Below are 54,659 nucleotides of genomic sequence, written 5' to 3' on the forward strand. Positions count from 1 at the left end.
TCAGGTTGAAGACGCGAGCTGTTTTCTCCTTGCGCCGCTTGAAGCCCTCAAGACTGAGCGGGATGGGTTCGTCCAACAGCACCAGACAGATTCTGTAGTCGCGTGTTTCGCTCCAGCCCGAAACCAGGGCGCGCTCGATCGCACTGGGGGTTTCCGGAAACTTGCCTTCCAAAAGCCCCGCCACCAGGGCGTGCCCCAGCCGCGTTTCCTGATCCAGCAGCTCTCGCTGATGCGAAAGGTGCAACGCCGCGATAACGGCGGCGTGTTCAAGCGCCCGGGAATGCACTTCTTCAAACAGGTCCTGCGTGCTCTCGAGCCAGACAATGCCGGCTACCTCCCCCTGCAACCAGATGGCGCAACCCAGCCTGAACCGCGGGTGAGGCCAGGTGAGTGTGATCGCCAGGGTCTGGGACTCATCGAAACGGTGCTCAAGGGGCCGTTCGTCAATGAATTTGGCGATCAACTCCCGTTCGAATTGCTCTGTGGTATCGATGTCGTGACCACTCAGAATCGTCCCGGATGCCGATACCACCAGCGCAGAAACCTCCAATGCACTGGCCAATGCATTACCGAGGCTGTCGAGGTTGTCAGCCTCGATAGCTGCCCGGGTCAACTTGCGATGAATCAGGTCCGAGCGCTGGATGATCTCGGTTTGCAAGTTGATGATTTTGGCCAGCACCTCCTGGGTGATCTCGCTGAAGGGCACCTCCCAAGGCAACTCCAACAGGGGGAAGTCGCAGCACTGCGCCTCGGCGATGGTCGCCGCGGAAAAATGATCACGAAAATGCGGGACCGCCAGCACCACGCCAGCCAGTCCAAGGTCGTTCAGTGTGCGTACCAGGACGCGACTGGCCTCATCCTCCTGCGGCCAGTTGTAGCCGGTGGTGAGCAACACGTCACCCGCCTTCAACCAGTGGGTGATGTCGGGGTGATCAATGATATGAACCCAGCTGATTTGCCTATCCAGCCCCTTGGCGCCCGCGACGACAGTCGCCTGTCGCAGGATGGTCTGCTCAAGTGCAGTTGATAGTTTCATTGTGTGTCCATGGCAGGAGGCTGAACGAGTCCCCCTGGCTTGCCTGGGGCATTGATTAACACGCTGGAGGCTCTCAGCGGTCTTACGAGCGTGTCACTTTAAAGACACAGGCCAGCCAAAATCACCTATTCAGCATAGGTAGGAAATAGCCAATATTCCTACTTTTAATACGACTATCTAACAATCCTCCGTTATTTCAATGACCGAATGCGGTCGCGCACCAATCATCCCCCTTTCCTGCAAAAAGCAGGATAAACCCTGCGCCGCGTCGTACTTTGCACAGATGGATTGGCGGTTTGCCTCTTTCTATGATGATCAAACCTGAACACCGCCACCCAAGCGCAACTTGATGGCTATCTGGAGTGATGTATGACGCCGTACGAAGCGTTTTCGAGCATTGATATACGAATCGGCCAAGTCACCAACGTTGAACTCAACGAAAAGGCCAAGAAGCCGGCCTACAAGGTCTGGATCGACTTTGGCGAACTCGGAATCAAAACCACCAGCGCCCAATTCACGCAGCTCTACACGGCCGAAGCGCTGATTGGCGAATACGTTGTGTGCGTGGTCAACCTGGGTACTCGAAATATCGCCGGGTTTGCTTCCGAGGTCTTGATGTTGGGCGCACAGACGGCACCGGGTGAAGTGGTGTTTCTTAAACCCGAGCGTGCACTCACACCGGGTCAACCCGTGTTTTAAACAGTCCCGGCCTATCAAACGGGTTTCGCACAACTGTACGTCATACCGAAAGGTATCTTGAGAGGAAAAAAATGAAGCTCACTGATTTCACCACCTTGTCGTTCGATTGCTATGGCACCTTGATCGACTGGGAAACCGGCATCGTCAACGGCCTGCAACCCCTGGCCGTACGCAGCGGAAAGGGCCTGGACCGCGAACAGATCCTTGAAGTATTCGGCCGCCACGAGTCCCCCCAGCAGACCCTGACGCCCGGCGCCTTGTACCCCGTCATCCTGGCGGCAGTCTATGACCGCATTGCCAAAGAATGGGGACTTGAGCCAGTTGCGACCGAGCGCGAGCACTTCGCCACGTCCGTGAAGGACTGGCCGGCGTTTCCAGATTCTGCAGACGCCCTGCGTTATCTCAAACAGCATTACAAGCTGGTGATCCTGTCCAACATCGACCGTACCGAGTTCAAGCTCAGTGAAGCGAAATTGGGTGTGGCGTTCGACCATATCGTGACGGCCCAGGATGTCGGTTCGTACAAGCCGAACCCCAACAACTTCACCTACATGATCGATCTGTTGGCCAAGGCCGGCATCGAGAAGCAGAAGATCCTGCACACCGCAGAAAGCCTGTACCACGACCATGTACCCGGCAAGATCGCCGGCTTGGCGGGTGCCTGGATCCATCGCCGCCATGGCAAGGAAGGTTTCGGCGCAACGCACGTGCCCGCTACCGAGGCCAAGTACGACTTCCGCTTCATCAGCATGGCGGACATGGTCGAAGCCCATAAGAAACTCGTGGGCGGCTAAGCCCTCACCCTGGGTTGGCGCCGCCTGCCGGTGGCGTCAACCGTCTGCACCAATCACTCAACACGACGATTGCCGTGACGCCAAAGACGGGTCAGGCGTAGCCGCGTGTCTTTTTCATGAGTAGGAGTGTTTAGAATGACTGACACTGGTTCGAACGCTGTTCTGGCAGCACGCGAGCACCATATCGCCCGTGGTGTGGCATCGGCCCACCCGATCATTATCGATCGCGCGGCAGGCAGCTATGTATGGGACGCCGAGGGCAACAAATACCTGGACTTCGTCGGCGGCATTGGTGTGCTCAATGTGGGGCACAATCACCCCGCCGTCGTGGATGCCATCAAGAAACAGATCGACAGTTTCACCCACATCTGCTTCCAGGTCGGCGCTTATCAGCCGTATGTAGAGCTCGCCCGTCGGTTGAACACTCTGGTCGGGGGTGGCGAGCCCTACAAGTCAGTGTTTTTGACCACTGGTGCCGAAGCCGTGGAAAACGCCATCAAGATTGCACGTAGCCACACCGGGCGCTCGGGCGTGATTGCCTTTCGAGGCGGCTTCCATGGTCGCACCTTGCTCGGGATCTCGCTGACGGGGTTCAGCCAGCCCTACAAGCAGAATTTTGGTCCGTTCGCGCCGGATATCCACCACGCGATCTACCCCAACGAATACCACGGTGTGTCCACCGAGCAAGCCCTGGCCTCGCTCCAGGCCATTTTTGATACCCAGATCCTGCCCGAACGCGTGGCGGCAATCATCCTTGAGCCGGTGCTGGGCGATGGGGGGTTTGTCGCTGCGCCGCCAGCCTTCATGCAAGCGCTGCGGGCGCTGACGACACGTCACGGCATCGTACTGATTTGCGATGAAATCCAGACCGGTTTCGGCCGTACCGGCAAGATGTTCGGTTTTCAACATTCCGACATCCAGCCCGACCTGATCACTGTGGCCAAGAGCTTGGCCGGCGGCATTCCCTTGTCAGGCGTGGTGGGTAAAGCCGCGATCATGGACGCGCCATCACCGGGCGGCCTGGGCGGAACCTATGGCGGTAATCCGCTGGGCTGTGCAGCAGGGCTTGCAGTGTTGTCCATCTTCGAAAACGAGGACCTGCTGGCACGCAGCCAGGCTATCGGCCGGCAACTGTTGAGTGGTTTCGAGACCTTCAAGGCCCGCTATGATGGGATCGGCGATGTACGTACATTGGGCGCCATGGCCGCGGTGGAGTTCGTCACCGATCGCAGCAGCCGGACACCTGACAGCGACACCGCGCAAAAAGTGATTGAACAGGCCCGCGCTCAAGGCCTGCTGCTGATCAAGTGCGGGATTCACCGCAACATTGTGCGTTTCCTCTGCCCACTCAATACCTCGGAGATTGACGTACAAGAAGCGCTGGGCATGTTCGAGCGCGCCCTGGCGGCCAGCCTTTGATCAGTGAAACGGCGCAAGCCACTCAGTGAATCAGCAAAAGTCGCCGCGTTGGCGACTTTTGCGCTCTCCATAGGCTCTGGAAAAGGTGATTGACGGCAATCGGTGCAGCAGTCAAACGAGGTAAATCCAAATGCACACTCAGACCAGGCTCGACCGGATCGATATCGCCATCCTGGCCCACCTCCAGCAGGACAGTTCGCTGACCAATGCGGCATTGGCCGACAAGGTCAACCTCTCGCCAAGCCCTTGCTACATCCGGGTCAAACGACTGGAGAAAAACGGCTACATCCTTCGGTATTCCGCCACCTTGAACATTGCCAAGATCGCGGGATCCTTGACCATTTACTCCGAGGTCGAACTGGATGAACACCGCAAGGAAAGCTTTCAACGCTTCGAGTCGACGGTGCGCACATACCAGGACTTGCAGGAGTGTCACATGGTCACCGGCAAGATTGACTATGTCTTGAAATTCGTCTGCAAAAGCGTGGTGGAATACCAGGCCATCATGGATGAGCTCTTGCAAAAAAACGTCGGGGTCGCGCGCTTTTACACCTTCTTCGTGACACGAACGGTGTTTCAACGCGAAGGCGTGGACTTGCAGGCATTGCTGACGCCCGGCAATGCCTGAATCTGTCACCGGTCGGAATACTGCGCGGCTGCATTCAAGGTGCGCTTCCACAGCTCCAGATACGCCTCCTGCGTCATGTAGGCGGCATGCGGGGTCAGCGTGACATTCCCGACATCGCGCCACGGGTCATTGGGTGCCATAGGTTCCTGCCAGAACACATCCAGGGCCGCGTGCGCCACCTGGCCGCTATACAATGCTTGCGCCAGCGCCGCCTGATCGATCAAGGCGGCTCGCGCAGTGTTGATCACCAACGCACCCGGCTTGAGCAACCGAAGGCGTGCCGAGTCGAGAAACCCGGTGGTATGCGGGTTAAGAGCCAGATGCAGCGACACCACCTCGGCGCCGCGCAAGACCGTGTTCAGGTCGGCCTCAAAATACGGCGAGTCGACAGGCGTACGATTCCAGATTGAGACATCCATGCCGAGCGCTGTAGCCATCTGCGCATAACAACGCCCTACTTCACCAAAACCAATCACTGCCACTTTGCGCCCCTCCAGTTGAAGGCCGCCGCGAGGCTGCCAGCCCCCGCGTGCAATGTCTTTCAGCATCGGCCCCAGATTTCGCGCGGCAGCGAAGGTCAATGCCAGGGCATGTTCCGCCACCGCTCGGCTACCGTAGCCGGGCGTGGTGCTCACCGCGATACCGTGCTCACTCAACCACACCATCGGCAGATAGCTGCTGGCGCCCGTCCCCATGAAAACTATAGCCTTCAACGTCGGGCAGGCCGCCAGCGTTTCGGGGCTCACCAGTGTGTGCTCGACCAGCATGACGTGCGCCGAGCGGCATAACGACACGATCTGTTCAGGGGTCGGATCGCCCACATGAATGTGCATTCCCTCGGGGACCGTCAGCGTGCCTGCGTCAAACAGCGCGTTCAGTTCAGGCGTGCAGTCAATCAATACAATGTTCATGGCAGTTCCAGCGACAGGGTCACCAGAGCCTAAAGGGCCGTGCCAGAAAAAATGCCTTTTCTAGGTCGCTGAAAAGGATAAATGTCAGCGTCACGCGCCCGTTTTCAAAAAATTACCGAGCGCCGGATACGCACAATTGATCGGCAACGAAACGCACATTTCACGGAGCTGATCATGAAAGTATTGGTGTTGGGCGCAGGACTCGCAGGCATACCCGCAGCGTATTACCTGGCAAGGGACGGCCATGAGGTCACGGTCATTGACCGTCAACCCGAGGCCGCGATGGAAACCAGTTTTGCGAACGGCAGCCTGCTGTGCCAGGGCCACTCTTACCCGTGGGCCAGCCCGGCGGCTCCCGGCATCTTGGCCAAATCGTTGTTCCGAAATGACCAGGCGCTGCGCATCGCCCCTCGCCTCGACCCGAGGCTGTGGTCCTGGCTATTCAAGTTTCTCTGTGAATGCCCACGCGCCCGTGCAAACCAGCACGCGGCGACCCGATTGCGTCTGGCCTCCTATTCCCAGGCGGTCATGCGCGAGGTGGTCCAGGACACCCGGATCGAATTTTTCCACACGGACAAGGGCTTGCTGTACGTCTATCGAACCCAGCACTGCATGGATGAAGGGTTACGCCAGATGCGCGTCCTGGAGCAAGCCGGCTTGCCGATCGAGGTCGTTTCCAGCGCGCGTGTAGCGCAATTGGAACCCGCGCTCAAACCAATAGCCAGCCGCTTGGTGGGCGGCGTCTTCGTGCCTTCCGATGGCACCGGCGACGCGCGTTTATTCACTGTCGAATTGGCGCGCGCGTGCGCCGCGCGTGGGGTCAATTTCATGTACAACACCCAGGTGCTTGGGCTGGATATCGAGCGCAACGAGGTGCGTGCCGTCAGCACCTCGAAAGGCGTGATTGCCGCCGATGCAATCATTGTGGCAATGGGGGCCTACTCATCGATTCTGCTGCGCCGATACGGCGTCAACATCGATGTGTTCCCGGTCAAAGGCTACTCCATGACCGTCCCCATCCGCCGCCCCGAAGAGGCGCCCACACTGGGCGGGTTGGATGAAGACAATCTCCTGGCCTTCTCCGTATTGGGAAATCGTCTGCGACTGACCGCTACCGCCGAATTCACCGGCTATGACATGCGCCTTTCGAGAGACGACTTTCGCTACATGACCCAGGCCGCCAAGGACCTGTTTCCGACCCTATGCGATTACGCCCAGGCTGAGCTCTGGTGTGGCCTGCGCCCGGCGACACCCGACGGCAATCCGCTGTTTGGGCCGACGCAGATCCGCAACCTGTTCCTGAATACCGGCCACGGTTCCCAGGGCTGGACGATGGCGTGCGGCAGCGGAAAGATCACCGCCGACCTGGTTGCCGGCCGCACGCCCGACATTGATATGAGCGGGTTGCTGTACCAGTAAGCATCGCTTGAACCTACTGCCTGCCATAGGAAAACGTCGCCTGTTTATCCTACCTGGCCTGTGTAGTTCGCGCAGTGCCCACTGGTTACTCTGAACGTGAGTCAACGTGGAGGTCTGCCATGCCATTAGCCCTGATTGAAAGCTGCCGCACGCGTACGGACGACGAAGTAGCGCACCTGCTGCAAGCCGTCTATGAAGCACAACTGGCGGCCTTCAATGTGCCGCCGTCCGATCGCCAATCAAGGTATGTCGAACACAGTCCCAAATGGGTCCTTACCCCGCCGGACAGTTCGGACAACTTCATCCTGATAACGATCCAGATGTTTCCTGGGCGCTCGGCCATCGCCAAGCAGGTTTTCTACCAGGAAATCCTCAAACGCCTTGGCGCGCTGGGCATTCATGAGGTGGATGTGTTTATCGGCCTGCATGAATCGCCAGTTGAAAACTGGTGTATCCGCAACGGCCGACCGGCGCCCTGAAGGCATCAATCAAACACTCGACGATCATCAATAAACAGCTTTCGCTGCAGGGCTGCGCCTGCGCGCGAACAGCCCTGTGTACGGGGAGATAAAATGTCTTTAGCAATCGAGAACAAAACGCTGCTGCTCCAAATGAACTTCATCAATGGCGACTGGTGCGAGGCGTACAACAGACAGGTTCTGCCGGTGATCAACCCGGCGACCGGCGAGGTCTACGCCACGGTTCCAGACAGCGATGCCATTGACGCCAAGGCGGCAGTCGACGCGGCGGCGGCAGCGTTCATCACCTGGAAAAATGTTCCGGCCAAGCAGCGCGCCACTATCCTCAAACGTTGGAATGACCTGATTCTGGCGAATGCGCAGGACCTGGGGAAAATCATTTCCTCAGAGCAAGGCAAGCCACTGGCGGAAGGTGTAGGTGAAGTCGCCTATGCAGCCAGTTACGTGGAATGGTTCGCTGAGGAAGCGACACGCGCCAATGGGGAAATCATCCCCTCACCGGCCACGGGACGGCGCCTGACGGCTCATAAAGAGCCCGTGGGGATCATCGCCGCGATCACTCCGTGGAATTTCCCGGCAGCGATGATTGCACGCAAGATCGCACCGGCCCTGGCGGCGGGCTGCACCGTTGTGTGCAAGCCGGCCGCAGAAACGCCGTTGACGTCCCTGGCGTTGGTGAAGCTGGCAGAACTGGCCGGTGTTCCGCCTGGGGTGCTGAACATCGTGGTGACTGCCAAATCCAAGGAGGTAGCGGATGTGTGGCTGGACGACCCGAGGGTGCGCAAGATTACCTTCACCGGCTCGACCCCGGTGGGCAAACACCTCGCCCGCGAGTCCGCGGATACGCTGAAAAAACTCTCCCTGGAGCTGGGTGGCAATGCGCCGTTCATTGTGTTTGATGACGCCGCGTTGGACGCCGCCATTGAGGGCCTGATGGTGGCGAAGTTCCGCAACGGGGGTCAGACCTGCGTATGCCCTAACCGCATCTACGTGCAGGAGGGTGTTTACGAGGAGTTCGTCGACAAGCTGACAGCCCGCGTCGCCGCGCTTGTGGTCGGCCCTGCGACCAACCCTGCCGCGCAGATCGGCCCGATGATCAATGCCAAGGCCATCGAAAAAATCGAAAGTCATGTGGCTGACGCAGTGAGTCGTGGCGCTCGCATCACCACAGGCGGCCAACGCATTCAGACCCGTGAATGCTCAAGCGACACCTACTATGCGCCCACCGTATTGGTCGATGTGGACAAGCACTCAAGGTGTTTCCTGGAGGAAACCTTTGGCCCAGTGGCGCCGATCACCCGCTTCGCCACCGAAAGCGAAGTGCTGGAATGGGCCAATGACTCACCGTTCGGCCTGGCTGCGTACTTCTATACAACTGACCTGCGCAGGGTCACCCGGGTCGCCGAAGCCCTTGAGTGCGGCATCGTCGGCATCAACGAAGGCGCGCTGGCCGCCGAGGCCGCGCCCTTTGGCGGGGTGAAAGATTCAGGTTATGGCCGAGAAGGCTCTACCCACGGTCTGGAAGAGTACATGCACATCAAATACACCTGCCAAGGCGGACTGGATTGACTCATCACGCTTGACCGACCGCTGTCTCAGCGGCGACCGCAAGCGCTATCAACGCGGGCATCCATCGGGTGCCCGCTTCATTTTGGAGTATTTATGCACGACCTCGATCGCTTGCTACGCCAGGACCGTCATTGGGTTCACCCTGTTACCGCACTGCTGCAACATGAGGCCCAAGGACCCTGCATCTGGAAATCGGCAGACGGCATTCATCTCACCGACATACATGGCAAGCGTGTTCAAGATGCGTTCTCCGGGCTGTGGTGCGTGAATGCCGGCTACGGGCAACCCTCCATTGTGGAGGCCGCCAGGCGCCAACTGGAAACACTGCCCTACGCCACGGGTTATTTTCATTTCGCCAGCGAGCCCGCGATCGAACTGGCCGCTCGCTTGACGTCATTGGCACCTGAAGGGCTCACTCGCGTGGTGTTCGGCCAAGGCGGCTCGGACGCCGTCGATACGGCGATTCGCTTGGTGCGGTACTTCTTCAACGCCACAGGCCGCCCCGAGAAGAAGCATTTCATTGGACTGCAGCGCGGTTACCACGGCACCTCGTCCAACGGTAGCGGGTTAACCGCGTTGCCGCTGTTCCACCGTTATTTCGACGTACCCACGTCTGATCAGCATCACATCCCCTCCCCTTACCCCTTTCGGCACCCGCAAGGCCCTGACGACGCGAACGTATTGTGCAGCACCGTCAAGGCCCTGGAAGACACAGTCACCGCGATCGGCGCACACAATGTGGCGGCCTTCATCTGTGAGCCGATTCAGGGTTCTGGTGGCGTCATCGTACCGCCCGGCGGTTTTTTGAAAGCCATGCGCGACACCTGCGATCGGCTAGGGATCCTGTTGATCGTCGATGAGGTGATCACCGGGTTTGGCCGGACCGGCCCGATGTTCGCGTGCGAAGCCGAAGGTGTGAGCCCGGACCTGATGACACTCGCCAAAGGCCTGACCTCGGGTTACGCGCCGATGGGCGCAACCCTGATCTCAGAACACATCTACGCCGCACTCGCAGAAGCCGGCAAGGACGGCACGGCCCTGGGCCATGGACAAACCTACGCGGGACACCCCGTGAGTGCGGCGATCGCCAACGCCACCCTCGACCTTTACTTGGAGGGCGGCCTGTTGGCCAACGGCCTGCAGGTCGGCGCGTATTTTCAACAACAGCTAAAACAGCTGGAGTCCCTGGACTGCGTCGGCGAAGTGCGCGGCCGAGGGATGTTGGCGGCGCTGGAGTTCGTGGCGGACAAACACACCAATGCCAAGCCTGCCGCCACGCTGCAGTTCGGCCAGCAGGTGCTCAAGCACGCCTTTGCAGAGGGCTTGGTGTTCAGAGCCTTTGCCGACGACATCCTCGGTTTCGCGCCGTCATTGAATTACACCAAGGCCGATATCGACACCCTGTTGGCTATCTTGAAATACGCTATCGAGAAGGCTGCCGCCAGCGCGCGGTAACAAGCAAAAGCCCAGGCCGCTGGACGGCCTGGGCTTTTTTTGTTCGCATTGCGTTCGTCAGTGACGTGCTTCCTGGACCACCCTGTCAGGCACCCAAGACTGCGAAGGACTTCGGCGTTTGACGATCAACCCGGTGATCACCACCAACGCCGCCAACCCCGCCGTCGCAATGACCTCGCCCTGATGGGCCGGCAAGGTCAACATGACGCCCAGCGCACCGACGATGAACACAATGACCGCCCAGGTCAGACCTGGATAAAGCCACATCCTGAAACCGATGCGGTGCCCATGGGCCACCAGCTTTTTACGCATGCGCAATTGCGAAATGGCAATGACCAGGTAAACCAGCAATGCCACCGCGCCCGACGTCGCCAACAAAAACGAAAACAGGCGCTCAGGAGCAAAATAGTTGATCACTGTGGTGACACAACCAATGGCCGTACTCGCTATCACCGCCTGGCGCGGCACTTTCGCAAGCGTGGTCGCCCTCAGGAACCCAGGTGCCTCACCACGCTTGGCCAAGGCAAACAACATGCGTGACGCAGTATAAATTGCCGAGTTCAGGCAACTGGCGACCGCAACCAGCACCACCACATCGACGATAAACTTCGCGTTGGGAATTTGCAGGTATTCCAGTGCACGTTGATACGAACCCACCACCGCCAAGGCCGGATCGTTCCAGGGAACGATCGACACGATCATGAAAATCGAGACGATGTAAAACAAGCCAATCCGCCAGATCACCGAATTGGTAGCCCGTGCAATCTGTTTGCTGGGGTTGTGCGACTCCGCCGCCGCGATGGTGACGATTTCGGTGCCCATGAAGCTGAACATGGTGGTCAGCAAAGCTCCCAGCACCGGCGCATAGCCGTTGGGGGCGAACCCGCCGTGGTTGCTGATGAGCGTGCCGATACCACTGACCGTGCGGTCCGGCAGACCACCCACCAATGCGATGGCACACACCACGATAAAGGCAATGATTGCCAGCACTTTCGCCAAGGCAAACCAGAACTCGAACTCACCGTAGCGGGCAACACTGTACAGGTTGGTCAAAGTCAGACCACAGGTGATGGACAGCGCAAAAATCCACGTATCAACGGTAGGAAACCAACTGTGCAGAATGGCGGCGGCGGCAATCGCCTCAAGGGGAATCACCAGCACCCAGAACCACCAGTAGAGCCAGCCAATGGTAAATCCGGCCCAGGGGCCAATGGCGCGGTTGGCGTAAGTGGAAAACGAGCCCGTATCCGGAGATGCAACGGCCATCTCGCCCAGCATCCGCATGACCAGTACCACCAGGGTTCCCGCCGCCAGATAGGACAGCAACACGGCTGGCCCGGCCGCTGCAATCGCATGCCCTGACCCGACAAAAAGCCCCGCACCGATGACACCGGCAATCGATAACATTGTGACGTGCCGCTGTTTGAGTCCGGGCGCAAGCGACGATCCCGCCTGCCCCCCTGCTTCGTGGGAAGTGTGTATCTTCGACATAGTTTCACCATTGTTTTTATTAGGCAGGTTGTGAAGTTTTTGGCGCGCGAAAGCGCTCTCTTATTGTTTTAGAGTTCTCCCATTACCCGGTTGAAGTGTCACTCAGGCACTTACGTGGTCCGTCTCCCTGACCTGCTCACCCTCCTGTTTCGGTTCCACTACCGTGGTGCGAAATGCATTGGCAAGGCTCGCTGCCAAATCCCATCCATACGTGTTTGAGCGCCCGGTTATCCAGGTCAATTCGTTGTGCATCAGGATGGGAATCGCACCCAACTCCGTCAGCACGCCGAGGGTCGCCACGGTTTGCGCAAGTTGCACGTCGCCGCCTGACCGCCCCCGCTCAACCACCAGTTGTGCCCCGACCAGATGCGCCGCGCCGAGCATCGCGACCCACTGTGCAATCACCCTGGTCTGCCCTATCAATGCCGAGGGCGAAACCAGCGTGCGATTGGCCTGCACTGCGTTGTTCGCCTGAACAACCAGCACCGGCTTCATGCCTTTGGCCAGTAGTTTCAATAACGCCTCCAGGCCACGCTTAAACCCTTCCAGTTGCAACTCGTTGTTATTAACCAGTGCAGCCAGATCAACTTTGAGGATCGCAATTTCGCGCACGCGTCTGTTTCCTTTCCGTCAAGGGACCAAAGAAGTGTGCAGGGGGGTACGGCTACACGCCCTCAACGCAGTACCTTCGCCAGATACTCCGCCAAATGCAGCGGCTGATGCCCGCTGACGTTGCGTATCTGCCCCCGGCAACTGAAACCGTCAGCCACCACCCAGGCGTCGTCGGGCAACCTGTCCAGGTGCGGCTTGAACTCCTGTTCACCAATGGTCCGGGCAATAGGTGCGCTTTTTCGATGGTAACCGTAGGCCCCCGCCACCCCGCAGCAGCCCGCCGGGATGAGACCGCCCTTGTCACCCAATTGCTTGAGCACCGCTTGCTCAGCCCCCAGCCCACCACACGCTTTCTGATGGCAGTGCCCATGGATACGCACATCGTCGCCGATGCTCGGCAGCTCAATGCCCTGTTGCTGAATCAGCTCGCTGAGGGTTACCAGCGATTGGGTCATCTGCCTGGCCCTTGGGTCCTCCGGGAACAATCCGGGCATTTCATCCCTGAACACGGACAGGCAACTCGGCTCCAGCACCACAATCGGAATCCCCTCGCTCAGCGGCTGTGCCAATTGCGTGAGGATCGCTTCCAGATTCGCCTTGGCTTGATCCAGCATGCCGACGTCGTAGTAAGGGCGGCCACAGCACACATGGCGCTGCATGAGCTGGACGTGGAACCCCAGCTTCTCCAGCACCTCGACCCCGGCCTCGAGGACAGCTGGCGTGAAGCCATTGTTGAAGCTGTCCACCCAGAGCAGGACGCTGCTGGCCGAAGCCCTATCCGGGCGCCTCAACAGGCGCTTGGCGGTCTTGCCGGCCCTGAAGCTTTCACCGGCAATCCTGGGGAACTTGACGCTCGGCGCCAAGCCAAACCACGCGCCGGCCGTCCTGAATAACGGGTTGCCCATGGCGTAGTTGAGGATCGGTGAAACCTTGGTCGCAACGGGTAGCCAATCGCCGATACGGCCGATCATGGCATCCATGAGTGAGCGCGAATTCTGCTGGTAGTGCCGGTACAGAAATTCGGCTTTATAGCGGGCGATATCGACATTGGTCGGGCAATCCGACTTGCACCCCTTGCACCCGAGGCACAGGTCCAGGGAGTCCTTGATGTCCTTGTTGTTCCAGTCGTCCTGGATGACATCCCCCTTGAGCAACTCGAAAAACAAGCGCGCCCGGCCACGCGTGGAGTAACGCTCCTCGCGGGTAGCACGGAAACTGGGGCACATGGTGCCACCCTCCGGCGACCGGCATTTACCCATACCGATACAACGCTCGGTCTCGCGGGCAAATCCCTTGTCACCCAGACGCACGTCGTAGGTGAACAAACTGCTGACCTCCTTGCGCACGTAATCCGGCCCCATGCGCAAGTGGGCATCCACCGGCATGGCGTGGATCAATTTGCCGGGGTTCATCTTGTTCAGGGGGTCCCAGAGGGCCTTGAAGTCCGCCAGCGCCTGCATGATGGTTTCACCGTACATGATCGGCAGGTACTCGCCCTTGGCCTGGCCATCTCCATGCTCGCCGGACAAGGAACCGCCATAACGCACCACCAGGTGGGCCGCCTCATCCAGGAAGGCGCGCCAAGTTTCAATGCCCTGCGTCGATTTAAGGTCGAACGTGATGCGTGAGTGAATGCAACCATCACCAAAGTGACCGTACAGGTTAGTCTTGTAGCCGTAGCTGGCGACGATCCTGGAAAACTCACGCAAGTACTGACCCAGCAAATGCGGCTCAACGGCCGCGTCTTCCCACCCCACGGTTGGATCAGGCTCATTGGGGTCCAGGCCCAGGGAAGTGGCCGATGCGCCGGTCTCGCGAATGGTCCAGATACGATTCATCAAGACCGGGTCGGTAACCAGCCGCACACTGGGCCGACCGGGCAATAACCCGGCAATATCCCGCGCCCGAGTGGCCGCCGCCAGCACATCAGCCTCATCGGTGGCGCCGAACTCGACCATCAGCCAGGCATTGCCGGCCGGCAACTGGGCGATATCGTCGACCTTCATGCCCCGCTCAAGCAGCCCGCCAATGATGCCGTCGTCCAAGCCTTCCATGGCGATGGGTCCCAACGGCAGCAACTGCGGGACCGAATCCGCCGCCAGGAAAATATCCTCGTAGCCGAACACCACCAGTAGTCGATGGGTCGGGTTCTTGACCAGCACGGTTTCGGCCTGGAGCACCGTCACGCAAGTGCCCTCCACCCCAACCAGTGCTCGTGCGATATTGAAGCCGTTTTCCGGCAGCAATTGATCCAGGTTATAGCCGGACACCCGACGTTTGATCGACGGGAAGCCCCCGCGGATATCATCGCCATACTGGTCAGCCAAGGCCTTGAGCCCACGCACGATCTCGGCACGCCGTCCACCGGCCGCCAGGTGTTCCTGATACTGCGCCTCGTCCGTAGGGCCTACCCAGAATCGTTCACCGTCGTAGGTGAGGATTTCCAGGCGCTCCACGTTCTCGACGGTTTTCCCAGCCATCACCGAGTGCGCACCGCATGAGTTGTTGCCAATCATGCCACCCAGGGTGCATCGGCTATGGGTGGCGGGGTCCGGGCCGAAGGTCAGCCCATGTTGCGCGGCGGCCGTCTTGAGCTGGTCGCAAATAACCCCCGGTTCAACCCGCGCGATCCGCCGCTGGGCATCGATGTCGATGATGCGGTTCAGGTACTTGGAGGTGTCGATAATGACTGCCGCATTCACCGACTGACCACACATCGAAGTACCGGCGCCCCGTGGCAGCAAGGGCAGGTTTGCCTCCCGGCACAGACGCATCGCCACAACAATATCCTCGATGGATTTGGGTACCACTACGCCGATTGGCAACTGACGATAATTGGAGGCCTCGGACGCGTAGACGGCACGGGTCGCCGCATCGAAACGAACGTCGGCATTCGTCTGCGACTCCAGTTGCGTGCGCAGCTTGAGCAACACGTTCAGGTCAATGATGGATGCGGCGGTACTGGAGGTCATAAGGCTGCCTATTATTGTGTCAGCGGCTACGCATGGGAGGCGTCATCCTATGCATAGCCGAGGGTCGTCTCCACGACTGAAAAGTAGGAACAAAACACCCCTCTTTCCTGCTTCAAGCGTGAACCGGGTCGGTACGGGAAAGGCCCTTTCAGCGCGGCTGGCGATAACCGAGCATGACCCCGAGAAAGCTGAAACCGGCGGCGAACATCACGTAGAAGGCCGGCGCGGTCGGCGTGCCCGTGGTCTGTATCAGCCACGTCAGGATCAGTGAGGCGAAGCCGCCAAAGGTCATGACCGCCAGGTTGTAGGCCACTGACAGCCCGGTTGAAAGCACCTTGGTCGGGAACGTTTCGGACAACGCCGCCAGAATCGGCCCGGTGTAGGTCGCGATCAATACCCCGAAGACCGCTTGGAAGATGCACAGCGTCAGCAAGGATGGCTGCGAAACGATCATCGTAAACAAGGGCCAGGCCAGCACCAGCATCGCCGCCGACGCGCCACCCAGCAACCACTTGCGCCCGACCTGATCGGACAACCAGCCGATGATGGGCGAACAGAGGGAGATCACGCTGCCGCCAACGATCGCCGCCATGAAGGAGGCCGATTGAGGAAGCTGCAAAACCCTGACCGAATAGGTCGGCATGTAGAACAGAATGACGTAGATGCACACCGTCCATAGCACCACCATGGCAAAACTGGCGAACGCTTGCTTGGGGTATTCGCGAATGACGTCTTTGAAAGGTGTCTCGGACTTTTCACTGTCTTCAAGAAAGGCGGGAGACTCGTCCAGGTTGCGGCGGATGAAATAGCCAATCGGGCCAATCAGCAAGCCGAACAGGAACGGAATTCGCCACCCCCAACTCTCGACCTGTTCAGGGGACAGATTGAGGGTGATCCCGGTGCCAAAACAGGCGCCTACCAGTACGGCAAAGCCGATGCTGGTCTGGATCCAGCTGGAGTAATAGGCCTTTTTGCCTGGAGGCGCATGCTCGGTCAGGTACGCCGTGGCCGTGCCCATCTCGCCGCCTGCCGAGATGCCTTGCAACAGCCGTGCGAACACAATGATGCACGGCGCCGCGATGCCAATCTGCGAGTAGGTGGGCGCCAGTCCGATCAGCGCCGTGCCGATCCCCATCAGAATAATGGTCAGGGACAACGCGCCTTTGCGGCCGTACCGATCCGAATAGATACCGATCAGCACCCCGCCCACCGGTCGCACCAGGAAACCCACGCCGAAGGTCGCCGCCGAGAGCATCAGCGAGGTCACATCGTTGCCCGTAGGGAAAAACAACTTGCCGATGGTAATGGCGAAAAAGCCATACACCATGAAGTCAAACCACTCAAAACCATTGCCCAATACCGTTGCAACAATTGCCTTGCGGCGCATAGAGACATGCGCCGGAGAATGGACTGCTAGCGATGCTGTAGTCATGACGCCTCCGAGCTTTCGGCGAATCGCGTAGGCGACCACGCCGTGCCCATCTTGTTGTTGGATGTGCCGATATTTGGCCCACTCCAGCCACACCGGCGTCACCCAAGCCAAGTAGGAAAAAAAGCGCCGCGAATACCACCTGAAGTAGGAGAACCCAAGCGTCGCGCAACTCTATGCTGACACCACACGTTGCGATGACGTGACTCAATAACAATCCGGGCCCGCGCTCATCCAACTGTCGGATGCAGGAGCGAGGCCCTGGGAGGTCCCGTGAAAGAAACCGTCACCCCCGCCTTCGAAGTGGGCGAAGAAATGGTCGCAGGCTTTGCGAAAAAAGGGCTTGGCCAGGTCATCCCCGCCACCACCAACGATCGGGGCCTGGGCCCATTCCAGCGCCTGGTGCTGCGCGGTGCCACGGTCATTGACGGTACAGGCGCGCCGCCATGGGGCCCTGCCGACATCGTGATCGAAGGCAAACGTATTGTTGAAATCGCCGCCGTCGGCGTGCCCGGCCTGCCCATCAACCCGCTGCGGCGACCGGCCAGTGGGGCCCACGAAATCGACTGCACCGGCAAGTTCATCACACCGGGTTTCATCGACTGTCACGCGCATATCGGCACGCCCTTTCATGCCGAAAATGGCGAAATGCTTGCTGCGGATTACGCTTATAAGCTGTGGCTGGCCCATGGGGTGACGTCCGTTCGTGAGGCAGGTTGTATGAATGGCCTGGCCTGGACCTGCGAGCAGAAGGCGGCATCCGCAGAAAACCGTATTGCGGCACCTCATCTGTACCCTTACGCCTACTTCCCCGCCGTCAATGATTACCTGAAAGCCATCCATACCCCCGAGCAGGGCCGCGCATGGTTGCGCCAGGTGAAGGACAAAGGCGCTGACGGCGTCAAGTTCTTCGGTGCCTCCCCCGCTGTCATGGAAGCCGCGCTCGACGAGGCGCAGAAGCTGGGGTTACGCACCTGTTGCCACCACGCGCAGCTCTCGGTTGGCCGGATGAATGCACTGCGAACCGCCAAGTGGGGCCTCACCAGCACCGAGCACGCCTACGGATTGCCCGAAGCGTTGCTGGAGGGCCGCACGCTTGCTCTGGTCGACGATGACTACAACTACAACGACGAATACCTGCGCTTCGCCACGGCGGGACAGACGTTCCTGCAAGCGGCCAAGCCGGGCAGCCCAAAGTGGAACCAGGTACTGGATGAATTCCTGCAGGTCGGCCATACGTTCGTCCCGACGATGAACGTTTACGACGCCAACCGCGACCTTATGCGCGCACGCCGGGCCGAATGGCACGACCAGTACACCGACCGCACCACCTGGCGTTATTTCCAACCTCAACGGGGTGGGCACGGCGCCTATTTCTATCGCTGGTCGCTCAAGAACGAACTCGAATGGAAAGAGAGCTTCACGATCTGGATGCAGTTCCTCAACGACTTCAAAAACAAGGGCGGCCGTGTGTGCCCCGGCAGTGATTCCGGATTCATGTTTCAGATCTATGGGTTCGGCTTCATCCGGGAGCTGGAGCTGTTGCAGGAAGCCGGTTTCAGCGCATCGGAAGTATTGCGCGCCGCCACCTTGCACGGCGCGCAACTGCTGGGTATCGAGGATGAGACGGGCACACTGGAAGCCGGCAAGCGCGCCGATATCCTGATCCTGAATCAAAACCCCATGACTGATTTCAAGCTGCTGTATGGCACTGGTGCATTGCGGCTGAACGATGACACACGGTCATTGGAACAGCGCTGTGCGCTGGAAACGACGATCAAGGCCGGCGTCTTGTTTGAGGTGGCCGACCTCTTGGCCGATGTCCGCCAGATGGTGGCGCACACCTGGAAAGACGGACTGCGCGATGGCCAGTAACGATCACCGCACGCCTTGGGATCAGACCCACTTCATCATCCTTGCCGGCGCACTGGGCAGCGGCAAGACCACCCTGCTTGAAGCGTTCATCAACGCGCCTGGCATGAGGGCGACGACGGCGGTCATCATCAATGAAGCCGGTGCGATCAACATAGACGGCGCCATCCTTTCGGATTCGGCCAAAGGGTTGGCGATGGCCACATTGAGCAATGGATGCGTCTGTTGCTCGCTGACCAATGACCTGGTGTTCACAGTGGAAGAGCTGATCGCCAGCCGCGCCAACGCAGACTTGCCTCCCCTGACCACCCTTGTCCTGGAATGCAGCGGGCTTTCAAAACCGGGGCCAATCATTCGCTCACTGACCGGACTGGCTGAGTTACGCATGCGCGTCAGTGTGGTCTCGACCCTTGACTGCAGCCGGGAGGTTGGTGCGGGCGGTGATGCAGAAGCTGAGTTCGCGCAACTGGCAGCGGCACAGACGATTGTATTGACCAAAGTGGATGGGGTGTCCGATGACGCCCGTGAGCAATACGCTGACAGCATCCGATACTTCAACCCGTTCGCTACGGTCATCAACGAGACCGAGCCCGCGTGCAGGCTGGCGTGGACCCGCTTCAACGAGAGAAATGAGCGTCCCCTTCCACCCATCAGCCGGATCACCTCGCAGGCAGTACAGCATCCCCGCATCAACGTGTTTCATGCACGGCTGGCTAATCCGGAGTGGGAAGATGTGCAGGATTGGCTGGAGAACGTCGCAGGGGTACTGGGGGAGCGCCTGTTGCGTATAAAAGCCCTGGTGAACGACCCACATGACGGTTGTGTGCTGCTGCAAAGCGTGGGCAGTACCTTCTCGGCGGCGCGGCGTTTGCAGCAGACCTCGACACAGGCGACGTCTGTGGTTTTCATCGTTCGCGACAGTGATGTGTCCGTACTTGCCAACATCGAGACACTCATGACGGTCAGCTGGGGCTCACTGGACGAGAGATCGCTGGGCGATTGTCAGTAGCACACCAAAACTCACCAGCAGGCCACCAAACACCCGGTCAATCCAATGCCGTGCGGCCAGCAGCTTCTCACGCACCCTCCCGGCGGAGAAGCACAGCGCGACCAGGCTGAACCACGCGACGTGTGCCCCCGCGATAAACACGCCATAGGCCATCTGCACGGCTACGCCCGTCTCCGGTCGCACCACCCCCATGAACAGACTGACAATGAAAATCGCGGTTTTAGGATTCAACGCATTGGTCAGAAACCCGGTACGCAGCGCCGCCAGATCGGACAGGGCCGGCGCCGGTGCCTCGGCATGCTCACGTGCTGGCGTGGCACGCAACATGTTGATGCCCAGGTAGACAAGATACGCCGCCCCAGCCAACTTCAATGCCGTGAACAGCCAAAGGCTTTGTTGAAGCACCCACCCTAGCCCTAGCAGCGTATAGCCCACATGTACCAGCACACCCATTCCAATTCCCAGTGCCGTGAAAACGCCCGCGCGCCGGGACAGTAGCAACCCGTTGCGAGACACCATGGCAAAATCCGGCCCCGGGCTGAGGCACGCCAACAGTGTAAGGGTGATTACTGCTATCCATTCGTTCATGGTGTACCTTGACAAATATCGATCATAGCCCATGATTCTTCCAAACTCTAACGACAGGCACTAACGATGTTTTCTAAAGAAAAAGGTGATTCTGAATCGTCTATTTCTGACCAGCGCATGCCCTCTTTGCTTGCCCTGCGCTGCTTCGAATCTGCCGGGCGGTTTGAAAGCTTTGCCCGTGCGGCAGAGGAATTGCACCTGACGCCCGGCGCCATCAGCCGCGCGGTGCGCTTGCTTGAAGAAGACTTGGGCGCTGACCTGTTCGACCGGCGTAACCGCAAGGTTTTTCTAACGGAGACCGGAAGACGCCTCGCGAAGGCGGTCAGCGAAGGGTTTGGATTGATGAGCCACACCGTGCGCGAGATCCGCACCGAATCCCGCCGCGCACGACAGCTTGTTCTATCCTGCGAACCCACCCTGTTGATGCGCTGGCTGATCCCGCGCTGGAGCGACTTCCAGGCACGTTACCCAGGGCGGGACATTCATTTGGTGGCGGGCGGTGGCCCGTTTTCGTTCGACCAGGGCATCGACCTCGCCATCCGGCGTGACGACTTCCCCCGCACTCCCGGCTATCACGCAGTAGCGCTATTCCAGGAAAAGGTTGGCCCTGTCTGTCGGCCGGATAAAGTCAGTGCGTGGTTCGACCCAAGCAAGGGCATTCTGCACCCATCGGCTCCACGGCTTCAGACGAAAAGCCGGCCAACGGCGTGGCAGGAATGGGCAACGGCAAGAGAACTGCCGACCCCAGTCGTGGAGACGCAAGTATTTGAGCACTTTTACTTCAGCATCCAGGCGGCTGTAGCAGGTCTCGGGGTTGCCATCGGCCCCTGGCATTTAGTGCGCGACGATCTCGAGAACGGCGTGTTGGCTGCGCCCTTGGGATTCGTTGAAGACGGCTCAAACTATTGCCTGCTGTCTTTGGCTGAGCCGGAGAAAGGCAGCGTGGAAATGGCGCTGCTTGAATGGTTGCAGACGGTGGGCTGATCAAGTCGCGGAGAGGTATCAAGGTGCGCCAATGATTGCTCCCCTCCTTCCACTGCAAAAAACAGCATCGCAGCACGCACTCTAAGGATCGCCTGATTTTCTCAGGTGCGCGTGATCGATAGGGTGGCCGTCCATCTTTTCCACCATCACGGCCGCAAACAAAATGTGCGTTTCAAAAAAACAACGCCGACTGCGTGTACTGTTGAATACCGCAGCCGTAATAATTTTTGCTTATTCAACGGATACATTGGCCGCGAATTGTTCTTTCACCCAAGGGAAAACGTTCACAGCTAACTACGCAGCTGCACCGGTTGCCTTGACGGTCCCTCGAGATGCGCCTGCAGGCACGGTGGTTTATCAAGAATCCATCACAGCGCCACAGCAAGGTTTCAACTGCCCTAGCTCATCGCCGTTTATCTTTAGCCTGAACCCGACATTCGGTAGCGTTACCACTGGCAATACCTTTCCCCTAGGTAAAACAGGGCTATCACTCAAAGTCACGAATACCCAAAATGGTTATCTAACTGCAGATAGACTTCTCAGTGGGAGTTACTTGGACCCGGTCAGGACCTACACCCTTGAGATTATTAAGTCAGGTGAACTGTCATCGAAAAATGAGGTTCCCGCAGGCAATCTGGGGGCGCATCGGTACGGAGACCTTGACCTTGTGAGGATCAACCTGGCCAACCCGATCATCTTGAACGCCGCGTCCTGCGAGACCCCGGATGTCTCTGTTCAAATGGGCGATGACTATTACTTGCATGAATTCAGCACTGTGGGTGATACGTCTCAAGCCGTTAAATTCAACATTGGCCTTAACCAATGCCAGACCGGTATCCAGAAGGTCACTTATTCCCTTAAAGCCACTTCTCAAGTGATTGATCCGCAGCAGGGCATCGTAGCGTTGAACGCCAGCTCAACGGCCAAAGGCATCGGCCTGAAATTGATGAACGACAGCGGTCAACCCATCGCCCTGGGCACCACTTACCCATTCAATGGCTTCAATAGCACCGGCACCAGCTTCAACATCCCGCTTTCTGCGGCTTATTACCGGCTGGCTGATGGCGAGCTGAAAGCGGGCACTGCAAACGCATCGGTAACCTTTGTGATGAGCTATCTGTAGCACGCTCAGTGTCGGCACAGGCTGTGTCAAAACGCAAAAAGCCAATGCCCCGACAGGTCGGGGCATTGGCTTTTGTAGTCTTGGATTAACCCGCAGGGCTTTTAAGCCTTACGGGCCCACCTGACCTCTCTGGGCCAGGAAGCACCCGCAGCGGGTCTGCCTATATTATTTGGCTTGGCGAAGCACAAGCTGCGACAGACGAGTCTTCACGCGGAAGCAGAACTCACGAATTTGAAATTGATAGGCTGGCATGACCATATAGTTCAAATCAGCACCCAATGAGTCCTTGATTTCCATATATTTAGCGGTCTTGGCAGCAATAGCTTGGTATTCCGCCTCGTATTTAACGTAAGACGGCTTGTTGTAAACCTTCAAAACATCCAGCTCTTTACGGCATTGTTCAGCGCGGGTTGTTTCTGATTCTGGCTGAGCGGCTTCTGGAGCGGCGTGAACGGCGGTGTCAGCACTGGCGTTCGCAGGTGTATTGTCATAGCGCACAGTGTAATTGGGTGCTGGCGCAGGTGCGGCTTCAGGTGATGCTTCATGGACGACGGCAGGAGGTGGGGTCACTTCAGTTTTTTCTGGAGTTTTCGTAGCGCATCCCGCGAGGGCAAGTCCTACCACTACAACGATGCCACACATTTTATCCATCGGTTTCACCAAGAAGTAATTATGGTTGGCTGAGTCGTTAGGTTCTGGGTAAAAGCAATAGCTCACTCAATGATCGAGTGTAAATTTTCTACCAGACTCAAGGCGCTCAGCCTCTCTTCCTTGAGCGCACAGACGGGTAATAGTAGTAAAAAAACAAAGAGATGACGAGAAAAAGCTCGATCGCAGAGCAGATGCGAAGGTCAATGCGATTCGTGCAACCGCCAAGCCCTTCAAATAGGCAAAGGTAGTCAATAGCAACGGCCCTGAATGGGGCCGTTGTGATGCAGGGCATTAAGACTTGACCCAATCCAAGTCTACCGGCCCCTGGATACCATCAACCTGGCCCTTGCTGCTGTGTTGCCACCACTCCCAGCTTTTACCCTTGGCGCTCCAGGTTTGAGGCACTGTGGGCTGAGCCACTTCCCAATGGGCAATCCACAGCGGGCACTCACTGAAATCGTACTTGCGCCAGGCCACGCGGTTACTCCAGATGCTGGGAGAGGCGTAGATGTGCGGGTACGGCACCCGGCAGATGCTCGACGAGTTGATGCTCTGGCATGAGATAGAGGAAGTCGGCGAAGCGGTGCAACTGCTGGTGATCAACGCCAAGTCCGAGGATCTGCCACCGGCTCCGCCGAAAGTCAAAGGGCCGTCCGACATCATCCGCTACAACTTCCGGCAGGGAATGCGGGACTGATTGGCAGCACTCACCGCCGAACTGGGCGAGACGAAAGACCGCGCAACCATCTGGCGGCTGATCGCACACGCTCACTCGCTGGGCGCTGAGAAGTCCGCACCTCTATTCAAAATTAAGCGCCACGGTTACGAGATATCAGAAAACGTGGCGCGCAAATTACGTCAGGCAGGATTCGCCGAATCGCTCCAAATGAACGCCGATGACGACAGCAACGAATAACAATGATGCTCACTATCTCTGATAGTTCGTGGACAAAGCAGAGACTTAGTCATCCTTATCATAATGCCGTTGATATCTCAGAGCTTTGGCAACAGACTTTTTCAAGTGCATTAAATCATCAAATCCACTAGGCAGATCTAAAAACCTATTCGCGTCCGCAAGTGTCGGATATATATTATAATTACTAATATAGAAAAGCACCGCTTCTTTAAAGAACATCTGAAGCTGGAAACAGTGGTAATCTAAATTTTCCACCTCATGGCCAGTATGTACATTTCGATTACGATACTCCCTAAGATGCTCTAAGATTTGCGCGTGATATGGCCGATCCGAAAACATAAAAGAGCATCGCCTAACTATGGCCTCCGCATTATTTTCTGAAGGGCTAACCATGGACTCAAGCGCGGCCCAAAGCTTGAGTATAACTATGTTTTTGTCATGCTCATCAAATGCACGAACGTAACGCACAATTGCAGACTTAATTATTGAGGAATTTCCGTGAGCTCCAACCTTTTTAAATATCGTTCGAGACACTTTCGCCATAGCTTCTCGCGACTTGGCAACCGTCGGCTTTATTACCGTATAATTTCTCTCATACCAGAACAAATTTTCATCTACTAACGTTCCATTTTCATGATGGAGCGAATGTAAGCCTCCAAGCACTATACGATTTAAAGAACCAATTTTAGGTTTGCCAAAATTAAATTCGGATACCGGATTGGTCAAAAGGGAGAAAACGCCTCTCACATAATCTAATTCGTAGATTGCCGAATGAAACGCATCCATCTTATCCTTTGACTTTAAAGTTACAGTTATTGAGCTATACCCTTTAGGTAAGGGCTCAAGATCACTGGGCCACTTGAGCTTGTCGCGAGTATTAAATTTTTTTGGCAGGCCTGTTGGATAGCACTTTATAACTGCTTTGTTCGTCAGTATAGCTTTAATAGGAAATCCATCTCGAAGAGAGATAGACGTAGCCATCACATAGGTGTCCTCTCTTTTCCTTCCGCGCCTTATTACAGCAGCGTTCAGTTCTTGAAGAAATGAATCCTTCGTGAATACACTACCTTTCGCAAAAGAAGCTTGGGCTTCCATGAAAATAGATCTGGTAGTTGAGTAACTATAATCACCATCAAAATCCAGCATGGTTAACATAACACTGTCTATCTCATGCTTTTCAAAAGCAGAATAACTAACCTGGCCTTCATTACTAACCGTGGTAATTTCCCTAAGCTTGTCAATAAGTACTTGCGGCTTCAATCTATCATTTTTCTTCCATTTGACTTTCATATTCACTCCTTGATCCGGCTCCATGCCGGTCACCCGTAATACCCAACCCAAACCAAATTGCCACCACTGGTCACAGAGGGCGGCGCCTGCCTGTTAGGGCTTAGGAATAAACGCTTGTCTGTCTAAATACTATTCCGTAAGCGCAGAAGCCGAGACCGATCTCGGCAATTGCCATCACGCCGTACATCACGCCACCCCCAAAGGAGGAAGCGAGGAAGGCTAGACCAATGAGGAAAATAAGCACCTGCAAAATAGTCTCAGCTCTCTTTGCCCAAAATGGTCCTTTAGAGTCAACGAAACCTGCGACAAAACCGATCAGTACCCCCACAACTATTTTCGCAAACATCTTCGCTCCTTGAATTGGCTCCATGCCGGTGATCTGTAATACCCCATATCAGCGTAACCCGGCAACATCAGAGCATCTCAGCCCCTTCTTGATGCTTTGATCCCAAACCAAACCCCTACGAATGTCGCACACAGCATGAACCCAAGGATCTCCAATTGACCGCGCTCAACGGCCGTCACGATACCGACTCCTTGGAAAACCCCGCCGTATATGAAAAAGCTCCGCATTTCACTGAAATTCATAGTCATCCTCTGACAGTCAGATTCAAAAAGCCCTGTCAGTACAGATAGACCACACCAACGAATCACGCCAACCGGCTAGGATCTCAACGCTTATCTTGAGCGTCAGGACTCCATGTACTGCAGAGAAATATGATCCCCGGAGCAATCAAGCAACCCCAATAACCATTGAAACTTGGATAGAACAGCGGCCCAAATATCCCGCTGATTAGAAAGGCGGCCCCTGCCCATAACCGCTTACGCGGAGTGAACCACTCGCGGAAAGCTTCAAGCTTTTTACCAGTCATCACTACCTCCTTGGTTGATAAGCAGCAAAGCATATCACCCACCTAAATGAATCACGCCAGCCAGCGAGGCAGGCGCACGCTTGGAGATAACCCATGCAAGCAGTCATCTACGCAGGCCTGCGCAACGGCGAGCGCGATCAGCGAATACACGACGCCCTGGTCTACAAGCACGTCGTTGAGGTCGCCAAGGAATTCAAGCTGGCACCCAACACCATCCGAGCAGCGGCAAAACGCATTCAAAACGCTGTTGTGTTCGAGCTCAGTCTGCTAGGGGGGGGGCAGCCAGTACCTATCGGAAAGGTTGCGGCTGATTGTTTCCGCAAAGCCGCGCTCGGTGCCTACCGGAACTATCACGGCACCTTCCGCAACCTTGAGCTGCCTTGCTGGGTGATCACCGACGGAACGAACAGCATTGAAGTGCTGGAGCTTCGTAAGATCGACACTGGAGACCAGCCACTTTAGATACAGTGGCGTCGGAAAAACTGGTGAATACTCAAGCCCTATTATTCGTACTCATCCATGTGGGCGTTTTTCATTGCAAAATCCGGGAATGGTGCTGCTTTCTTGGCTGCATACTCAAGACTTGGAAGTGCCATAAGAAGAAAGTCTCGAGCAGAGATTATCGAGTCGCCCCAGTGCTTCCGGTAAAACTCTTTGCTTCCCTTTGAAATAGCGTTCCACTCTTGCCCTTCCCTTTCCACAGATGCTATGACGCCCTCTACCTCACCTATAGCCCTAGATAGGTAGCTAGCAATACTTATGTCAATCGGAACTATCCTTTCGATGTCCTGCATGGTCAAACGATCTAGGTATATACGCAAACGTGAAACTCTTTCACGTATGTCTGTTATAGGTTCCGGCGAATTTAAATTATCGAAATAAACCCATCCGCTTAATGCCGCCAGGTCGCCGTTCAACGCCTCCGCTATGGGCCATAGCCTTGCCGCAACCAGAGAAGACCTTACTTTTTTCTCTGCCAGTAACTTTCGATCCGCATCAGTAGCCAGGTAGAGCGATAAAGCCACGGCGGCGATTGTTCCTACAGCAGAAAATGCATCCCAGTTCAATACGAAGCTGAAGCTAACAGCTGGCACGAGTTTAAAAAAAATTCCACCACACATGAACAGCATCAAACAGACAAGCCACCGAACCCAGCGCTTTTCCATAACTAGCCTCCCCCAAAAAATAAATTATGCGTGACGCATAGTTCAGATGCGAGGACTCCCCGTGAAACGAATTTATCTCAGCGGGCCCATGAGCGGCTTGCCAGGGCTGAACTTCCCGACCTTTCACAGCATGACCGCCAGCCTGCGCGCCGGCGGCCACACCGTCACCAACCCCGCCGAGATCAATCCTGAAGGCGGCACCTGGACCGATTGCATGCGCCGCGACATTGCCGCCCTGATGGACTGCGACACGGTGGCCACGTTGCCCGGCTGGGAGCATTCAAAGGGTGCCCGCCTGGAAGTCCTGATCGCCGAACGCCTCGGCATGACGGTTGTGAAGGCCCATGACCTGCGGCACAAGCAAATTGAATGCGACCCTGCCGTCTAATTCCCAGTGGCAACAAAGAACCCGTACAAACAAAAAGCGATAGCCCAAGCTGTAAGTGCAAAAATAGCGACTACTTGAGTTTTTGAGAATCGAACTAGCTTCCCTACTAGGCCAGCCAAGGACAAGCCAATGCCAGCTAGCACGAACACGGTAATGGCTCGACCAATGGTGTCATGAGTTCTCCAGGTTGTGCTCCTTGCAATAAATCCGACTGCGTACCCTGTCAAAAAAGCCATCATTAAAGTCGATACGGCAACCATAGATGCCTTAAATGCACTGCTATTTTCTTTTATCACGCTAACGCACCAATCCAAATATTCAAATTAACTGGCCCTACTCACTCAGAGAATCGAGCCCGAAAACATTTTAACAGTGAACCCGCCAATCGAACCAACTGAGCCGCTATAGCGGCAAGGACGAAGTCATGCCTGAAGAAATCAAATTGATCCAGCCAACTCCGGTCGTACGCGACGAATACGGCATGTTCGCCCACCCCGATATGCCCGACTTCGACGAGGGCGACGGTGACAAGGTGAAAGCCTGGGTTGCCGAGCAGTCGTTGGAGGTGCAGATGGTTAGCCTCGAATACCACAGCGACGAAGCGGTCTCTGAGCGCTATTTCGAAGCCGGCGACCCGGATTGCAGTCACTGGGAGCCGGACCGGCCTAATGGCGAAGGCTGGTTCTGCCTGACCATTCACGACACCGACGACGGTCCGGTCTGCTGGTGGGCGCGCCGGGATGTTACCCCATGAGTCGGAGCGGATACGCAATGTGTTCAGTGATGCTCCTATCGATGCGGTAACTCCGCAGATTATTGCGCAGTACCGCGACAGCCGCACCGCCAAGGTTCGAGCCAACCGGGAGATCTCCCTGCTGTCACACATCTACAACATCGCACGCGAGTGAGGATTGACTGAGGCCAACCCCACCGCCGGCGTTCGCAAGAACAAAGAGGCGCCGCGCGACTTCTACGCCAGCGAGGAAATCTGGAGCGCCGTATACGCGGTGGCAGCCTCAGAGCTGCGCGATGCAATGGATCTGGCATACCTGACTGCCCAGCGCCCGGCTGACACGCTTTCAATGCGGGAGGCCGACGCGGTTAATGAATTTCTGCAGGTGTCCCAGGGCAATACGTCCAAGAAGCTGCGAATCCGCCTGACGGCCGCCGGCGCGATGAATGATTTAGGCGCACTGGTTGAGCGCTTGATCGCACAGAGACGCACCTGTGGAGTTCGAAACCCTTATCTGATCGTCACTGAGGATGGGAGGCAAGTGACCAAGCACATGCTGAGGCTACGCTTTGACGATGCGCGGGATAAGGTAATTGTTATCGCCAGAGAGGCGGGTGACGGGGTTCTGGCAGCAAGCATTCGTCAGTTCCAGTTCCGTGACATCCGCCCAAAAGCCGCTAGTGAAATCCTGGACCTAGGAGATGCCAGCCGCCTGTTGAGGCATACGGACAAGCGCATCACTGAGACGGTTTACAGGCGTGTCGGGGAGATAGTAAAACCAACCCGCTGACATCGAGTTGCGGAAACTGCCTGAAATGATGCGGAAACTATCAGGCTCTAAGCTGGTAGGAGCATCAAGCCCCAGAAACACAAAAGCCCCGCTAGTGCGGGGCTTTTGTTTGAATCTTGGCGGGAAACCAGGGATTCGAACCCTGGAGACGCTATTAACGTCCGCCGGTTTTCAAGACCGGTGCATTCAACCACTCTGCCAATTTCCCTTGTGCATCACAGGATTATAGTAGCCCATCCCGTCTCAGCGGGCGCCATAATACCCGAATGAAACACACTGTCAAACTCTTGCCATCGCTTGTTACAGAGCGTCTGTTATGATCTTTGCGACTGAACGTTTCAAAACCGAAGGAGTGTCGCCATGCGCGAACAGAATTACGCAGTGAATGGTAACGCGCAGGCTGAGCAGCTTGAAGTCAGCCGTGTGTTGCGCAACACCTATGGCTTGCTCGCCCTTACCCTCGCATTCAGCGGCGTGATGGCGTTCGTGGCTCAGCAGATGCGCGTCGGCTACCCGAATATCTTTGTCGTGCTGATCGGCTTCTATGGCCTGTTCTTCCTGACCAACAAGCTGCGTGACTCGGCCTGGGGCCTGGTATCGGCGTTTGCCTTGACCGGTTTCATGGGCTTTATCCTCGGCCCGATCCTCAACCGTTACCTCGGCATGGCTGGCGGTGCGGAAGTGGTCAGCTCGGCGTTTGCCATGACGGCGCTGGTGTTTGGTGGTCTGTCGGCCTACGTGCTGATCACCCGCAAGGACATGAGCTTCCTGGGCGGTTTCATCACCGCTGGTTTCTTCGTGTTGCTGGCGGCCGTGGTTGCGAGCATGTTCTTCCAGATCAGCGGCCTGCAACTGGCGATCAGCGCAGGTTTCGTGCTGTTCTCCTCGGTGTGCATCCTGTTCCAGACCAGCGCGATTATCCACGGCGGTGAGCGCAACTACATCATGGCAACCATCAGCCTGTATGTGTCGATCTACAACCTGTTCATCAGCCTGTTGCAGATCTTTGGCATCATGAGCCGCGACGACTGACTGATTGTCAGCACCCTAAAAAATGCCCCGCATCGAAAGATGCGGGGCATTTTTGTTTCAAGGGACTTAATACTGGTTGGGCTCCATTTCCAGATCAACCTTGAAACGCTCAGCAATGTCGCGCTGGATACGCTGGGCCAAGTTCGCAATATCGTTTCCGGTGGCATCGCCGTAGTTGACCAGCACCAGTGCCTGCAACGTGTGCACGCCGGCATCGCCGTCACGGAAGCCCTTCCAGCCGGCCTTGTCGATCAGCCAGCCAGCCGCAAGCTTCATCTGCCCATCGGCCTGTGGGTACGCCACCAGGTCCGGATACAGCGCTTGCAACTCAGCCGCCAGCACTTGGGACACCAGCGGGTTCTTGAAGAAGCTGCCCGCATTGCCCAACTCTGCCGGGTCGGGCAGTTTTTCCTGGCGGATGCTGCAGATCGCACGGCTGACGTCACTCGGTGTTGCCTTTGTAATGCCCTGCCCCGCCAGGCGCTGCTGCACCGGGCCGTAGTCGAGTTTCAGGTGGCTGGCACGGCTCAGGGCAAAACGCACCCGCAAGATCAGCCAGCGCGCGGTCTCGTGTTTGAACAGACTGTCGCGGTAGGCAAAGTTGCATTCTTCCAGGCTGAAATCGCGCAACTCGCCGGTGTGACGATCCAGGGCGGTCAGGCCGGCAAATACATCCTTGATCTCGACACCGTAGGCGCCGATGTTCTGCATGGGCGCGGCGCCAACGGTGCCGGGGATGAGGCTGAGGTTTTCCAGGCCGCAGAAACCTTGTTCCAGGGTCCATAGCACGAACGGATGCCAGGCCTCGCCGGCTTCGGCCTCGACCACCACCTGCGTGCCGTCGTCGTGCAACACACGGATGCCCTGGCTGGCCATGCGCAGCACCAGCGCCGGAATGTCCTGGGTCAACAGCAAGTTGCTACCGCCGCCGATCACCAGCAGCGGCACCGCGTGGGCGGCCGAATAGGCCAAGGCCTCACGGACATCATCGTCGCTACGGGCCTCGGCGAACAGCTGGGCGCGCACGTCAATGCCAAAGCTGTTGAATGGCTTGAGCGACACCTGCGCAAGCACTTGCAAGGTCATAACCGCCCCTTCAATTCGATCACCAATAAATCACAGGCACGTTCAATCAGGTCCAGGACCCGTTCAAAGCCTTGTTCGCCTTCGTAATACGGGTCTGGCACTTCGTCCACTTCGGCGTCGTAACGGCGCAGGAACAGGTCCAACTCCGCCTTGCCCTGGCCCGGCTGCAGGGCCTTGAGGTTGCGCAGGTTGCTGTGATCCATGGCCAGGATCAGGTCATAGCGCGCAAAGTCGGCGCGAGAAACCTGCTGGGCACGCTGTGCCGACAGATCGTAACCGCGCACCAACGCCGCGCGCTGGCTGCGCTGGTCCGGCGGGTTGCCGACATGCCATTCGCCCGTGCCAGCGGACGCGACCTCGACCTGCCCCGCCAGCCCCGCTTCGCGCAATTTATGGCGCAGCACGCCTTCTGCGGTGGGCGAGCGGCAGATGTTGCCCAGGCAGACAAACAGAACCTCCATCAGGCCCCCAGCAGGCGACGGACGCGCTCAAGGTCTTCCGGGGTGTCGACACCGGCGGGCGGCGCTTCCAGCGCATCGCCCACATGGATGCGCACGCCGTGCCACAGGGCGCGCAGTTGCTCCAGGGATTCGGTATTTTCCAGCCAGCACGGGCCCCAACTGACGAAGTCATGCAGGAAACCGGCGCGGTAGGCGTAAATGCCAATATGGCGACGGTAAGGCACGCCTTTCGGCAACACGTCAGGCTGCTTGGCGAAGGCGTCGCGCGCCCAAGGCAAGGTCGAACGACTGAACGTCAGCGCCAGGCCATTGATGTCACTGACCACTTTCACCACGTTCGGATTGAACAGGGTTTCGATGTCTTCGATCGGCTCGGCCAGGGTCGCCATGCGTGCTTCGCCATGGGCGGCCAGGTTGGCGGCCACCTGGTCGATCACGCTCGGTGGGATCAGGGGTTCGTCGCCCTGCACGTTGACCACGATGGCGTCTGGCGCCAGGCCAAGCTGGGTGGCGACTTCGGCCAGGCGATCGGTACCAGAGTTGTGGTCTTCGCGGGTCAGCACCGCCTCGGCGCCAAAGCCCTTGCAGGCCTCAATGATGCGCGGGTCGTCGGTGGCCACCACCACGCGCTCGGCGCTGCTCTTGCAGGCCTGCTCCCACACCAACTGGATCATCGGCTTGCTGCCGATCAGTTGCAGCGGCTTGCCCGGCAGGCGAGTCGAGGCGTAGCGGGAAGGAATGACAACGGTAAAGGCGGTGGTCATTTATCCAGGCGCTCATCGGTGGTCAGGGTGCGAGCTTCGCTTTCCAGCATCACCGGGATGCCATCACGGATCGGGTAAGCCAGGCCGGCGCCTTTGCTGATCAGCTCGGTTTTGTCGGCGCTGAGCTTGAGCGGGCCTTTGCAGATCGGGCAAGCGAGGATGTCGAGCAATTTGGTGTCCATGAGTGTTTCCTGGAAAGCAGCGGTTTAAGGCAAAAGGCGGGCAGGCAGCAGACGCATCAGCTGCGTGTCAAACCATGCGACGAACGCCGGCGACGGCAGTGCATCCACCGCAAGGTACCACCAGTCGGGCTGGGCAAAGGCGCGGCACTTCACCGCGTCCTTTTCGGTCATGACCAGCGGCAATGACGGCGTAAAATTCAGGACTTCGGCGCTGTAAGTCGCGTGGTCGGCAAACCCATGGGGTATCGGCTGCCAGTGTAGCGTTTCAAGGGTATTGAAGAAACGTTGCGGGTTGCCGATGCCAGCGACCGCATGCACCTGCTGGCCTGCTGGAAAATGATCCACCGGCTGCCGCTCGCCGGTCAGCAGGTTGACCAGCGCGGTGGGTTGCAGGCGAAAGGCAAAGCCATCGTCTCGATCACTGGCGGCGCCGTTGTACAACAGCGCATCGACGCTGTGCAAACGCTCAACCGGCTCACGCAACGGTCCCGCCGGCAGGCAACGGCGGTTACCCAGGCCGCGGGCAGCATCGATCAGCACCAGTTCAAGGTCACGGGCCAGGCGGTAGTGCTGCAGACCGTCGTCGGAGAGGATCAGGTCCAGGGTTTCGCTGGCGAGCAGCGCCTGGACCGCACGGCTGCGATCGGGGTCGATCATCAGCGGCACGCCGCAGCGCTGCACGATCAACAAGGGCTCATCACCCGCCACGTCGGCGCTATGGCTGGCTTCGACCCGCCAGGGCAGCTGCGGCGGCTTAGCGCCATAACCTCGGCTGACCACACCCACGCGCAGGCCGCTGCATCGGCAGTGTTCAATCAGCCACAGGATCAACGGCGTCTTGCCGGTGCCACCCACGGTGATATTACCGACCACCACCACCGGCACTGGCGATTGATAGATCTCGCCCTCACCGGCCAGAAAGCGTGCACGCTTGCCCTGCACCACCCGGCGATACAAGGACTCCAGCGGACGCAGCAGCGCAAGTGCCGGATGGCCCTCGTACCAGGCCTTGAGCAAACGATCGGACAGGGCCATCAGGGTTGGCCCGCCGCCTCGACGGTGGTCATGCGCAAATGGCTGAAACCGAGCTTGCCAGCGGCGTCCATTGCGGTGATCACAGCCTGGTGTTGGGTCTTGCCATCGGCACTGATGGACAGCGGCAGCTTAGTGTCGCCGCCGGACTCTTTCTGCAAGGCGTCCATCAGGCTGGCCAGGTCGTTTTTCTCGAGCAACTGGTTATTCACCGAAAACACCCCGTCGGCGCTGATGGCGATGTCCAGTTGCTTGACTTGCTGGTCTTCGGCTGGCGAACCGCTCACGGCTTCCGGCAGGTCGACGCGCAGTTCGGTCTGCCGGATGAAAGTCGTGGTGACAACAAAAAACAGCAGCAGGATAAACACCACGTCGATCAGCGACGCGAGGTTGATATCAACGTTTTCCCGTTGCTTGCGGCGAAACTTCACGCTTTGCCCCCAACCAGGTCCACGTCACGATCGCCCTGCACCACTTCCACCAGCTTGATGGCTTCCTGCTCCATGCCCACCACCAGTTCATCGATGCGGCGTTGCAGGAAACGGTGAAAGAACACCGACGGAATACCCACCATCAGGCCTGCGGCCGTGGTGATCAGCGCCTTAGAGATACCACCGGCCAGTACGGCTGCGTTGGTGGTCATGCCGGAACCCATGAACGAGCTGAAGATATCGATCATGCCCAGCACCGTGCCGAGCAAGCCGAGTAACGGCGCCATGGCGGCGATGGTGCCGAGGGCGTTGATGTAACGTTCAAGCTCATGGATGACGCGGGCGGCGGCTTCCTCAATGCACTCTTTCATGATCTCGCGACCATGTTTGGAGTTGGCCAGGCCGGCGGCGAGGATTTCACCCAGCGGGGAGTTGGCGCGCAGCTCCTTGAGCTTTTCCTTGTCGAGCTGCTTGTTCTTGATCCAGCTCCAGACCTGCCCCAGCAAATGCTCGGGGGTCACACGGCTGGCGCGCAGGGTCCACAGGCGTTCGGCGACGATGCCGAGTGCGGCGATAGAGCTCATGATGATCGGCAACATCATCCAGCCGCCGGATTTGACCAATTCCCACACAGTGAATGTCCCCTCGAAAAAGTGCGCCACTTTACCATATAGGTGCGTCGACCACAGACCCCATCGGCCGCGCCTAAGGTAACCGCTCGCGCCAGAAGCGGCGTTGACTGCGCGCAACCTCCGGCGGCGTGAACGCCCCCAGTTGCAGACGCACGGCGCCTTGCTCGGCACTGTCATACACCTGACTGCCCAATCGCTGGTAACGCGCCATCACCTGCGGATGGGGATGGCCGAACGCATTGTTGCGCCCCCGCGAGATCAGCACGGACCGTGGAGCAAGCCGCTCCACAAAGGGCCAGGACGATGAGCTGCGACTACCATGGTGCGGCGCTTGCAGCCAATCGGTGGGCACCGCCAGGGGGGACGCGAGCATAGCCTGCTCGGCGGCGCGGTCAATATCACCGGTCAGTAGCAGGCGCTCGCCATTGGCCTGCACCTGCAAGACGCAGGACTTTGCGTTGCCACTGATAGCGTCGGACCACTGCCAGAATTCGAAGGTCACACCGTCCAAGGTCCAGCGCTCGCCACTGATGCAAGGCTGGGTACCTAGCGACAAGGGCAGACCTTCGGTTTCTCCGCCCACCACGCGCTTGATCGGCATGCCTTTGGCAATCGCCACTGCGCCACCGGCGTGATCCGCGTCGGCGTGGCTGAGCAGCAGCATATCCAACTCCCCTACCCCGAGTTTTCGCAGAGATGGCAGTACCACGCGCGCGCCCAGGTCAAAGCTTCCGGAGCGCGGGCCAGCGTCGTAGAGCAACGTGTGATGACGGGTGCGCAAAATCAGCGACTGCCCCTGGCCGACGTCAAGCTGCGTCACCTCCACCTGCCCGTCGGGCACCAGCGTGCGCGGGGGGAACACCGCCAGCAACAGCATCGGCCATCCCAGCACACGAAACGGCACACCTGTGGGAAGCAGGAGCAGCACAGCCCCGAGCAGACTCACCAGCCAATACCCCAGCGGTACATCGGCCGGAATCCAGGCCGGCATCTGCCCGGCAAGCCACGCCAAGCCGTTGAACAAGGCACCCAGTGCCCCGCCCGCCAGCCACAGCAGACCTTCCCCCACAAACGGCAACGCCAGCAATGCAGTACCCAGCAAGGCCAGCGGCAACACCACCAGGCTGATCCATGGCACCGCCACCAGGTTAGCGAACGGCGCACTCAGACTGATGGGCAAGCCCAACACCAACAAGACCGGAAACAACCCGATGGCAATCAACCACTGCGGTCGGGTCCATGCCTGCCACAGGCTCCACGGCCCCAGACGGCCACCAAACGCCAGGATCAGCACCGCCACCGCCGCAAATGACAGCCAGAACCCCGGCTGCAAACTGGCCAGCGGCTCCAACACCAACACCCCATTGAGCGCCAGCAACAAAGGCCACCACAGCCCCAGGTGACGGAAGCGCAATCGCCACACCAGCACCAAGCCAACCATCACACAGGCGCGCTGCACCGGCACACCAAACCCGGCCAGCAAGCCATAACCCAGCGCCGTGGCAAACGCCAACCCACAGGCCCAGGGCAGCCAGGGCCAGGTTCGAGGCCAAACCCCATAACGGGCCAGGCCGGCGATCAAGCCGTAGATCAAGCCAGCGAGCAGGCCGATGTGCTGGCCGGAGATGACCAGCAAATGCACAGTCCCGGTGTCTTGAAGCACCTGCCAATCAGCAGCGGTCAATCCAGAGCCATCGCCCAGCACCAAGGCAATCAGGCCCGCCTCCCGGCCTTGGGCGTCCACCGCAAGCAAGCGCTGACGCACACCGTCGCGCCAGGCGTTGGCAGCCGGGGCCAGGCGCTCTCCGTCCTTTACCGTGCCGGTGGCGCCAATTCGCTGGGCGAGCAGCCAGGCCTCCTGATCAAAGCCGTGGAAGTTCAACAACCCGGCGGGCCGCTTGAGGGCGACTGCCAGGCGCCAGCGTTCACCGCTGCGCACGGGCGGCCCGCCACGCCAGGACACCCGGATGCGCGTGGGCAGCCGGGCATTACGCGACCGACTGTCGGTCAGCACGAAGCGCACGCCATCGCCCGTTTGCTGAGGCAAACCGGTAACCCGCCCTTCCACCCAGCGCGTCTGGCCATCCAACACCGGCTTGAGGCGATCATCCAGCGCCCACTGCGCGCTCATGCACGCCCAACTCAGCCCCAACAGGAAAAACGCCAAGGGATACGTGCGAAACGGCAACAGCATCAAGGCCAGTACCAGCAAGGCGATCAGCCAACCGGTCGTCGGCAATGCCGGTAAAAAGCGCAAGGCCAGCAACCCCAGCGCAAACGCGAACATCCCTGTCCTCATGGATCATCCTTTTCAAGTGATCCACTCAGTCTTAGCCGGATGCCCAGCACGGCCTATGATGTTTTGTCACAAAGTCTGAATTTTCTGTTTATAGAATGCGGGCATACTTGCCCCTCGAACTGACCTGGACCCCTTATGCCCCGGCGCTTATTCAAACGATACATGCCTGACCCCAGCAGTATCAGGGAACACAAGTCATTACAGTTTCTCGGCACCTTGCTGCATGACCCGAACCTCTGGCACCTGAACCGCCACTCGGTCGCACGCGCAATGGCCGTGGGTTTGTTCGCGGCTTTTATTCCGATTCCGTTGCAGATGCTGCTCGCCGCTGTCCTGGCGATCACCGTGCGCGGCAACATGCCCATCGCGGTCAGCCTGGTGTGGCTGACCAACCCGATCACCATGCCTGTGGTGTTTATCTGCACCTACATGACCGGTGCCTGGCTGATGAATGTGCCGCCGCGCAGCCTGCCGGATGACCTGACGTGGGAATGGATCAGCGGCCAATTGAGCACGTTATGGCAGCCGTTCCTGCTGGGCTCAGTGGTGCTGGGGCTGGTGTTGGGTGCGCTCGCGTATTGCCTGACCATGGGCTACTGGCGCTGGTGGGTGGCCCATCAATGGAAAAAACGCAAACAGCGTCGCGCCTAGCGAGCCCGCAGGCGCAGGTGCACTCGCAGTCCTTTTCCGGTGTTTTCCGCCCACAGGCTGCCGTCCTGGCGTTGCACGGCATTACGCGCGATGCTCAAGCCCAGACCGAAGCCACCATCGCCGGGGCGTGATCCGTCCAAGCGGGTGAAGGGCGCGAAGATTCGTTCCAGGTCTCCGTCATCGATCCCGCCGCCCTGGTCCTCCAGCCACACATGCCAATAGTCACCTTCGCGACGCCCATCCAGGCTGACCACACCGCCCACGGGTGAGTGGCGAATAGCATTGCGCAGGATGTTTTCCAGGGCCTGGGCCAACGCATTCAGGTTGCCCCGCACCCAGCACTCCGGGCCGAGCAGGCACGGCAGGCGTGATGCGGGCCAATCGCTTTCGAAGCATGCGTTTTCGCGCAACATGTCCCACAGCGCCTGAAGCTGGATATCTTCCTGGGGCAACGGCGCCCGCTCGGTGTCCAACCAGGCCAGTTGCAGACTGTCTTCCACCAGGCGTTGCATCGCATCGACCTCACGGCCAAGCCGCTCGCGCAGTTGCGTCAGGTCCTGCTCACTGTCACACGCCACGCGCAGGCGGCTCAGCGGTGTGCGCAGTTCATGGGACATGTCCCGCAGCAATTGCTGCTGCAACACCACGGTGCCCTGCAAGCGCTCGGACATGTGGTCGAACGCGCGGCCCAACTCACCCAACTCATCCTGACGACTGGTGGCGTCGTGGGACAGCCGCGTATTCAACTGGTCGGCCCGCCAGGCATTGGCCTGCTCACGCAATTGATTGAGGGGCATGATCAGCAGCCGATACAGGCCGACACACAGCAACAAAGTAAACAGGCCGGGGATCACGCCATTGGTCACTACCCGCCAGAACAGTTGATAACGCCCTGGCATGAAGCGCTGCGGCAATTCAATCACCAGCGAACCTGCGTTGGGGTCGACCGGAAACGCGATTTTCAGCCACGGCAGGCCTTTGGTATGCCGGCTCACCGGCCAGTCCAGACCACGCAAAAAGGTCAGGCGCTGGCTTTCCTTGTCGGTCAGCGGGTAGCTGCTCAGCGATTGCAAGTCATTGCCGATCACACCTATCCAGGTGGTTTCGCGCTTGCCCATCTCCTGCAGCCACGCATCGACGCCCGCATTGCCGTCTCGGTTCCAGGCCTGCTCCGCTCGCACCGCGTAGCCACTCAAGGTGATCCGCGCTTCATCGGACAGGTAGGCGTTCTTCTGCTCCATGTACCGCCCCCACGACCAACTGAGCCAGATCATCAGCAAACAGAAGGCGATCAACAGGCAGGCCAGCTTCCAGAATAACGAGTGCTTGCCCGGCAGCCGTTTAAAGGCTGTCATCGGCACCGCTCAATACATAGCCCTTGCCCCAAACCGTGCGCACCTCGCGTTCGGTGTAGCCGATGGCCTTGAGCTTGCGGCGGATCTGACTGATATGCATGTCGAGGCTACGGTCATGGGGCGCGTAACCGCGTTGCAGCACATGCTGGTAAAGGAAGGGTTTGCTGAGGACCTCTTCAGCGTTGCGATGCAGGGTTTCCAACAGGCGATACTCACTGCGGGTCAGGCCAGCCCAACGTTCCCGGTGGCAGACATCGCACAGTTCATCGTCAAAGCGCAGGGTACGGGCATCGTCACGCGTGGGCGCCAGGCTCGGCAACGGACGTCGGTCCAGTGCCACCCGACGCAGGATGGCCTCGATGCGCACACGCAACTCGATCATGCTGAACGGCTTGGGCAGGTAGTCATCGGCACCCAGGCGAAAGCCGCTGATGCGATCGGCCTCGGCCCCCAGTGCCGACATCAGGATCACCGGGATCGAATGGCTCTGGCGCAGATGAGTGAGGATCGACAGCCCATCCAGCCCCGGCAGCAAGATGTCCATCAACACCACGTCGAACATCTGGTCGCGCGCCATCTGCAGGCCTTGCTGGCCATTCTGGCACCAGGTGACGTGGAAACCACAACGGCCCAGGTGCTCATGGACATAGGCGCCCAGCACGGGGTCGTCTTCGATGGTCAGGATACTGGGCAGGCCAATTGCTACGGGATTCATTAGTATCTGCAAGTCATTCTCAATGACTGATTATTCAAGATAACCCCGCCGCAGGCAATCGCCACTGGCCGCCAAATGCCTTCAAGATTGCCGTATGTCATTAATTTGCAAGATTCCTCGCCGCGCAAATGGCTACACTGCGCAGGTGACGCGGGCCGGATGCCCGCGCAATTCCGTAGATATCAATGTGGTAGCAGGAGAGTGGCGTGCTGACAAGAATGGGGATAAAAGGCCGCGTACTGTTGCTGACCTTATTACCGACCAGCCTGATGGCCTCGTTGCTGGGCGGCTATTTCACCTGGATGCAGCTTTCTGAACTGCAGACCCAATTGCTGCAGCGCGGCGAAATGATCGCCGAACAGTTGGCGCCCCTGGTCGCGCCCGCGCTCAGTGCGCGCAACACTGATTTGCTGGAGCGCATCGCCACTCAGTCCCTGGAACAGCCGGACGTGCGTGCCGTGTCCTTTCTTAGCCCAGACCGCGCGCCTCTCGCCCACGCCGGCCCGACCATGCTCAACCAGCCACCGGTCGGCAACAGCTCCCATTTATTGCAGCGCACCGGCAATGACGCCACCCGCTATTTGCTGCCGGTGTTTGGCCGCCATCGCAACCTCGCGGGCGAGCTGATCCCGGATGAAGCCGACCGCCTGCTGGGATGGGTCGAGGTGGAACTGTCCCATAACGGCATGCTGCTGCGCGGTTACCGCAGCCTGTTCGCCAGCCTGTTGCTGATCGCCATCGGCCTGATCTGCACCGCAGCGCTGGCCCTGCGCATCAGCCGCACCATCAACTCGCCCATTGGCCAGATCAAGCAAGCCGTGGCCCAACTCAAGGACGGCAACCTGGAAACCCGCTTGCCTCCCTTGGGCAGCCAGGAACTGGACCAGCTCGCCTCGGGCATCAACCGCATGGCCGAGACCTTGCAGAACGCCCAGGAAGAACTGCAACACAGCATCGACCAGGCCACCGAAGACGTACGCCAGAACCTGGAAACCATCGAGATCCAGAACATCGAGCTGGACCTCGCGCGCAAGGAGGCCCTGGAGGCCAGCCGCATCAAGTCGGAGTTCCTGGCCAACATGAGCCATGAAATCCGCACGCCGCTCAATGGCATTCTCGGCTTTACCCACTTGCTGCAAAAAAGCGAGCTGACCCCACGCCAGCTCGACTACTTGGGCACCATCGAAAAGTCCGCCGACAACCTGCTGGGCATCATCAACGAGATCCTCGACTTCTCGAAAATCGAAGCCGGCAAGCTGGTGCTCGACAGCATCCCGTTCAACCTGCGCGACTTGCTGCAAGACACCCTGACCATCCTCGCCCCCGCCGCCCATGCCAAGCAGTTGGAACTGGTGAGCCTGGTGTATCGCGACACGCCGCTGGCGCTGGTGGGTGATCCGCTGCGCCTCAAGCAGATCCTCACCAACCTGATCAGCAACGCGATCAAGTTCACCCGCGAAGGCACCATTGTCGCCCGGGCGATGATCGAGGACGAGCAGGAAGACAGCGTGCAATTGCGCATCAGCGTGCAGGACACCGGCATCGGCCTGTCCAATCAGGACGTGCGCGCGCTGTTCCAGGCCTTCAGCCAGGCCGACAACTCGCTGTCGCGCCAGCCTGGCGGCACGGGGTTGGGCCTGGTGATTTCCAAGCGCCTGATCGAGCAGATGGGCGGTGAAATCGGCGTAGACAGCACGCCAGGCGAAGGCTCGGAATTCTGGATCAGCCTGAACCTGCCCAAGACCCGTGACGATGTCGAAGACCTGCCTTGCGCGCCGCTGCTGGGCCATCGCGTGGCGGTGCTGGAAAACCACGAACTGGCGCGCCAGGCGCTGCAACATCAACTGGAAGACTGCGGCCTGGACGTCACGCCGTTCAATAGCCTGGAAAGCCTGACCAACGGCATCACCAGCGCCCATCAGACCGAGCAGGCCATCGACCTTGCGGTACTCGGCGTGACCGCCAACGACATCCCGCCCGAGCGCCTCAACCAGCACCTGTGGGACCTCGAACACCTGGGCTGCAAGGTGCTGGTGCTGTGCCCGACCACTGAGCAGATGTTGTTCAACCAGTCCGTGCCCAACCCCAACAGCCAGTTACAGGCCAAGCCCGCGTGCACGCGCAAGTTGCGTCGCGCGCTGTCCGACCTAATCAGCCCGCGCCCATCGCGCAGCGAACCGGGCGAGCCGTTGTCCAGCCGTGCGCCGCGCGTGCTGTGCGTGGACGACAACCCGGCGAACTTGCTGCTGGTACAGACCCTGCTGGAAGACATGGGCGCACGGGTGCGCGCCGTGGAAAGCGGGTATGCCGCCATCGACGCGGTGAAACAGGACACGTTCGATCTCGTGCTGATGGACGTGCAAATGCCCGGCATGGACGGCCGCCAGAGCACCGAAGCGATCCGCCAGTGGGAAAGCGAGCGCAGCGGCACGCCATTGCCGGTGGTCGCCCTCACTGCCCACGCCATGGCCAACGAAAAACGCGCCTTGCTGCAAAGCGGCATGGACGATTACCTGACCAAACCCATCAGCGAGCGGCAACTGGCCCAGGTGGTGTTGAAGTGGACCGGCCTGGCCCTGCGCAATCAAGGCCCGGAACGCGCAACGGACGGCCTCGGCCCCGGCATACAACTGCCCGTGCTGGACCATGAAGAGGGCCTGCGCCTGGCCGCCGGCAAGGCTGATCTGGCGGCGGACATGCTCGCCATGTTGCTCGCCTCCCTGGAGGCCGACCGACTCGCGATCACCCTTGCCCGTGACGCCAACGACAACAACGCCCTGATCGAACGCGTGCACCGCCTGCATGGCGCCACCCGCTATTGCGGCGTACCGCAGTTGCGGGCTGCGTGCCACCGCGCCGAAACCCTGCTCAAGCAGGACGACGCCAAGGCCCAACACGCCCTGGACGAACTGGACATGTCCATCGCCCGACTCGCCAGTGAAGCGCGGGTCAACGCCTGAACGCCCTTGTAGGAGCGGGCTTGCCCGCGAAGGTCGTCAACGATTACACGGGGTGCCCGTAGAAACGTGCTGTCCTGGCGTTTTTCGCGGGCAAGCCCGCTCCTACAGGGGACTTATCCCAACTCTTGAATTGCAGGGAGCTTTTCCATGCGCGTCATTCTTTTCAGCAGCCAGACCTACGACCGCGACAGTTTTCTCGGCGAACCCCTGCCGCCCGGCCTGGAACTGCAGTTCCAGCCCGCCCGCCTCAACCTCGACACCGTGGCCCTGGCCGAGCATCACGAAGTGGTCTGCGCCTTTATCAACGACGACCTCAGCGCCCCGGTCCTGGAGCACCTGGCCAAGGGCGGCACGCGGTTGATCGCGCTGCGTTCGGCGGGCTACAACCATGTGGACCTGGCCGCCGCCAAGCGCCTGGGCCTGACCATCGTGCGCGTGCCGGCGTATTCGCCCCATGCGGTGGCCGAGCATGCCGTCGCGCTGATCCTCGCCCTCAACCGTCGCCTGCACCGGGCCTATAACCGCACCCGCGATGGCGATTTCAGCCTGCACGGCCTCACCGGTTTCGACCTGGTGGGCAAGACCGTCGGCGTGGTCGGCACCGGGCAGATCGGTGCCACCTTCGCCAAGATCATGGCCGGCTTCGGTTGCCAGTTGGTTGCCTACGACCCCTTCCCCAACCCGCAAGTGCTGGCCCTGGGCGCGCGCTACGTGAGCCTGCCCGAACTGCTGGCCCAGGCGCAGATCATCAGCCTGCATTGCCCGCTGACCGCCGACAGCAAGCACTTGATCAACGCCCGTTCCCTGGCGCAGATGCAGCCAGGCGCGATGCTGATCAACACCGGTCGCGGCGGTCTGGTCGACACCCCGGCGCTGATCGAAGCGCTCAAGGACGGTCAGCTCGGCTACCTGGGACTGGATGTGTATGAAGAAGAAGCCCAACTGTTCTTCGAAGACCGCTCCGACCTGCCCCTGCAGGACGACGTCCTCGCACGCCTGCTGACCTTCCCCAACGTGATCATCACCGCCCACCAGGCGTTTCTTACCCGCGAAGCCCTGGCAGCGATTGCCGGCACGACCCTGGCCAACATTGCGGCCTGGGCCGATGGGCGGGCGCAGAACCTCGTCGAGGGATGATCAGCGGTCACATACCAGGCTCATGATGAGCCAGCACCCGTGATAGGATGCCGCGCCTATTTGGAGGATCCATGGCCGAACACGATTTCCGCTTCAGTTTGCTGAGCCCGCAACACACCCTGATCGAATGCCGCGCCCTGGTGCCGGGCCGTTACCAGGTCACCGGCAACGGTGGTTCGATCAAGCATGGCGACGTTTTGATCGTCTCCCTGCGCGGCAGTAAAACCCTGTCGATGCGCCTCACCGTCGAAGGTGACGCGCGCTACTCCATCCGCCCGGCGGGCCAGTGGGTCGCCATGGCCCAGGGGCCGAAGTTCGGCGAGTTGGAGATTCACACCTGGAAGGTCAACTGCGACAGCTGCGAGGCCGTGTTGGAGTTTGAATTCGCGGTGGAAACCAAGCTGACCAAAGAGCCGCTGCAACCCGCCGCCAACGCGCGTATTGCCGAACTAGGCTGGGCCAGCGAGGGCGACAAGCACCGCTGCCCGAAATGCCAGCAGGCCGCGCAATGAGAGGCCTGCTTCTGCTCGCCGCCGTCGGAGTGGCCCTGACAGGTTGCGCCGGGGACGCGGTCAAGCTCAAGCAGGATCACAGCTACGTGGTGGAATGGATTGGTGAACGGCCGCTGATGGACTACGCGCACCTGACCGTTACCCTCGGCGCCGATGGCCGTGCCTACGGTAACGGCGGCTGCAACCACTGGTTCGCGCCCTACACCGTCGACGGCGAAAAGCTCAGCTTCGGTCAGATCGGCAGCACCCGCAAACTCTGCGCCGAGGCCTTGATGGAGCAGGAACACCGCTTCTTCCAGGCCCTGCAAGGCGTGCAGCGCTGGGACATCTCGCCGATCGAACAGACGCGCTTCTGGCCGGCCGAGGGCAAGCCGATCCGCCTATGGCTTGAAGAAGGCTGATCCTCCTTCCACTGTAGGAGCGAGCTTGCTCGCGAAGAACCAAAGGACAACGCGCGTGACCAGAATAAACGCGTTATCGTTGACGTTCTTCGCGAGCAAGCTCGCTCCTACAGTAAAAGCGTGTCAGCCCTTCAGAGCTTTGAGCTTGGCCAACACCCCGTCCGCCGTCTGCTCGCCCATCAACGTCTCACGCACCTTGCCCTTGTCATCGATGATGTAGGTCACCGGCAAGGCTTCGCTGCGTGGAATATCGAAAATCTCTTCCGGATTCTGCGCCAGCACCGTGAACTTGATGCCCAGCTTGTCGCTGGCGGCTTTCAGCTCTTCGCCCTGCACATTGTCGAAGTTGACTCCAAACACGCCCACGTTCTGCGCCTTCAGTTGCTCGGCCAAGGCATTCAGCTCGGGGATTTCCGTGCGGCACGGGCCACACCATTCGGCCCAGTAGTTGACCACCAGCCACTGCTTGTCCAAGCGTTCGGCAGCCACCTTCTTGCCATATTGGTCAACGCCGTAATCATTACCGCAGCCGCTGAGCAGCAGGGTTGTGATGATCGCCAATGCACCGATCAGTCGCCTTGTCATGAGGTAATCCTTCGCAAAAATGAACGTTGGCTGCGACCTATCGCCTCTTACGGTTTAAGGACAGGTCGCTGCGCGGGTAGAATACCCGCCACCTTACGCAAGATGCGACCCGCACATGACCGATCTGACGCTTTATCACAACCCGCGCTGCTCGAAATCCCGCGGTGCGCTGGAACTGCTGGAAGCCCGCGGCCTCACCCCCAACGTGGTGCGCTACCTTGAAACCCCGCTGAACGCCGCGCAATTAAAGGCGCTGCTCGGCAAGCTGGGCATCAGCGCCCGCCAACTGTTGCGCACCAGCGAAGATGAATACAAGGCGCTCAACCTGGCCGACGCCAGCCTCAGCGAAGCGCAGTTGATTGCCGCCATCGCCGAGCACCCGAAGCTGATGGAGCGCCCGATCCTGGAAACTGCCGACAAAGCCATCATTGGCCGTCCGCCGGAAAACGTGTTGGAGATCCTGCCGTGACGTCGCCCTATGTGCTGGTGCTGTATTACAGCCGCAATGGCTCGGTGAGCGAAATGGCCCGGCAGATCGCCCGGGGCATTGAGCAAGGCGGCATGGAAGCGCGACTGCGCACCGTGCCGGCGATCTCCACCGAGTGCGAAGCCGTGGCGCCGAGCATCCCGGACAAAGGCGCGCTGTATGCCAGCCTGGATGACCTGAAGCACTGCTCCGGGCTGGCCCTCGGTAGCCCGACCCGTTTCGGCAACATGGCAGCGCCGCTCAAGTATTTCATCGACGGCACCAGCAATCTATGGCTCACCGGCGCCCTCGTCGGCAAGCCGGCTGGGGTGTTCACCTCCACCGCCAGCCTGCACGGCGGTCAGGAAACCACGTTGATGTCGATGCTGCTGCCGCTGCTGCACCACGGCATGCTGATTACCGGCCTGCCCTACAGCGAACAAGCGCTGCTCGATACCCAGGGCGGTGGAACACCGTATGGCGCCAGCCATCACGCCGGCCCCGATGGCAAGCGCATGCTCGATCAACATGAAATCGCCCTGTGCCGCGCCCTTGGCCTGCGCCTGGCGACTACCGCTACCTTGCTGGAGAGCGGCAGTGGCCAGAAAGCCTAAGGTCCTGCCACCCCAGGCGTGGCTCGAGCCGCGGGTCAAGCTGGCACGCGTGCTCAGCCTGCTGGCGTTTTTGGGCCTGGTGGGTTTGCTCTGTGTGTATTACCTGTTCGTCGCCGACCTGCACGGCGCACGGCCGTGGGTGATTCTGCTGATCGAGTTGGTGCCGCTGCTGGTGCTGACGCCGGGTATGCTGCTGGGCAGCGCGCGCGGGCATTCGTGGATGTGCTTTGTGGTGAACCTGTATTTCATCAAGGGTGCGCTGGCGGCGTATGACCCGAACCGGCAGTGGTTCGGGGTGCTGGAGATGCTGGCGAGTCTGGCGGTGTTTTGTTCGGCGTTGTTGTATGTGCGGTGGCGGCATCAGCTCAACCGCCGGTTGGCGGAGCCTGTGGCGGCCTGAAGACCGCCATCGCAGGCAAGCCAGCTCCCACATTTGATCGGCGGCACGGTCAAATGTGGGAGCTGGCTTGCCTGCGATAAGGCCGCCTCGGTCTCAATGATTGACCGTATACGCCAACATCATCGACAACTGGCACATCGGCCGCCCACTCTCGGCATGCCACTGGTTGAACGCGCCCTGCACAGTCGCCAGGTCGCGCAGGCTGGTCGGTGCCTTGTCGACGATCTTCTGCGCGTTCAACGCCGCCACCACGTCATCACTCGGCACAAAGGTGTCCTTGCCGACCATGCGCAAGAAACGCGGCGCTGACAGCCCGCCCAGTTGATGGCCGTGCTTGCTCAGGTACTTCCACAGCCCGACGATATCGGTCACCGGCCAGTCGGCGATAAACGCGCCGAAGCTGCCCTTCTCCTGCTCGATGTCGAGGATCATCTGCGCATTGCGCGGCACGCTCTTGAGCTTGCCCAAATGCCGGATGATGCTGGTGTCCTGCATCAGCCGCTCCAGGTGCTCGGCCCCCATCAGCACGACTTTTTCCGGGTCGAAGCCGAAAAACACCTTTTCGAACGCTGGCCACTTGGCATCCACCACGCTGTGCTTCAAGCCCGCACGAAACACGCGCAGCGCCACGGTCGACAGGTAGCGATCATCGCTGATCTTGCGCAATTGCGCCGGGGTCTTGGGTACAGGCAGATGGGCTTCCAACTCGGCCGCCGAACCGAAGCGGTTCAGACAATATTCGTGCAGCCACTTGTAATCGCGCATGCCCTCTCCTGGGAATTGAATTGAAAACGGCGCCCGCGAGCGCCGTGTGTCAGAGCGTTGAAACTGCTCAGAGGTTCACCACATTGACGAAACGCGAGGCGGCAGTCTCATCGATTTTCAGGCTGGTGAAGTCGAACAGGTTGCGGTCAGCCAACTGCGACGGCTGCACATTCTGCAGGCTGCGGAAGATGCTTTCGGTACGGCCTGGGGTCTTGCGTTCCCAGTCCACCAGCATTTCCTTGACCACCTGGCGCTGCAGGTTCTCCTGGGAGCCGCACAGGTTGCACGGAATGATCGGGAATTGCTTGAAGTCGGAGTAGGCCTGGATGTCCTTCTCGTTGCAATATGCCAGCGGGCGGATCACCACGTTACGCCCGTCATCGGCACGCAGCTTGGGCGGCATGGCCTTGAGCGAGCCGTTGAAGAACATATTGAGGAAGAAGGTCTCAACGATATCGTCGCGGTGGTGACCCAGGGCCATCTTGGTCGCGCCGATTTCATCCGCGAAGGTGTACAGGGTGCCACGGCGCAGGCGCGAGCACAGCGAGCAGGTGGTCTTGCCTTCCGGAATCAGCTCCTTGACCACCGAGTAGGTGTCTTTCTCGACGATGTGGTACTCAACGCCCAGTTCCTTGAGGTAGGCCGGCAGCACATGCTCAGGGAAGCCCGGTTGTTTCTGGTCCATGTTGACGGCGACGATCTCGAATTTGATCGGCGCGACCTTTTGCAGGTGCAGCAGCACGTCGAGCATGGTGTAACTGTCTTTGCCGCCGGAGAGGCAGACCATGACCTTGTCGCCGTCCTCGATCATGTTGAAATCGGCGACCGCTTCACCGGCCAGGCGACGCAGGCGTTTTTGCAGTTTGTTCTGGTTGACCGTAAGAGTGCCCATGGCGCTTGGATCCGCTAGAGGTGTGTGACGAAAAGCGCAGCATTTTACGCAAAAATACTTGAATGGGCGACGCCGATCCAATGTGGGAGCTGGCTTGCCTGCGATAGCAGTGGGTCAGCCAGCTCATCTGTTTCTGACCCGCCGCTATCGCAGGCAAGCCAGCTCCCACATCAACCGTGGCAGTCCCAACAGACCCCACCGCGATTAAGCCCAATGTTTACAGCGCAATTTGCTCTAAAGGCCCCACAGTTATTCCGGTCATCACTTCCTATACTGCGACTAGAGGTCGCACATCTATCCAGACCTTTGAGGCCATTTGGCCCGTGGGCGCTCCGATGGGGGGCGATGGTAATAACGACAGGAGTGACTGGCATGATCCATCACGTCGTGGGGCTGTTTACCCATCCCGACCAGGAATGGCGGGAAATCCGTGGCGATAAAGAAGAAAGCATCGGCCACATGTACCTCACTCACACCTTGATTCTTGCGGCGATCCCCGCCGTTTCCGCCTTTATCGGCACCACCCAGGTCGGCTGGGTCATCGGCAACCGTGCGCCGGTAATGCTGACCCAGGAAAGCGCCTTGTGGATGACCCTCATGTCCTACGCCGCCATGCTCGGTGGCGTGGCGGTGATGGGTGCGTTCATTCACTGGATGGCGCGCACCTACGACGCCAACCCCAGCATGGCACGCTGCGTGGCCTTTGCCACCTACACCGCTACACCGCTGTTTATCGGCGGGCTGGCCGCGCTTTATCCGCATATGTGGCTGGGCATGGTCGTGGGTACGGCGGCGATCTGTTACACGGTGTATTTGCTCTATGTGGGGCTGCCGACCTTCATGAACATCGACCCGGATGAAGGCTTCCTGTTTTCCAGCTCGGTACTGGCCGTGGGCCTGGTGGTACTGGTGGCAATCATGGCGTTTACCGTGATCGTCTGGGGGCTGGGCGTGGGCCCGATCTACACCAACTGACCGTTTAAAACCTTAGGCAAAGCCACCGCAAGGTGGCTTTGTGCATCATGCATGACCATTCGGCGCCTGACAGATTCGGAAACACCCAGCTTTGCGGCATACTGGGCGTCTCTGGAGATATGTACAGCATGCCCGAGCAACTCAATACCCGCGTCGAAGATTGTTTCCTACAAGCCGAATCCTTTTTCAAACGAAGCTTCAAACGCCCCCAGGTCAGCCTCAAGCTGCGGGGCCAGAAGGCCGGTGTCGCGCATTTGCACGAGAACCTGCTGCGTTTCAACCCACAGTTGTACCGCGAAAACAGCCAACACTTCCTCAAACAGACCGTGGCCCATGAAGTGGCGCACCTGATTGCCCACCAATTGTTTGGCGAACGCATCCAACCCCACGGCGAGGAATGGCAATTGATCATGCGCGGGGTTTACGAACTGCCGCCGGATCGTTGCCACACTTATGAAGTGAAGCGTCGCCAGGTGACTCGCTATATCTACCGGTGCCCGTGTGCGGACAGTGACTTTCCGTTTTCGTCACAGCGACATGGCATGGTTGCTCAGGGGCGGCGGTATTTGTGCAGGCGCTGTCGGCAAACCTTGGTGTTTACCGGCGAAACCCGCGTCGAATAGGCGTCAGGCAATCACGCGAGCTGCGCGCAGCTCGCTGATTCGCTGCGGGCTCAGGCCCAGTTCCGCCAAGACTTCATCACTGTTCGCCCCCATCGCGGCGCCAATATGCCTCGGTGCCGGTAACCCTTGCGAAAACTTCAGCGGGCAGGCCAGTTGCGCCTGAGTCGACCCATCGCCCCGTGGCACCTGGCTGACCAGTTGCCGCGCCTTGAGCTGTGGATGTTCCACCGCCTCACTCAGGCTCAACACTGGCTCCACGCACGCATCCACCCCGGCGAACAGCGCGCACAGCTCATCAAAGCTGCGCTTTTCAAATTCAACTTGCAGCGCCACCTTGAGCTGGGGTGACAAACCCAGCGCCGCCAACTCCGGCCGCCCCAGCGCCGCGCAGAGCTGCTGCATAAACCCGGGCTCCAGGCTGCCCACCGACATCCAGCGCCCATCCCGCGAGCGGTAGTAATCGTAAAAGCTACCGCCATTGAGCACATGACTTTCCCGCTCCGGCTCCACCCCGCACGCCAGGTAACCCGCGCCTGCCATGGCGTTCAGGCTGAACGAGCAGTCGGTCATGCTCACATCCAGGTATTGACCGACCCCGCTCTGCTGCCGCGCGATGACCGCTGCGAGCAATCCCACCACCGCATGCAGTGAACCACCGCCCACGTCCGCCACTTGCACGCCCAATGGCAGCGGCCCGCTGTCCTGGCGCCCGGTGTAGCTGGCCACGCCAGCCAACGCCAGGTAGTTGATATCGTGCCCGGCGCGGTCCTTATAGGGCCCTGTCTGGCCATAACCGGTGATCGACACATAAATCAGCCGGGGATTGATCGCCTTCAGTGCCTCATAACCCAAACCCAGACGCTCCATCACCCCCGGTCGAAATTGTTCGAGCAGGATGTCGTAGTCCTTCACCAGCGCCTGCACGATCTCCAGCGCGTCGGCCTGTTTGAGGTCCAGCGCCAGGCTGCGTTTATTGCGGTTGAGGTAGGCGTGGCTGGCCGATGTGCCCTGATCATGGGGCGGTAGCACCCGCAACAGGTCCAGGCGCGTGGGCGACTCGATACGCAGCACCTCGGCGCCCATGTCCGCCAGCATCAGGGAGGCAAACGGGCCGGGCAGCAGGGTGGAAAAATCCAGTACTTTGAGGGACGCCAAGGGACCTGACATGGGCACTCCATTTCCGTTTCGACTGCCCACAGACTAGGCAGCCTTGCCCCTCACGGCAATCGCCGAAACAGTCAGCAAAGATGACCGTTTTGATCACGGCGGGCTTTTTCGTGGCGGCGGCTTTATCATTGGCCCACGTTTGCTTGCAGAGTGTTCCATGAAGTTTGCGATTGCCCTGTTCTCCGCCGCCCACGCGCCCTCCTCGCGCCGCGCCCTGCTGTTCGCCCAGGCGGCGCTGGCCGGCGGGCATGAGATTGTGCGGCTGTTTTTCTATCAGGACGGCGTGTACAGCGCGTCCAACAACATCGTTGCACCCCAGGATGAGCAAGACATCGCCCGCCAATGGCGTGAGTTTGTCAGCCAGCACCAGCTTGATGGCGTGGTGTGCATTGCCGCTGCGTTACGCCGTGGCGTGCTCAACCAGGAGGAAGCCACGCGCTATCAGCGCACAGCGGTGAATCTGGATGCGCCCTGGGCGCTGTCGGGCCTGGGGCAATTACATGATGCGATCCAGGATGCCGACCGCCTGATCTGTTTTGGAGGGCCGTGAGATGTCTAAATCCTTACTGGTGATCAGCCGTCAGGCACCGTGGTCCGGGCCGAGTGCACGGGAAGCGCTGGATATCGTGCTGGCCGGTGGCGCGTTCGATCTGCCCATCGGCTTGCTGTTCATGGATGACGGCGTGTTCCAGCTCGCTGCGCACCAGAACGCCAAGGCCGTCCAACAAAAGGACCTCAGTGCCAACTTGCAGGCACTGGGGTTGTTCGGCATCGACGATGTATTTGTCTGCCGCCACAGCATGGCTGTGCGTGGCTTGACGCCGCCCACCGAGGCGCAACCGTTGAGCAACGATGCTATTTCCCAATTGATTGACCGTTACGACCAGGTGATTACCCTCTGATGTCGACTTTACACGTGGTGTCTCACTCCCCGTTTTCCGATAGTCGCCTCGACAGCTGCCTGCGTATCTGCGGCACCGAGGACGCGATCCTGCTGTGCGGCGACGGCGCCTACGGGCTCCACGCCCCGGCCCTGCACACCAAAGGCGTGAAGGTGTTTGTGCTGGCCGAAGACATGCAGGCGCGCAATCTGCCGCTGCCGGACTGGGCCGACAGCGTGGACTACCCAGGGTTCGTGCAACTGTCGATCGACTACGACAAGGTCAACACCTGGCTATGAACACCCTGACCGTAGGCGCACGTACCCTGGAACTGGACAAGGACGGTTATTTGGCCGACCTGGACGACTGGTCCGCAGAGGTCGCCCATGCCCTGGCTGCCGCCGAGGCGCTGGAGCTGACCCCGGCCCACTGGGAAATCCTCGAACTGCTGCGCCAGTTCTATGCCGAATTCCAGCTGTCCCCGGCCACACGTCCGCTGATCAAGTACACCGCCTTGAAGCTCGGCCCGGAAAAGGGCAACAGCCTGCACCTCAACAAACTGTTCAACGGCACTCCCGCCAAACTCGCCGCCAAGCTGGCGGGCCTGCCCAGGCCGACGAATTGCTTATGACCGATTTTGCCCCGCTGACCCTTGAAACCCCCGCCGAACACCCGTTTGCGCAGTTCGTGCGCATCCTGGGCAAAGGCAAGCGCGGCGCGCGCAACCTCACCCGCGAGGAAGCTCGCGAAGCCATGGGCATGTTGCTCGACGAAAAAGTCGAAGACACCCAGCTCGGCGCCTTCCTGATGCTGCTGCGCCACAAGGAAGAAAGCCCGGAAGAACTCGCCGGCTTCACCGAAGCCGTGCGCGAACGCCTGGATGCCCCGGCGCTGAACGTGGATGTCGACTGGCCAACCTATGCCGGCAAGAAGCGTCACCTGCCGTGGTATCTGCTGGCGGCCAAGTGCCTGGCGCAGAACGGCGTGCGCATCCTTATGCACGGTGGCGGCGCGCATACGGCCGGACGGCTGTACACCGAGCAATTACTGGAAGGTTTGCAAATCCCGCTGTGCCGCAACTGGCAGCAGGTCGAGGCCGCTTATGCGCAAGGCAACCTGGCGTTTATCCCGCTGGGCGACTGGGCGCCGCAATTGCAACGCATGATCGACCTGCGCAACACCCTGGGCCTGCGCTCGCCGATCCACTCCCTGGCGCGTTTGCTCAACCCCTTGAATGCGCGCCTGGGCCTGCAAAGCATTTTCCATCCGGGTTATCAGGGCGTGCACCGCGATGCCAGCGGCCTGCTCGGCGACAATGTCATCGTAGTGAAGGGTGATGGCGGCGAAATCGAGATCAACCCCGACTCGACCAGCCACCTGTACGGCACCACGGGCGGCGAAAGCTGGGACGAAGAGTGGCCCGCCCTCTCCGCCCAGCGCCACGTCAAACCCGCCACACTCGAACCAGAACACCTGAAGGCGTTGTGGCGCGGTGATGTCGAAGACAGCTATCCGCAACTGGCCTTGATCGCGACCATGGCCCTGGCCTTGCGTGGCCTGGGCCATTCACGGGAAAAGGCGTTCGCCTTGGCCCAGCAATACTGGGACGCACGAGACAAATCGATTTAATCGATCATTAGCGCCCGGTCTTTGCGCTTTTAAATCGAACTCAGCCCTTTAGACTGGCCTCCAACGCTTATTAGCCAAGGAGCCAGTCATGGGTTTGCTGATCGAAGGACACTGGAAAGACCAGTGGTACGAAAGTAGCGCAGACGGCGCATTCCAACGGGAACAGGCGCAACGCCGCAACTGGGTGACCGCCAACGGCGCGCCAGGCCCGAGTGGCGAAGGCGGATTCAAGGCCGAGGCCGGTCGCTACCATCTCTATGTCTCTCTCGCCTGCCCGTGGGCCCATCGCACCCTGATTCTGCGCAAGCTCAAAGGACTGGAAAGCCTGATCGACGTGTCCGTGGTCAGTTGGTTGATGCTGGAAAACGGCTGGACCTTCGATAAGGCTCACGGCTCCACCGGCGACAAGCTGGATGATTTCGACTTCATGCACCAGCGCTACACTGCTGACACGGCTGACTACACCGGGCGCGTCACTGTGCCGGTACTGTGGGACAAGAAGCTCAAACGCATCGTCAGCAATGAATCGGCGGAGATCATCCGCATGTTCAACAGCGCGTTTAATGAATTGACTGGCAATACCCTGGACTTCTACCCCGAGTCGCTGCGCGCAACCATCGACGCGCTGAACGAACGCATCTACCCTGCTGTGAACAATGGTGTATACCGCGCGGGCTTCGCCACATCGCAGCAGGCGTATGAAAGCGCATTTGATGA

63 protein-coding genes and 1 tRNA gene (2 of these 64 cut by a window edge) are annotated in these 54,659 nt (G+C 59.3%); 36 read left to right on the plus strand and 28 right to left on the minus strand.

Annotated elements, in window-relative coordinates; translation table 11 throughout:
- On the minus strand, positions 1–1,036 hold the 5' portion of the coding sequence (locus HX793_RS19425) for a PucR family transcriptional regulator (RefSeq protein WP_016977322.1). The gene continues 530 nt to the left of window position 1, outside the view; the window shows 1,036 of its 1,566 coding nt (coding positions 1–1,036); it begins with the start codon at positions 1,034–1,036; its stop codon lies off the left edge, out of view.
- Between the two features lie 369 nt (positions 1,037–1,405).
- Between HX793_RS19425 and HX793_RS19430 the strand changes: the two genes are divergently transcribed.
- From HX793_RS19430 to HX793_RS19445, 4 genes are all read left to right on the plus strand, one after another.
- Positions 1,406–1,735: a tRNA-binding protein gene (locus HX793_RS19430; protein ID WP_016977323.1), complete on the plus strand. Its 330-nt coding sequence runs from the start codon at positions 1,406–1,408 to the stop codon at positions 1,733–1,735.
- 71 nt (positions 1,736–1,806) lie between these two features.
- Positions 1,807–2,529, plus strand: coding sequence for a haloacid dehalogenase type II (locus HX793_RS19435; RefSeq protein ID WP_016977324.1), 723 nt, complete (start codon positions 1,807–1,809; stop codon positions 2,527–2,529).
- Positions 2,530–2,664: 135 nt separating this feature from the next.
- Positions 2,665–3,948 (plus strand): 4-aminobutyrate--2-oxoglutarate transaminase, encoded by a 1,284-nt coding sequence (gene gabT / locus HX793_RS19440; protein ID WP_177052134.1) that lies wholly within the window; start codon positions 2,665–2,667, stop codon positions 3,946–3,948.
- A gap of 130 nt (positions 3,949–4,078) precedes the next feature.
- Positions 4,079–4,576 carry an Lrp/AsnC family transcriptional regulator gene (locus HX793_RS19445; RefSeq protein WP_177052132.1) on the plus strand — a complete coding sequence of 166 codons (498 nt, stop codon included), beginning with the start codon at positions 4,079–4,081 and terminating at the stop codon, positions 4,574–4,576.
- Positions 4,577–4,581: 5 nt separating this feature from the next.
- On the opposite strand, the gene HX793_RS19450 is transcribed toward HX793_RS19445, so the two are convergent.
- The gene (locus tag HX793_RS19450; protein ID WP_177052130.1) at positions 4,582–5,487 is read right to left on the minus strand and encodes an NAD(P)-dependent oxidoreductase; all 906 of its coding nucleotides are present in this window, start codon (positions 5,485–5,487) and stop codon (positions 4,582–4,584) included.
- Positions 5,488–5,661: 174 nt separating this feature from the next.
- On the opposite strand from HX793_RS19450, the gene HX793_RS19455 reads away from it, so the two are divergent.
- From HX793_RS19455 to HX793_RS19470, 4 genes are all read left to right on the plus strand, one after another.
- On the plus strand, positions 5,662–6,906 hold the full coding sequence (locus tag HX793_RS19455) for a D-amino acid dehydrogenase (protein WP_177096819.1): 1,245 nt from the start codon (positions 5,662–5,664) through the stop codon (positions 6,904–6,906).
- Positions 6,907–7,025: 119 nt separating this feature from the next.
- Positions 7,026–7,385 carry a tautomerase family protein gene (locus tag HX793_RS19460; RefSeq protein WP_016977329.1) on the plus strand — a complete coding sequence of 120 codons (360 nt, stop codon included), beginning with the start codon at positions 7,026–7,028 and terminating at the stop codon, positions 7,383–7,385.
- 93 nt (positions 7,386–7,478) lie between these two features.
- On the plus strand, positions 7,479–8,954 hold the full coding sequence (locus tag HX793_RS19465) for an NAD-dependent succinate-semialdehyde dehydrogenase (RefSeq protein WP_177060520.1): 1,476 nt from the start codon (positions 7,479–7,481) through the stop codon (positions 8,952–8,954).
- Between the two features lie 93 nt (positions 8,955–9,047).
- On the plus strand, positions 9,048–10,409 hold the full coding sequence (locus HX793_RS19470; RefSeq protein WP_177096816.1) for an aminotransferase class III-fold pyridoxal phosphate-dependent enzyme: 1,362 nt from the start codon (positions 9,048–9,050) through the stop codon (positions 10,407–10,409).
- 57 nt (positions 10,410–10,466) lie between these two features.
- Here the strand turns inward: HX793_RS19470 and gabP are convergent, their stop codons facing one another.
- From gabP to HX793_RS19490, 4 genes are all read right to left on the minus strand, one after another.
- Positions 10,467–11,900, minus strand: a complete 1,434-nt coding sequence (gene gabP, locus HX793_RS19475) for a GABA permease (protein ID WP_095015656.1) — start codon at positions 11,898–11,900, stop codon at positions 10,467–10,469.
- A 102-nt stretch (positions 11,901–12,002) separates the two neighbouring features.
- Positions 12,003–12,512 carry a hypothetical protein gene (locus HX793_RS19480; protein WP_016977333.1) on the minus strand — a complete coding sequence of 170 codons (510 nt, stop codon included), beginning with the start codon at positions 12,510–12,512 and terminating at the stop codon, positions 12,003–12,005.
- A gap of 62 nt (positions 12,513–12,574) precedes the next feature.
- Positions 12,575–15,484 carry an FAD-binding and (Fe-S)-binding domain-containing protein gene (locus tag HX793_RS19485; RefSeq protein ID WP_177096814.1) on the minus strand — a complete coding sequence of 970 codons (2,910 nt, stop codon included), beginning with the start codon at positions 15,482–15,484 and terminating at the stop codon, positions 12,575–12,577.
- Positions 15,485–15,632: 148 nt separating this feature from the next.
- On the minus strand, positions 15,633–16,871 hold the full coding sequence (locus tag HX793_RS19490; protein WP_177096812.1) for an MFS transporter: 1,239 nt from the start codon (positions 16,869–16,871) through the stop codon (positions 15,633–15,635).
- A gap of 315 nt (positions 16,872–17,186) precedes the next feature.
- Here HX793_RS19490 and HX793_RS19495 point away from each other — a divergent pair, with 315 nt between their 5' ends.
- Positions 17,187–18,788, plus strand: a complete 1,602-nt coding sequence (locus HX793_RS19495; protein WP_308936660.1) for an amidohydrolase family protein — start codon at positions 17,187–17,189, stop codon at positions 18,786–18,788.
- A complete protein-coding gene (locus HX793_RS19500; protein ID WP_177096810.1) occupies positions 18,778–19,794 on the plus strand; it encodes a CobW family GTP-binding protein in 1,017 nt (338 codons plus the stop codon). Before HX793_RS19495 ends, HX793_RS19500 begins: the two co-directional genes overlap by 11 nt.
- Here the strand turns inward: HX793_RS19500 and HX793_RS19505 are convergent.
- Positions 19,759–20,382 carry a LysE family translocator gene (locus HX793_RS19505; protein ID WP_177096808.1) on the minus strand — a complete coding sequence of 208 codons (624 nt, stop codon included), beginning with the start codon at positions 20,380–20,382 and terminating at the stop codon, positions 19,759–19,761. The genes HX793_RS19500 and HX793_RS19505 overlap by 36 nt on opposite strands.
- A 66-nt stretch (positions 20,383–20,448) precedes the next feature.
- Here HX793_RS19505 and HX793_RS19510 point away from each other — a divergent pair, with 66 nt between their 5' ends.
- Positions 20,449–21,366, plus strand: coding sequence for a LysR family transcriptional regulator (locus HX793_RS19510; protein WP_177096806.1), 918 nt, complete (start codon positions 20,449–20,451; stop codon positions 21,364–21,366).
- A gap of 202 nt (positions 21,367–21,568) precedes the next feature.
- On the plus strand, positions 21,569–22,489 hold the full coding sequence (locus HX793_RS19515) for a fimbrial protein (RefSeq protein WP_256348295.1): 921 nt from the start codon (positions 21,569–21,571) through the stop codon (positions 22,487–22,489).
- Positions 22,490–22,654: 165 nt separating this feature from the next.
- Here the strand turns inward: HX793_RS19515 and HX793_RS31010 are convergent, their stop codons facing one another.
- Entirely contained in the window at positions 22,655–23,140 is a 486-nt protein-coding gene (locus HX793_RS31010) for a YuaE family lipoprotein (protein WP_218178778.1), read from the minus strand.
- Positions 23,141–23,431: 291 nt separating this feature from the next.
- Positions 23,432–23,617 carry a glycoside hydrolase family 25 domain-containing protein gene (locus HX793_RS31355; RefSeq protein ID WP_308936661.1) on the minus strand — a complete coding sequence of 62 codons (186 nt, stop codon included), beginning with the start codon at positions 23,615–23,617 and terminating at the stop codon, positions 23,432–23,434.
- Positions 23,618–23,648: 31 nt separating this feature from the next.
- Here HX793_RS31355 and HX793_RS31015 point away from each other — a divergent pair, with 31 nt between their 5' ends.
- Together HX793_RS31015 and HX793_RS19530 are read left to right on the plus strand one after the other, a co-directional pair.
- Positions 23,649–23,837 (plus strand): hypothetical protein, encoded by a 189-nt coding sequence (locus HX793_RS31015; RefSeq protein ID WP_256354500.1) that lies wholly within the window; start codon positions 23,649–23,651, stop codon positions 23,835–23,837.
- On the plus strand, positions 23,838–24,056 hold the full coding sequence (locus HX793_RS19530) for a hypothetical protein (protein WP_177096801.1): 219 nt from the start codon (positions 23,838–23,840) through the stop codon (positions 24,054–24,056).
- Between the two features lie 45 nt (positions 24,057–24,101).
- Here the strand turns inward: HX793_RS19530 and HX793_RS19535 are convergent, their stop codons facing one another.
- The 3 genes from HX793_RS19535 to HX793_RS19545 all read right to left on the minus strand — a co-directional run bounded on the left by HX793_RS19535 (position 24,102) and on the right by HX793_RS19545 (position 26,218).
- On the minus strand, positions 24,102–25,346 hold the full coding sequence (locus HX793_RS19535; protein ID WP_177096799.1) for a HEPN domain-containing protein: 1,245 nt from the start codon (positions 25,344–25,346) through the stop codon (positions 24,102–24,104).
- 100 nt (positions 25,347–25,446) lie between these two features.
- Positions 25,447–25,692: a hypothetical protein gene (locus HX793_RS19540; RefSeq protein ID WP_177096798.1), complete on the minus strand. Its 246-nt coding sequence runs from the start codon at positions 25,690–25,692 to the stop codon at positions 25,447–25,449.
- A gap of 325 nt (positions 25,693–26,017) precedes the next feature.
- Entirely contained in the window at positions 26,018–26,218 is a 201-nt protein-coding gene (locus HX793_RS19545; protein WP_177096795.1) for a hypothetical protein, read from the minus strand.
- Positions 26,219–26,311: 93 nt separating this feature from the next.
- Between HX793_RS19545 and HX793_RS19550 the strand changes: the two genes are divergently transcribed.
- Positions 26,312–26,680, plus strand: coding sequence for a hypothetical protein (locus tag HX793_RS19550; protein ID WP_177096793.1), 369 nt, complete (start codon positions 26,312–26,314; stop codon positions 26,678–26,680).
- A 41-nt stretch (positions 26,681–26,721) separates the two neighbouring features.
- Here the strand turns inward: HX793_RS19550 and HX793_RS19555 are convergent, their stop codons facing one another.
- Positions 26,722–27,384 (minus strand): hypothetical protein, encoded by a 663-nt coding sequence (locus HX793_RS19555; protein WP_157742041.1) that lies wholly within the window; start codon positions 27,382–27,384, stop codon positions 26,722–26,724.
- Positions 27,385–27,445: 61 nt separating this feature from the next.
- Between HX793_RS19555 and HX793_RS19560 the strand changes: the two genes are divergently transcribed.
- The 4 genes from HX793_RS19560 (at position 27,446) to HX793_RS19570 (ending at position 29,295) form a co-directional block, all read left to right on the plus strand.
- Positions 27,446–27,772 (plus strand): DUF4406 domain-containing protein, encoded by a 327-nt coding sequence (locus tag HX793_RS19560; protein ID WP_177096791.1) that lies wholly within the window; start codon positions 27,446–27,448, stop codon positions 27,770–27,772.
- Between the two features lie 424 nt (positions 27,773–28,196).
- Complete coding sequence (locus HX793_RS19565; protein ID WP_177096789.1) at positions 28,197–28,526, plus strand: hypothetical protein; 330 nt, start codon at positions 28,197–28,199, stop codon at positions 28,524–28,526.
- Positions 28,527–28,545: 19 nt separating this feature from the next.
- Positions 28,546–28,680: a hypothetical protein gene (locus tag HX793_RS32035; RefSeq protein WP_256354498.1), complete on the plus strand. Its 135-nt coding sequence runs from the start codon at positions 28,546–28,548 to the stop codon at positions 28,678–28,680.
- A gap of 3 nt (positions 28,681–28,683) precedes the next feature.
- Positions 28,684–29,295 carry a site-specific integrase gene (locus tag HX793_RS19570; protein ID WP_256354497.1) on the plus strand — a complete coding sequence of 204 codons (612 nt, stop codon included), beginning with the start codon at positions 28,684–28,686 and terminating at the stop codon, positions 29,293–29,295.
- A 117-nt stretch (positions 29,296–29,412) separates the two neighbouring features.
- On the opposite strand, the gene HX793_RS19575 is transcribed toward HX793_RS19570, so the two are convergent.
- A tRNA-Ser gene (locus HX793_RS19575) sits at positions 29,413–29,503 on the minus strand.
- Positions 29,504–29,655: 152 nt separating this feature from the next.
- Between HX793_RS19575 and HX793_RS19580 the strand changes: the two genes are divergently transcribed.
- Positions 29,656–30,327, plus strand: a complete 672-nt coding sequence (locus HX793_RS19580; RefSeq protein WP_016977342.1) for a Bax inhibitor-1/YccA family protein — start codon at positions 29,656–29,658, stop codon at positions 30,325–30,327.
- Between the two features lie 66 nt (positions 30,328–30,393).
- On the opposite strand, the gene murB is transcribed toward HX793_RS19580, so the two are convergent.
- From murB to HX793_RS19620, 8 genes are all read right to left on the minus strand, one after another.
- Complete coding sequence (murB, locus tag HX793_RS19585; protein ID WP_177096787.1) at positions 30,394–31,413, minus strand: UDP-N-acetylmuramate dehydrogenase; 1,020 nt, start codon at positions 31,411–31,413, stop codon at positions 30,394–30,396.
- Positions 31,410–31,874: a low molecular weight protein-tyrosine-phosphatase gene (locus HX793_RS19590; protein ID WP_010209653.1), complete on the minus strand. Its 465-nt coding sequence runs from the start codon at positions 31,872–31,874 to the stop codon at positions 31,410–31,412. Before HX793_RS19590 ends, murB begins: the two co-directional genes overlap by 4 nt.
- Positions 31,874–32,638 (minus strand): 3-deoxy-manno-octulosonate cytidylyltransferase, encoded by a 765-nt coding sequence (kdsB, locus tag HX793_RS19595; protein ID WP_177052099.1) that lies wholly within the window; start codon positions 32,636–32,638, stop codon positions 31,874–31,876. Before kdsB ends, HX793_RS19590 begins: the two co-directional genes overlap by 1 nt.
- Entirely contained in the window at positions 32,635–32,820 is a 186-nt protein-coding gene (locus tag HX793_RS19600) for a Trm112 family protein (protein ID WP_003174668.1), read from the minus strand. Before HX793_RS19600 ends, kdsB begins: the two co-directional genes overlap by 4 nt.
- Before the next feature lie 24 nt (positions 32,821–32,844).
- Positions 32,845–33,855 carry a tetraacyldisaccharide 4'-kinase gene (gene lpxK, locus HX793_RS19605; RefSeq protein WP_177052097.1) on the minus strand — a complete coding sequence of 337 codons (1,011 nt, stop codon included), beginning with the start codon at positions 33,853–33,855 and terminating at the stop codon, positions 32,845–32,847.
- Positions 33,855–34,283: a flagellar polar localization protein PocB gene (gene pocB, locus HX793_RS19610; RefSeq protein ID WP_177096785.1), complete on the minus strand. Its 429-nt coding sequence runs from the start codon at positions 34,281–34,283 to the stop codon at positions 33,855–33,857. Before pocB ends, lpxK begins: the two co-directional genes overlap by 1 nt.
- Entirely contained in the window at positions 34,280–34,915 is a 636-nt protein-coding gene (pocA, locus tag HX793_RS19615) for a flagellar polar localization protein PocA (protein WP_016978182.1), read from the minus strand. Before pocA ends, pocB begins: the two co-directional genes overlap by 4 nt.
- 73 nt (positions 34,916–34,988) lie before the next feature.
- On the minus strand, positions 34,989–37,214 hold the full coding sequence (locus HX793_RS19620; RefSeq protein ID WP_256733895.1) for a DNA internalization-related competence protein ComEC/Rec2: 2,226 nt from the start codon (positions 37,212–37,214) through the stop codon (positions 34,989–34,991).
- 135 nt (positions 37,215–37,349) lie between these two features.
- Here HX793_RS19620 and HX793_RS19625 point away from each other — a divergent pair, with 135 nt between their 5' ends.
- Positions 37,350–37,865 (plus strand): DUF2062 domain-containing protein, encoded by a 516-nt coding sequence (locus HX793_RS19625; RefSeq protein WP_012724913.1) that lies wholly within the window; start codon positions 37,350–37,352, stop codon positions 37,863–37,865.
- Here the strand turns inward: HX793_RS19625 and HX793_RS19630 are convergent.
- Complete coding sequence (locus HX793_RS19630; protein WP_177052095.1) at positions 37,862–39,220, minus strand: sensor histidine kinase; 1,359 nt, start codon at positions 39,218–39,220, stop codon at positions 37,862–37,864. The genes HX793_RS19625 and HX793_RS19630 overlap by 4 nt on opposite strands.
- Positions 39,207–39,935: a response regulator transcription factor gene (locus tag HX793_RS19635; protein WP_177052093.1), complete on the minus strand. Its 729-nt coding sequence runs from the start codon at positions 39,933–39,935 to the stop codon at positions 39,207–39,209. Before HX793_RS19635 ends, HX793_RS19630 begins: the two co-directional genes overlap by 14 nt.
- 206 nt (positions 39,936–40,141) lie before the next feature.
- Between HX793_RS19635 and HX793_RS19640 the strand changes: the two genes are divergently transcribed.
- The 4 genes from HX793_RS19640 to HX793_RS19655 all read left to right on the plus strand — a co-directional run bounded on the left by HX793_RS19640 (position 40,142) and on the right by HX793_RS19655 (position 44,945).
- The gene (locus tag HX793_RS19640) at positions 40,142–42,895 is read left to right on the plus strand and encodes a response regulator (RefSeq protein ID WP_016977570.1); all 2,754 of its coding nucleotides are present in this window, start codon (positions 40,142–40,144) and stop codon (positions 42,893–42,895) included.
- Between the two features lie 147 nt (positions 42,896–43,042).
- Entirely contained in the window at positions 43,043–44,032 is a 990-nt protein-coding gene (locus tag HX793_RS19645; RefSeq protein ID WP_177052091.1) for a 2-hydroxyacid dehydrogenase, read from the plus strand.
- A gap of 71 nt (positions 44,033–44,103) precedes the next feature.
- The gene (locus HX793_RS19650; RefSeq protein WP_177052089.1) at positions 44,104–44,544 is read left to right on the plus strand and encodes a hypothetical protein; all 441 of its coding nucleotides are present in this window, start codon (positions 44,104–44,106) and stop codon (positions 44,542–44,544) included.
- On the plus strand, positions 44,541–44,945 hold the full coding sequence (locus tag HX793_RS19655; RefSeq protein ID WP_177052087.1) for an META domain-containing protein: 405 nt from the start codon (positions 44,541–44,543) through the stop codon (positions 44,943–44,945). The genes HX793_RS19650 and HX793_RS19655 overlap by 4 nt, the downstream gene beginning before the upstream one ends.
- Positions 44,946–45,068: 123 nt before the next feature.
- Here the strand turns inward: HX793_RS19655 and HX793_RS19660 are convergent, their stop codons facing one another.
- The gene (locus HX793_RS19660; RefSeq protein ID WP_095015633.1) at positions 45,069–45,530 is read right to left on the minus strand and encodes a TlpA family protein disulfide reductase; all 462 of its coding nucleotides are present in this window, start codon (positions 45,528–45,530) and stop codon (positions 45,069–45,071) included.
- 115 nt (positions 45,531–45,645) lie between these two features.
- Here HX793_RS19660 and arsC point away from each other — a divergent pair, with 115 nt between their 5' ends.
- From arsC to HX793_RS19675, 3 genes are read left to right on the plus strand one after another with little or no spacing between them, the layout of a single operon-like run.
- Positions 45,646–45,999, plus strand: a complete 354-nt coding sequence (arsC, locus tag HX793_RS19665) for an arsenate reductase (glutaredoxin) (protein WP_177052085.1) — start codon at positions 45,646–45,648, stop codon at positions 45,997–45,999.
- A complete protein-coding gene (gene wrbA / locus HX793_RS19670) occupies positions 45,996–46,610 on the plus strand; it encodes an NAD(P)H:quinone oxidoreductase (protein WP_178905532.1) in 615 nt (204 codons plus the stop codon). The genes arsC and wrbA overlap by 4 nt, the downstream gene beginning before the upstream one ends.
- A complete protein-coding gene (locus HX793_RS19675) occupies positions 46,594–47,010 on the plus strand; it encodes a DUF2069 domain-containing protein (protein WP_177052083.1) in 417 nt (138 codons plus the stop codon). Before wrbA ends, HX793_RS19675 begins: the two co-directional genes overlap by 17 nt.
- A 93-nt stretch (positions 47,011–47,103) precedes the next feature.
- Here HX793_RS19675 and HX793_RS19680 read toward each other — a convergent pair whose 3' ends face one another.
- Both HX793_RS19680 and ttcA read right to left on the minus strand, forming a co-directional pair.
- Positions 47,104–47,775: a DNA-3-methyladenine glycosylase I gene (locus HX793_RS19680; protein WP_177052081.1), complete on the minus strand. Its 672-nt coding sequence runs from the start codon at positions 47,773–47,775 to the stop codon at positions 47,104–47,106.
- Between the two features lie 67 nt (positions 47,776–47,842).
- Complete coding sequence (gene ttcA, locus HX793_RS19685; protein ID WP_016977557.1) at positions 47,843–48,667, minus strand: tRNA 2-thiocytidine(32) synthetase TtcA; 825 nt, start codon at positions 48,665–48,667, stop codon at positions 47,843–47,845.
- Positions 48,668–49,039: 372 nt separating this feature from the next.
- Between ttcA and HX793_RS19690 the strand changes: the two genes are divergently transcribed.
- A complete protein-coding gene (locus HX793_RS19690) occupies positions 49,040–49,642 on the plus strand; it encodes a Yip1 family protein (RefSeq protein WP_177052079.1) in 603 nt (200 codons plus the stop codon).
- 128 nt (positions 49,643–49,770) lie between these two features.
- Positions 49,771–50,265: a SprT family zinc-dependent metalloprotease gene (locus tag HX793_RS19695; RefSeq protein WP_010209629.1), complete on the plus strand. Its 495-nt coding sequence runs from the start codon at positions 49,771–49,773 to the stop codon at positions 50,263–50,265.
- 3 nt (positions 50,266–50,268) lie between these two features.
- Here the strand turns inward: HX793_RS19695 and HX793_RS19700 are convergent, their stop codons facing one another.
- Positions 50,269–51,432, minus strand: a complete 1,164-nt coding sequence (locus HX793_RS19700) for a CaiB/BaiF CoA transferase family protein (protein WP_177096780.1) — start codon at positions 51,430–51,432, stop codon at positions 50,269–50,271.
- A 157-nt stretch (positions 51,433–51,589) separates the two neighbouring features.
- Here HX793_RS19700 and tusD point away from each other — a divergent pair, with 157 nt between their 5' ends.
- The 6 genes from tusD to HX793_RS19730 form a co-directional block, all read left to right on the plus strand.
- A complete protein-coding gene (gene tusD, locus HX793_RS19705) occupies positions 51,590–51,982 on the plus strand; it encodes a sulfurtransferase complex subunit TusD (protein WP_016977549.1) in 393 nt (130 codons plus the stop codon).
- A 1-nt stretch (position 51,983) separates the two neighbouring features.
- Positions 51,984–52,334 (plus strand): sulfurtransferase complex subunit TusC, encoded by a 351-nt coding sequence (gene tusC, locus HX793_RS19710; protein WP_016977548.1) that lies wholly within the window; start codon positions 51,984–51,986, stop codon positions 52,332–52,334.
- Positions 52,334–52,612, plus strand: a complete 279-nt coding sequence (tusB, locus tag HX793_RS19715; RefSeq protein ID WP_177052075.1) for a sulfurtransferase complex subunit TusB — start codon at positions 52,334–52,336, stop codon at positions 52,610–52,612. Before tusC ends, tusB begins: the two co-directional genes overlap by 1 nt.
- Positions 52,609–52,944, plus strand: coding sequence for a TusE/DsrC/DsvC family sulfur relay protein (locus tag HX793_RS19720; protein ID WP_038847356.1), 336 nt, complete (start codon positions 52,609–52,611; stop codon positions 52,942–52,944). The genes tusB and HX793_RS19720 overlap by 4 nt, the downstream gene beginning before the upstream one ends.
- The gene (locus tag HX793_RS19725) at positions 52,941–53,942 is read left to right on the plus strand and encodes a glycosyl transferase family protein (protein WP_177052073.1); all 1,002 of its coding nucleotides are present in this window, start codon (positions 52,941–52,943) and stop codon (positions 53,940–53,942) included. The genes HX793_RS19720 and HX793_RS19725 overlap by 4 nt, the downstream gene beginning before the upstream one ends.
- 88 nt (positions 53,943–54,030) lie before the next feature.
- Positions 54,031–54,659 carry the 5' portion of a glutathione S-transferase family protein gene (locus HX793_RS19730; RefSeq protein WP_177052071.1) on the plus strand. Its footprint extends 367 nt past the window's final position, so only the first 629 of its 996 coding nucleotides appear in the window; the start codon lies at positions 54,031–54,033; the stop codon falls past the right edge of the window.

This window comes from Pseudomonas reactans, from assembly GCF_013387025.1.
Taxonomy (GTDB): Bacteria; Pseudomonadota; Gammaproteobacteria; order Pseudomonadales; family Pseudomonadaceae; genus Aquipseudomonas; species Aquipseudomonas reactans.

Excerpts from the sequence above, each read along its gene's own strand:
- tusB (WP_177052075.1), top strand. The coding sequence starts at position 52,334 with ATGTCGACTTTACACGTGGTGTCTCACTCCCCGTTTTCCGATAGTCGC.
- HX793_RS19600 (WP_003174668.1), bottom strand. The coding sequence starts at position 32,820 with ATGGACACCAAATTGCTCGACATCCTCGCTTGCCCGATCTGCAAAGGC.
- HX793_RS19485 (WP_177096814.1), bottom strand. The coding sequence starts at position 15,484 with ATGACCTCCAGTACCGCCGCATCCATCATTGACCTGAACGTGTTGCTC.
- arsC (WP_177052085.1), top strand. The coding sequence starts at position 45,646 with ATGACCGATCTGACGCTTTATCACAACCCGCGCTGCTCGAAATCCCGC.
- HX793_RS19725 (WP_177052073.1), top strand. The coding sequence starts at position 52,941 with ATGACCGATTTTGCCCCGCTGACCCTTGAAACCCCCGCCGAACACCCG.
- HX793_RS19445 (WP_177052132.1), top strand. The coding sequence starts at position 4,079 with ATGCACACTCAGACCAGGCTCGACCGGATCGATATCGCCATCCTGGCC.
- HX793_RS19625 (WP_012724913.1), top strand. The coding sequence starts at position 37,350 with ATGCCCCGGCGCTTATTCAAACGATACATGCCTGACCCCAGCAGTATC.
- HX793_RS31015 (WP_256354500.1), top strand. The coding sequence starts at position 23,649 with ATGTGCGGGTACGGCACCCGGCAGATGCTCGACGAGTTGATGCTCTGG.
- HX793_RS19565 (WP_177096789.1), top strand. The coding sequence starts at position 28,197 with ATGCCTGAAGAAATCAAATTGATCCAGCCAACTCCGGTCGTACGCGAC.
- HX793_RS19490 (WP_177096812.1), bottom strand. The coding sequence starts at position 16,871 with ATGCGCCGCAAGGCAATTGTTGCAACGGTATTGGGCAATGGTTTTGAG.
- HX793_RS19690 (WP_177052079.1), top strand. The coding sequence starts at position 49,040 with ATGATCCATCACGTCGTGGGGCTGTTTACCCATCCCGACCAGGAATGG.
- HX793_RS19620 (WP_256733895.1), bottom strand. The coding sequence starts at position 37,214 with ATGAGGACAGGGATGTTCGCGTTTGCGCTGGGGTTGCTGGCCTTGCGC.
- HX793_RS19655 (WP_177052087.1), top strand. The coding sequence starts at position 44,541 with ATGAGAGGCCTGCTTCTGCTCGCCGCCGTCGGAGTGGCCCTGACAGGT.
- tusD (WP_016977549.1), top strand. The coding sequence starts at position 51,590 with ATGAAGTTTGCGATTGCCCTGTTCTCCGCCGCCCACGCGCCCTCCTCG.
- HX793_RS19510 (WP_177096806.1), top strand. The coding sequence starts at position 20,449 with ATGTTTTCTAAAGAAAAAGGTGATTCTGAATCGTCTATTTCTGACCAG.
- tusC (WP_016977548.1), top strand. The coding sequence starts at position 51,984 with ATGTCTAAATCCTTACTGGTGATCAGCCGTCAGGCACCGTGGTCCGGG.
- HX793_RS19450 (WP_177052130.1), bottom strand. The coding sequence starts at position 5,487 with ATGAACATTGTATTGATTGACTGCACGCCTGAACTGAACGCGCTGTTT.
- HX793_RS19535 (WP_177096799.1), bottom strand. The coding sequence starts at position 25,346 with ATGAAAGTCAAATGGAAGAAAAATGATAGATTGAAGCCGCAAGTACTT.
- lpxK (WP_177052097.1), bottom strand. The coding sequence starts at position 33,855 with ATGGCCCTGTCCGATCGTTTGCTCAAGGCCTGGTACGAGGGCCATCCG.
- HX793_RS19580 (WP_016977342.1), top strand. The coding sequence starts at position 29,656 with ATGCGCGAACAGAATTACGCAGTGAATGGTAACGCGCAGGCTGAGCAG.
- HX793_RS19470 (WP_177096816.1), top strand. The coding sequence starts at position 9,048 with ATGCACGACCTCGATCGCTTGCTACGCCAGGACCGTCATTGGGTTCAC.
- HX793_RS19500 (WP_177096810.1), top strand. The coding sequence starts at position 18,778 with ATGGCCAGTAACGATCACCGCACGCCTTGGGATCAGACCCACTTCATC.
- HX793_RS19630 (WP_177052095.1), bottom strand. The coding sequence starts at position 39,220 with ATGACAGCCTTTAAACGGCTGCCGGGCAAGCACTCGTTATTCTGGAAG.
- HX793_RS19550 (WP_177096793.1), top strand. The coding sequence starts at position 26,312 with ATGCAAGCAGTCATCTACGCAGGCCTGCGCAACGGCGAGCGCGATCAG.
- HX793_RS19635 (WP_177052093.1), bottom strand. The coding sequence starts at position 39,935 with ATGAATCCCGTAGCAATTGGCCTGCCCAGTATCCTGACCATCGAAGAC.
- HX793_RS19540 (WP_177096798.1), bottom strand. The coding sequence starts at position 25,692 with ATGTTTGCGAAAATAGTTGTGGGGGTACTGATCGGTTTTGTCGCAGGT.
- HX793_RS19430 (WP_016977323.1), top strand. The coding sequence starts at position 1,406 with ATGACGCCGTACGAAGCGTTTTCGAGCATTGATATACGAATCGGCCAA.
- HX793_RS19465 (WP_177060520.1), top strand. The coding sequence starts at position 7,479 with ATGTCTTTAGCAATCGAGAACAAAACGCTGCTGCTCCAAATGAACTTC.
- HX793_RS19645 (WP_177052091.1), top strand. The coding sequence starts at position 43,043 with ATGCGCGTCATTCTTTTCAGCAGCCAGACCTACGACCGCGACAGTTTT.
- HX793_RS19650 (WP_177052089.1), top strand. The coding sequence starts at position 44,104 with ATGGCCGAACACGATTTCCGCTTCAGTTTGCTGAGCCCGCAACACACC.
- gabT (WP_177052134.1), top strand. The coding sequence starts at position 2,665 with ATGACTGACACTGGTTCGAACGCTGTTCTGGCAGCACGCGAGCACCAT.
- ttcA (WP_016977557.1), bottom strand. The coding sequence starts at position 48,667 with ATGGGCACTCTTACGGTCAACCAGAACAAACTGCAAAAACGCCTGCGT.
- HX793_RS19720 (WP_038847356.1), top strand. The coding sequence starts at position 52,609 with ATGAACACCCTGACCGTAGGCGCACGTACCCTGGAACTGGACAAGGAC.
- HX793_RS19545 (WP_177096795.1), bottom strand. The coding sequence starts at position 26,218 with ATGACTGGTAAAAAGCTTGAAGCTTTCCGCGAGTGGTTCACTCCGCGT.
- murB (WP_177096787.1), bottom strand. The coding sequence starts at position 31,413 with ATGACCTTGCAAGTGCTTGCGCAGGTGTCGCTCAAGCCATTCAACAGC.
- HX793_RS19435 (WP_016977324.1), top strand. The coding sequence starts at position 1,807 with ATGAAGCTCACTGATTTCACCACCTTGTCGTTCGATTGCTATGGCACC.
- HX793_RS19455 (WP_177096819.1), top strand. The coding sequence starts at position 5,662 with ATGAAAGTATTGGTGTTGGGCGCAGGACTCGCAGGCATACCCGCAGCG.
- kdsB (WP_177052099.1), bottom strand. The coding sequence starts at position 32,638 with ATGACCACCGCCTTTACCGTTGTCATTCCTTCCCGCTACGCCTCGACT.
- HX793_RS19700 (WP_177096780.1), bottom strand. The coding sequence starts at position 51,432 with ATGTCAGGTCCCTTGGCGTCCCTCAAAGTACTGGATTTTTCCACCCTG.
- gabP (WP_095015656.1), bottom strand. The coding sequence starts at position 11,900 with ATGTCGAAGATACACACTTCCCACGAAGCAGGGGGGCAGGCGGGATCG.
- HX793_RS19695 (WP_010209629.1), top strand. The coding sequence starts at position 49,771 with ATGCCCGAGCAACTCAATACCCGCGTCGAAGATTGTTTCCTACAAGCC.
- HX793_RS19660 (WP_095015633.1), bottom strand. The coding sequence starts at position 45,530 with ATGACAAGGCGACTGATCGGTGCATTGGCGATCATCACAACCCTGCTG.
- HX793_RS19505 (WP_177096808.1), bottom strand. The coding sequence starts at position 20,382 with ATGAACGAATGGATAGCAGTAATCACCCTTACACTGTTGGCGTGCCTC.
- HX793_RS19590 (WP_010209653.1), bottom strand. The coding sequence starts at position 31,874 with ATGGAGGTTCTGTTTGTCTGCCTGGGCAACATCTGCCGCTCGCCCACC.
- HX793_RS19460 (WP_016977329.1), top strand. The coding sequence starts at position 7,026 with ATGCCATTAGCCCTGATTGAAAGCTGCCGCACGCGTACGGACGACGAA.
- HX793_RS19555 (WP_157742041.1), bottom strand. The coding sequence starts at position 27,384 with ATGGAAAAGCGCTGGGTTCGGTGGCTTGTCTGTTTGATGCTGTTCATG.
- HX793_RS19680 (WP_177052081.1), bottom strand. The coding sequence starts at position 47,775 with ATGCGCGATTACAAGTGGCTGCACGAATATTGTCTGAACCGCTTCGGT.
- HX793_RS31010 (WP_218178778.1), bottom strand. The coding sequence starts at position 23,140 with ATGGATAAAATGTGTGGCATCGTTGTAGTGGTAGGACTTGCCCTCGCG.